The organism is Streptococcus oralis (genome assembly GCF_024399415.1).
Lineage (GTDB): Bacteria > Bacillota > Bacilli > Lactobacillales > Streptococcaceae > Streptococcus > Streptococcus oralis_CS.
Map to the genome: position 1 here is coordinate 1,070,245 of NZ_CP029257.1, position 57,671 is coordinate 1,127,915.

Here is a 57,671-nt window from a genome sequence, read left to right on the forward strand (position 1 = left end):
AAGCTTTAAATTCTTTGTCTTCATTCGCTCTTACAGTAGCAACTAATGCGTCAATTAAACGGCTATCCGTATTGGGCATAGGTGGACGATGGTAGGTGACATCTAATTCTTGACACAACTCATAACATTCTACATCGTTGTCAAACAGGACTTCGATGTGCTCACTGATAAAACTAATCGGGACAAAAATATAATGCTCGGGATGTTGCTTTTGTTCTCGTAAATATTCTAAAACATCTGGCTTGATCCAAGGGATTCCAATATCGCTTTCGCTCTGCCAAGTATTGGTATAGTGGTCTGTCATTAGGCCGAGTTGTTCAGCGATTAGCTTGCTATTATCGAAAATCTGATCGATATATGGATCTCCATAGTCCAAGGCAAAAATGGGAACACTGTGGGCTGAAAAGATTACCTTGAAAGATTCTTCTCCCACATGGTTTCGTAAAATTTTTCTAATCTCATCTGTCCAAAAGTCCAACAAAGGCTGCTGTTGATACCAGTCCTTAATGACTAAAAATCGGATCTGCTGGCTTTCCAGAAACTTTTCATACCCCATGACTGAGTAAAAAGAATAATGAGGTTCCAAAATCAAGCAGATACATTCTTCAACACCATCAGCTTCCATCTGCTTGATCACGTCTGGAATAAAGGGACGAGAAAATTTGTTGGCAAAGTAGATACCGTACTCCTCGCCTAAACGTTCCTTGACTAAATCAACCTCCTCACGTGTAATCCGCTGCAAGGGCGTCCCACCGATAAGGACATAGTTGTCATAGAGAGTCTGAATCTCGTGGTCTTGGGGTCTAACTCCACGACGAATGTTTGTAAAGAATTCTGCTACTCCTTCAAAACTAATCTCCTCTGGAGATCCAAAGGTCATCATTAATATTGCTTTTTTCATGTTATTATCCTTATGATATTATTTTCACTATCCATTCTATCACGAAAGACAAAAATAGTAAACGCTTCCGACGTCTACTATTTCTTTTGTTCTTTTGTCTTTCTATCTCGTCTCATGATTAGGATGATGATAATAAGAAGTAAGAGGACGATAATAAGGAGTAGAAAGGCAAGGATATAAATCCAATGCGTTGGTAGCCCTTGGTCAAAATAGCGTGTTCCTACAGCTTCTCCACTTTTATCCTGGACTGCTTTTACTGGCGCATCCGTTATTTTAGCTAAGAGGATATGTCGTCCGTTGGTAATAGTAAGGAAACAGGTGCTTAACAAAACAATCTTGTCCGTTGAGGTCAAGGAGACATCTCGCTTGTACTTGGCTTTACTTAGCAGATATTGATAGTAGGCCTGGTGTTCCTCATCGTTGGAACTCAAAGTTCGGTAAATCTCCGTGTCATAGGCATCCACTTCTAAAATCCCAAAAATCTCCAGACCACGTTCTCGACCATTGTAGTAGATAGAGCCATAGCGATGCTTTTCAAAAAAATCTTGATCCGCAAATTTTTGGATCTCCCCAAACATAGCTCCAGAAGCCATGGAGTGACCATAGATGATGGTGTTAAAGTCAGTAAAGTTGGGATTGAAACGATAGTCTAGGAATATAGAACCTGACACAGTATAATCACCAAAGGCATTTCGGTCAAGGTATTTGACATTGTCCTGACTCTGCAAGAGGGGATAGTCTACCTTGGTCCCATCGAGGCTAATCCAACCACAAACATCCTTGTTGAGATGCTGCAAGGTTTCAAAGCCCGTACTGCTGGCATCCTTTTCAATGGGATTATAATGATCGTAGTCGCTCGCAAGAGCTCTATCAGCTGTAAAAAGGCAGAAAAAAGCTAGAAAGAGGGAGAGAATGACCTTTATAATTTTGCGACTCGTATTTGTTTTCATATTTCCTTCTTTCTCCTTTCTAGCCTTGAAAATAAAAGAGCAAGAGAGGCTGTCCCTTTCTCTTTTATTGGTAGTTTAGTCAGTAATGGTATCTGCTTCTTCTTCCTTTGCTTCTCTTCTACGACGCAAGATCAAGTTGAGGATGATGAGCAAGAAGATCAATAGCAAGAGCAAGATAAACAAGATGATGTACCATATCCACAAAGGAATCGATGAGAGAAATCGTCCGAGCGACGAATCATCAAAGACACTGTATGGGAATGGTTTTGATTTTTTCGTATGGAAGGTGTTCTTTGGAACCGTATCCGTAATCTTGGCAACTACGATATGTCTCCCATTTGTTACGTCTAGGAAACAGGTACTGAGAAGGATGATATGGTCATTTGGCCCCAGTGTAATGTCTCGTTTGTGAATGGCAACCGAGAGTAAGTGATCGATATATTCTTGGCGCCGATCATCCCCATTAATACCTGGATCGTAGATGTTAAAGTCATAGGCGTCCACCTCGAGCATTTCAAAGATTTCAAGACCTTTTTCAACGCCATTATAGTAAATACTGCCGTAGCGATGCTGGTCAAAAAATTCCTTATCAGAAAACTTTGCTACATCTCCAAACATAACCCCATTTTCTACATGGTGACCGTAGATGATGGTATTAAAGTCTTCGAACTTGGATTCATTTCGAGCCTCAAGGAAAATAGCCCCTGTAGCTACAAATTCTCCCTTGGAATCCTTGTTCAGGTATTTTTCATTGTCTTTGGCTTGGACTAAGGGATAGTCGATATTGGTGCCATAGACATTGATCCAACCGAGAACCTCTGGATTGACTTGCTGTAGCTTGTGAAAGCCAGAAAAACTAGCAAGCTCATCCTTCTCACTGGTACTAACAGGTCTATAAGCCTCATACTCACTTGATGAAGCCTGAGAATAAACCTGATTGGCATCCCAAAGGGCGTAGAAACCAAAGAGAAAGACTAAGGCAGCCAAGAGGAGCAGGATATGATTCATCAATGCATCTACAGCAAGGACCAGACGCCTAGACAAACTCCTTTTTGGTTTCTCACGCTTGATTTTCATAATTCAAACCAGTTGCCTAAGCTTGTCTGCGTTTTTTAGACAAAACAACAAATCCAGCCAAACCAAGACCAATCATCAAGATGAAAGGAAGGTTGTCAATCAAAAGACCAGTAGGGGTAACGTCTGGTAAGCTATTTGTGATAGTGTTATCGTTTGGTTTTTCACCAATAAGGATACTATCTTGAGTGAAATTTGTAGAAACTGTACCAGCTTGATTTTTTGATGCTCCGTTCTCCTTATATGCAGCTGAAGCTGTGTAACCTTGAGATCCAGTTTCAACCAATTTATAACGAGTACCAGCAGGAATTGTGTCAAACGCCAAAGATTGATCGTGACGTAGTGTTATAGTCGTTTCTTGACCATAGACAAATGTTTTTGAGGTTTCACCGATTTTACCAGTGATTGATTGTGAAGTTTCTGTAGATGCTTTTGTGAAAGTAAGCTTGAAAGTAAAATCTTTTGATTTATCTGCAGTAGCACCTGATACAACTTTTTTAATTACTAAAGATTTAGCATTTGGGTCAACTTTTGAAACATTTGGTTTATTAGGGTTTGGTTCATTTGGATCTGTAATTTTACCAGCATTTTTACGATAGATGTTAGTGAAAAGATCATATTTGTAAGTAGTTCCACTTTCAGATGGTTTTACTTTACCATTCACACTTGGGGATACTTGTTTAAAATACACAGAAGAAATATATGTTCCTCCTGTAGTTTTGTTCTTAACAATAACGTGCATTTCATAGTTGCGATTATCATATGTCATAAAATCAATAGGTGAACCATTTTTTTGAATAACATTCCAACCAACATTTTGTTTTTCAGCAACAGTATAGACATATTCACCAGCATGTGTATAGTTCACTTCTCTAAAAATATCGCCGGTTTCTTTCTTAATGTTAGTTTGGCCAGTTGCTAAAACGTCTGTTCCAGAATAAGATACATTTTTATCTGTAATTTGACCATTAGAAGAATCAATCGTTTCATAAGGTGCACCATTTGATGATGTACCAGTTTTAGGGGTGAAAGTAAATGTAAAAGTTGCTTCAGGTGTTGTAATTCCTTCCGCAATATTCAACACCTTATTAATAGAAACTTTTGCACTTGTTTCACCAGTTGCTTTGGCAGTTGCCACATCATTATCATCTGCAAATGTTGGCACTCCTCTAAAGACCGACAAGGCGGTTACAGCTGCAATACTTGCAGTAACTAATTTTTTCAAAAATGTTTTTTTCATGATTATTCCTTTTATTTTTAAATTTCTTTTTTCATAAATTATCATCAAAAGCCCCGTCGCCTTAGGACTGTTACCACCTTGCCATGGGTATCCTGTATAGGAATGGTTCCAAAAGCACGGCTATCTACAGCCGTTGTTCGATTGTCTCCGAGGACAAAGAGTTGTCCTGCTGGGACTTTCATTGGGAAGGTAGCCCCTTCCTTATAGAGCAGCGTTTCTTTGTAGATATCCTGCTCTTGTTGAGGAGAACCGTTGATGATGAGACCATTTTCGTTTATATCGATCGTACTTCCTTCGGTTGCTATGACACGCGCCACTCTTTCCTTGCCCTTATAACTATAGACGAGCAGATCACCAATCGAATAACGTTTATCCAACCTATAGTAGACAACCAAATCGCCATCTTTCAAGGCTGGCTTCATGCCATCGTCATTGTATCTCAATAGTCCAAAGACAAAAAAGTAAAGGGTGGCCAGTACAAACCCAACCATCAGAAGCTTACTGACTAAGTAGAGGATATCTCCCCATACACTCGGCGGAGACTTATCCCGATTGACTTGTGTTACTGTTTTCTTATGTTTCTTTTTAAGTAGCATTATTTTCTCCTATGTACCACTAGATATCCGAGTAGGATTGTAAAGAAGATTCCTCCTAGAGGAAGGATTATTCCTAACACGAGTGTACTGCTGAGGAAGTCAACTCCGGTTTCAGGTACATTATTCTTATTATTCGTGACTGTCGCGGACTTATCCCCATCCAGTTTGCCTTCTTGATTTTCATAAGATACCTGATATCCACGAGAAGAGTTTGATTCCTCTTCAATAGTGTAGTGACTATCGAGTGGAAGTCCATCAATTTTTATGGTTTGATCTTTGTTGAGATCTATAGACGCTCGACCATTCGTAAATTGTAGAGGGGTTCTTTTATTATTCACCGTTGCATTATAGGTCCCATTCAGTGGACTATTCTGAGCATCCCTAATGTTAATGGTAATCTTGAAGGATTTTAATAGATTTGCAAATACGCCTGTAACTTTTTTTGTGACTGATAAACTTGGAAGCTTGTGATTCGTAACAGTGCTGGTCTCGTCTTTATTCAGATCGCCCTCTTGATTCTCATACGTAACGTGGTAACCATTTGTTGATGCTGCTTCTTCTTCAACCTTGTAATGGGTTCCCCGAGGAAGATAGCTTAGGATACCTTTCCAACGCTTTCGTTTTTCGACACGGATCTCCGCTTCTCCATTCACAACAGTTATCTCGCCAAAAGTTCCATTCAATGGCGTAGAATCAGGAGAGGTTAGTTTTACCTTAATCCTAAACTCTTTGTTCAAGTTACTTTCAGCTTCCAACACTTTCTTAATCGTCAGACTTGGCAATTGTTTATAGATTACCTTGAAGGATGGTTTAGTTTCTGTACCAACATTTTTTATTTCTTTGGTAAAGGCTGGGACGTCCGGTGCAATTAAATCGTATTGATATCCTTTGGCAACTTTTTCAAAGTTCCTCGTTTCATTAGATACGTTTTTACTAACATTCACATTTGTCTTTCGATAGTCTTGATTATCAGAACCTCCGTTCTTGTTCTTTTGAACCAGTTTCAGTTCAACATTACTCGGTTGATCAGCTGTAATGACAGTTCTCGCACCCGTCACACCTTGCCATTCAACTTCCACCGGAACCGTTAATGGATCCGAAGGCTTAAAGGTTGGGTTGTCAGAGTATTCTTTGGTCTTGGTTTGGGAGGTGCCTATTCCATAGGAATAGGTGACACTGGCACCTTTATTGGAATAGAGTTTATTGACATCAGAACCTTCAGCATCACCAGCCTCTAGTTTTTTATCACCTGCAATGGCATCCAGAGCATCTTGACTAGATGTAACAGTGAATTTGAGGACATATCTAGCTCCATCTTCTAAGGAATAATTCGGAGAAAAGTTAGCCGTAACTTCCACTAATCCTTCTGCCGTTGTCTTGGTATCAAAAGTTACTTGCTCTTCGGTTAATGTTTCACTGCTACCATCCTTTTCTTTCACTACACGAAACTCTGACGATCCGTTCGGTAATAGCTGGACATACTTAGAAAGAACATCCTTGATGGTCACGTGGTGGATTCCCAGTGGCAGAATCTTATCAGTGATATCTTTGAAACTGTCTTGTAACTGGTCTTCATCATTTGCAGAGAATATTTCATTTGGAATGGAGGCATTATGTTGCCTCATATAATATTGCAGACTGGTAATACTGTCGACATTGTTTGAATAACGAAATTTAATTGAATAGAAACCATCAAGTGTTGGAGCCAAGCTATATGATAGACTATTTAGATTATTATTTAATCTATCCCAAAACCACTGGGGAGCTGTTTCGATATTAGGATCCTCGTTATTGTAGTTATATATAGTGTAACCATTGGCATCGTAGACCATATTCGCAAAGCCATCTGAAAGCAAAATAACGACTTTCTTAGCATTAGATCTTGCACTTCCCATTAACTGGTTGGCCAAGGTTAATCCAGCCCCAATATTGGTCCCGGTACCAATACCTGACTCAGTACCAATGGAATTACCTCCTGCAATACTCATGTTGTATACCGCTGTTTTAGCAGCACGAGCATTGTTACTCCATCCTAAAATCGTGTTAGCATCATCCCATGGGGATATACCATCATAGTATTTTGTCATCCGTTCATAGGGCCAGTATGGTCTAAAAAGTCTCCATTTATTTCCATCCCAATACTGATCATTCTTTTTATTGTCAATTTTCCCACCAAATCCTACCATAGATAAACGGTTATTAGAATTGGATAGAATGGTATCAATTAAGCCCTTACGACCATTTGTTCCTTTTAGAGTATTTTTCAATGCGTCAATCCGACTGATCGTCCGTCCATCAAAAGATTGGACATCCTGATTCTGCATACTTCCTGAGAGGTCTGCTACTAAAACAACATCCAAGGGATCCGTTTGGGTCTCCGTTCCCAGTTTGGACGTGATATCCAATGACAACTCATACTTGTCATCCTGTCCTGATATCGGAGTAATTGTTTTATGAAGGGTTGTCTGAGGTTCTGTAGTAGAATCAGCATTTAACAGACTTATCGGAGCACACAAAAAGAGAATAGCTAACAGTGTAACTAAACGGCGCGCAATAATTTGAACTTTCTTAAAATCGAAGCGAATGTTCATTTTATTCTCCTTAACTAGAATGTAGTAATATTGTTACTATATCAATGTAGGACATTTACAAGATAATTGTACAATAAAGTTCACGCAGTGTCAATTAATATGATTAATTTTATATTATGTTAATTAATAAAAGAGTATGATTCTTCTTTGTCTTTCAAACTATTCTATGGTAAAATGAAAAAAGAATAAAAAAATCTCATAAAATATCAATGCATATATTTTATTCTAGAATATCCAAAATTTCATTTAAAAGTCTATTGAATTTGAATTATTATATTTTTTCAAAATTCATGAAATTTTCAGAATAAGGTTTTTTCCGAAGTTTGCATTCTATTTTATGATTGTTAAAGGAGTTTTTATGACTTATCCGAACCTTTTAGATCGTTTTTTGACCTACGTTAAGGTCAATACGCGATCTGACGAACACTCTACTACTACTCCAAGTACGCAAAGCCAGGTAGATTTTGCGACTAACGTTCTTATTCCTGAAATGAAACGTGTCGGTCTGCAAAACGTCTACTACCTTCCAAATGGTTTTGCTATTGGAACCTTACCAGCTAATGATCCTAGCTTGACACGCAAGATTGGCTTCATCTCCCACATGGATACTGCTGACTTTAATGCTGAGGGAGTTAATCCGCAAGTCATCGAAAATTACGATGGTGGAGTTATCGACTTGGGTGATTCTGGATTTAAGCTCGATCCTGTTGATTTTAAGAGTCTTGAAAAATATCTAGGCCAAACCCTCATCACAACTGATGGCACGACCTTGCTGGGTGCTGATGACAAGTCAGGGATTGCTGAGATTATGACTGCTATTGAATATCTGGCTGCTCATCCCGAAATCAAGCATTGTGAAATCCGTGTTGGTTTTGGCCCTGATGAAGAAATTGGCGTTGGTGCCAATAAATTTGATGCAGATGACTTTGACGTTGACTTTGCCTATACTATTGATGGTGGTCCGCTAGGTGAACTTCAATACGAGACTTTCTCAGCAGCTGCTGCTGAGCTTCATTTCCAAGGGCGCAATGTTCACCCTGGTACTGCAAAGGGTCAAATGGTCAATGCCCTTCAGCTAGCGATTGATTTTCATAATCAACTTCCTGAGAATGACCGACCTGAACTGACAGATGGTTACCAAGGTTTCTATCATCTTATGGATGTGTCAGGTAGTGTTGAGGAGGCGCGTGCAAGCTATATCATTCGAGATTTTGAAAAGGATGCCTTTGAAGCACGTAAAGTAGCTATGCAAGCCATCGCTGACAAGATGAATCAAGCTCTTGGGAATGATCGCGTGACCTTAACTCTGACAGACCAGTACTACAATATGAAGGAAGTCATCGAGAAAGACATGACACCCGTTACCATTGCTAAGGCTGTTATGGAAGATTTAGGTATCACGCCAATTATCGAACCAATCCGTGGTGGAACAGATGGGTCTAAGATTTCCTTTATGGGCATTCCAACTCCAAATATCTTTGCTGGTGGTGAAAACATGCATGGACGTTTTGAATATGTCAGCCTTCAGACAATGGAACGTGCGGTGGATACCATCATCGGCATTGTATCTTATAAAGACTAAAAAAGACGAGGTAGCTCAGCTACTTCGCCTTTCTTTTTATTCGTTTGGTTGAGCACTTGGCTCAGACTCACTTTGTGCTTGCTTTTCTGTTGGTTTAGAAGTAGCTGTTTCACTGTCTTTCTCAGACTTAGATTGGCTATCAGTTTCACTTGCTTTTGAACGGAGTTCCTGGTTCAAGCTAATGATTTCTTTAGCTAGAGTGAGGAGGCCTTCTTTATCACTACTTTTAGCTGCGAGTTGATCAAATAGGGCATCAACACGTTCAAAGTCAGCATCGGTTCCTTTGTTATCCTCTAAGTACTTGTGAAGAGAGAGCAAGATATTATAGAGTTTTTGGTAGATAATCACCGTTTGTGGATCTTGTTCTGCTTCTTTTTTCTCTCGTTGGATAGTCGCTGCAATACGATTCAAGAGATCCTCAAGTTGTGTTTTAGCTTCGTCAAGGTCTGCATTTTCCTTTTCAGTAGCCGCTTTGATATTAGCTGCTTCTTCAGCTAGGGATTGTTTGACACCATCTTCTTTGACACGTGCTAGGAGTTGAGCAGCTTTAGTTAGGAGAGCATCCACTTCTTCCTTCTTAACATGACTAACCCGCTCTTCTGGCATAAAATCACCGTAGAGTTCTTTTAGGAATTCATAGATGGCGGTCTTAGCAGTTTGACTATCTACTTTTTCCGTATCTAGAATAGTCTTACCAACTTTTGTAGAAACGGGTTCTTCTTTGAGAGCTTCTTCTACTTCTAACTTAGTTTGGTAAATAGTTGGGAATAACTTGTTCAAGTCGGTTGCTTTGAGGAAAGATTGTGACTGGTAAAGTTCCCATGTCAACTTGGCAACACGGTTCCGAAGTTCTTCTCTCAAACGACCATCAGACACATGTTCGTAGAAGTACTTGATGTACTCTACTGTTGTAACCCCTGTCCGATCTCGGAAATCTTGCAAGGCCTGCAGTTTCGCTTCAATCGCAGTCAACTCTGTCTCATCCTGTGCTAGTTTTGCTTCCTGCAAATGTACCAAAAGATCTTTCTTAGGCAAGCCATAAGTATCTGTATCCAGTGTATTGATCTTATCTACAAGGGCTTGGTACTTCTTATCTAAAGGTGAAGTTTCAACCGGTGCCATACTTTGATCCACATGGATATACTGTTTATCAAAGAGATCCAAGGCTGCTAGGTATCCAGCAGTTGAGTTTGTTGCCAGTTTTTTCATATTTTCGGTGAATTGCCCCAAAGCAAGTTCAACCCGTCTCTGCATGATTGGCTGGTCTTTGTAGAGACTTCTGCTATCTGCTAACAGTTGATCCACCTTAGATAGAACTGTTTGTTCATCAAATGCTCCAGGTTGATAGGTCGATTGTAGGGCCGGAATCTTATTTTTCAAAGCTACTTCATAGCCCTTAGTTTGAACTTTGATATAGTGATTGTGGTCTCCGTGAGGAATCACAAAACTACCATTTTCTACTTGCAAACTATAAGGAGACACCCCATCACGTAGGGCAGTCGTATACAGTTCATTTAGGAAATCCAGTTCTGGGTTCCCAGTTTGGAGAGGAATACGAACATGTTCTTTTCGAACAGCATAGGGATGGATATGGGTTGGATCATAGGCTTGATCCGGATTTCCAAAGACAAAGAATCCATTTGAAATGCGAATCGCTTCAAGCGGTACTCCGTAGGTCTGTGAGATATACTTGATTTTTTCTTCATCGCTAGCATCTCTTGAGAAACTTTCCACAGTCTTTGCAAGTGGTTGAACGTGCTGAGACTGATGATTTTCTTTCAAGTGATCTTGGGCAGCTTTGATTTGGGCTGCAGTCAAGTCCTTCTTAAAGAAATAATGAGCGTGATCTCCATGAGAAACTACAAACCCTTGCTCATCTTCACTAATAACACGGTCAGCTGCAAAACCATGATCATGTTCTTCACCGTGGTGATGGTCATGCTCCTCTCCATCATGGTCATGATCTTCGTGGTTGGTATCCTGACTTCCATGGTTACCGTCTTGGTCATGATGATGATCTGGTTGAGCTGGATGTTCTGTTGGTTTGCTTGGATTTTCCAAAGGTGTTGGCTTCCCACTGTCGCTAGATAAAGGAATCATACGTGCAATCTTTTCTTCCAAGGCAGAAAGCTTTGTATATGGGATGAAATGATAGTGATTTCCGTGAGGAATCGCCACACCACTCGGCGTTCTACTTGAAATCTTAGCAGGGTCAAAAATCAAGCCATCTGATTCAGCATAACGTTGACTACTTGGAAGAGCATAGAGCTGTTGCAATAGACTCTGAAGACTCTCAGCTTGATTACTTGGTGTTTCAGCCTGTTGACTTTGGTTGGTAGTTTGACCAGTTTCGTTTGGACTAGGACGATAGTTAGTCACACTCTGCTGAGTTCTAGTTCCAGAGAGGTAGGCTTGGGCAGCAGCTAATTCGCTAGCAGACAAGGAACTCTTTGGAATGTAGTGGTAATGTCCACCGTGAGGTACGATATAAGCATCTCCAGTATCCTCTATAATATCAGAAGGATTAAAGATGTAGCCATCATCAGTTGTATAGCGACCTTGAGATTGAGCAAGCGCCACTGCACTATTAGAAGTTGGTGCGTCGTGAGTATGGTCTTGTTTTTGGCGCTCAATTTCCTCCTTCGTACGAATATTATCAGCATGAGCCGCATCTTTAAGGTAGACATAATACTTACCATCAACCTTGATAATGTAGCCACCTTTGATTTCGTTGACAATATCAGCGTCTTTCAGTTGATAATTGGCATCTTTCATCAACAGTTCTTCGCTGAAAATCGCGTCAAAAGGAACTTTACCATTGTAATAATGGAAATGATCACCATGTGAAGTCACATAACCTTGATCGGTGATTTTCACGACAATTTGTTCAGCCTGAATATCTTCTTTTTTGCTAACTTGATCTGGTGTCTGGGTCTCTGTTTTTTGAGAATCTTGCTTCCCATCGACATAAGACACACGGTTATTATCTTTGTTTCCTTCTACCTGGTGTTGGTTCAATGCATAGATGCAAAGGCTTAGGGAAAGGACAAGAGCCGATCCTGCTGCAAGGTATTTCTTCTTCATTTTCATCATCTCCTCATTTTAATTCTTCTGCAAGAACATTCATGTTTTCTTCTAGATTTTCTAAGTAAGTTTTGTCATTTTCAGGATCTGCTTCTAAAGGATTGAGTGTCTTTAGGCTAACTCCTGTTGATTTGACCAAGGTCTCAGCGACTTTAGAAGAAGCATTGCTCTCAGTAAAGATGGTTTTAACCTTATAGGTCTTAACGAATTCCTGAATTTCTGTTAGTTGTCTCGGACTTGGTTCTTGTTCAGGGGAAATCCCTGCTATACCAAGTTGTTTCAAACCAAAGCGTTTAGCGAGATAAGAAAAGGCTGTGTGTTGTGTAACAAAGGTCTTTTGACTCGCTTTTTCAAAAATAGGCTGGTACTTCTTAGTCAATTCTTGGGCTTTAGCGATAAAGTTTTTAGCATTCTTTTGATACGTTTCCTTATTAGAACTATCAATCTCCGAAAGTTTGTCAGCGATAATCTGAGCTTCTTCACCTGCTTTTTCTGGATCTAACCAAGTGTGAGGGTCGTAGAGTGTTTTTTCATCAATACCGTCACCAGCTTCTACATCTTCTAAACCTGGAACACGCTCCAAGGTCATTCCTTCAGAAGCTTCTAAAACCTTAACTTTTGAGTTTTTCAAGTTAGGATCTAGACTTCCAGCCCAAGATTCGAGCGTATGAGAGTGGTAGACAAAGACATCTGCGTCATAGATAGCAGCAATGTCATTTGCTGAAGGTTCAAAGGAGTGAATTCCACTACTTGACTGAATCATCCGTACATCATTCAAGTCCCCAGATACCTCTTTGACCATGGCATAGATTGGGTAAAAACTTGTTACAATCTTCATCCCTTTTGCTTCTTGTTTTTCTTTTTGGCTACATGCTCCTAAGACAAGAACCAACAGACCTGCCACTAATAATAGAAATGTTCTTTTTTTCATTGTTACTCCTTAACTAGTACTTAACCATTTAATTAACTAGTAAATAGTTTATCTTTATTTACACTATATGTCAAGATATTTTTCACATTTTCATGAAAAAAATGAGAACTAGAACTCACATTCTGCTCTCATTTTCGATTTTATCTTTTCTAGATCTCCTATCCTGTTTTTAGGATCTAGAAAATGCTCCTACCTTTACTTGCTCTCCTTTAATAAAGCCAACAACTTTTCAGCATCAGCCATAATGGTATTGTTATCCTGAGCACCAAATAGCAGGTTATTTTTTAAGCCAGTGAGAGTTTCTTTGGCATTGGACTTGATAATGGGGTCTTGGATCTTTGCAAGTAGCTCTTCAGCCTCTCTCAACTTCGCTTCAACCTTTTCAGTCTCGACCTGAGGTTCTTCTGGTTCCTCTGGTGATTCTTCTTCCGGCTCCTCAGTTGGTTTTGGAGATTCTGGTTTCTCACTTTGAGGCTTCTCTTCGCGTGGCTTTTCTTCCTCAGGTTTGTCTGTCCGAGGTTTCTCCTCTGATGGTTTTTCCGTTTGATTGGTATCAGCTTGACCATTTTGGTTTCTTTGAACATGGTCACTTGCATTGCCCCAACCACTATCTGAATGCGGACGTTCGTTTGGATGTTCGACATAGTACTTGACAGTCGCAAAGAGATCTTCTAGACTATACCCCTTAGGTGCCTCATAAAGTCCTTCGTCAAACCAGTCAAATTTGATGTTATGGTAATGATCATAATGAGGAATGATTAAACTACCGTTTTTAACTTCCACGGTATGTTGGAGATTGTAAGGCATACGATCAAGTGGCACCTTCTTAGCTGCTTTCACGTGGTTGTAGATAGCTTCTGCTCCTTTAGCCTCCGTATTTCCTGAATTCTGATGGTCTGTTGAAGGAGGAGTCAAACCTTTCTCTTTAGCATAAGCCTGGGCTGCCGCTCTTTCAGCTTCAGACAAACTATCTTTCTTAATCCAATGGCTATGGGTCATATGTGGAGTTACATAGGCATCCCCCTCATCACTGGTGATATCACGAGGATCAAAGATATAGCCATCTTCTGTTGTGTACTTGCCTGCCAACTTGGCTACCTGAATCTCATCATCAGTGTAGGCAATTTGCGCATTTGGTTTTCCTAAACGTTCTGGATGACGAATCGGTGCTAGAAAGGCCAAGATATCATCCACCAACTTGACTTTATCACTTGAGGTATCATTGAGACGTTCCAACAGTTTATCCAAAGTGTGAAAATCAGCTTGGCGCCCTTTATTATCAAGTAAGTCTTGATGAACTCTTGCTAGTAAATCATAAGCCTTATTGTAAAATCCTCGATCACCAGATGGGAGGTTGGTTTTCTTAGCTCCGAGCTTATGAGCTAAACTTTCTTGCTTGGCTAGCTTACTATCAATGGCTGCAGTAGTTTCAGCTGATAATTCCTTGGCAGGAATATAACGAGATGTTCCATTTTCCTCAAATACATAACCATCATCTACTTTTCGAATTGCCTGTTTGACCAATTTTTCGTCAATTGGATTGCTTGGAGATGGTTGAGGATTTGGTGCAGGTTGCGGGCTTGGACTAGGTTCCGGAGTCGGTTGTGGACTTGGTTGTTCTGGTCTTGAATCCGGCACCCTATGGTTCGAACTGTACTGTAGAGGAATAATACGAGCGATTCGTTCTTCCAATTCAGACATTTGTGAATAAGGAATGAAATGGTAATGGTTCCCATGAGGCACAGCAACTCCTCTAGCTGTTCGACTTGTAATCTGTGCTGGGTCGAAGACAAGGCCATCAGATTCTACGTGTCGTTGGCTGAGCGGCAAGGCGTAAAGTTGTTTCAGAAGGCTATCAATATCCTCATCACTCTGACTTGCTTGGTTATCGTCGCTACTGTTGTTAGCTGTGTTCGTGTTCGTATAGCTGTTGCCTTGATTATTATAGGATGGAGTCCATCTATCTACATCGCTGCTGGTACTGTTGTTATTGGTACGGCGATAAGTAGGCGTATTTGATTGGCCACTTCTACCAGATAGGAAGGCTTCTGCGGCAGCCAATTCGCTGGCTGATAACTCACTCTTAGGAATGTAATGGTAATGGTTGCCATGAGGAACGATATAAGCATCACCAGTATCTTCAATGATATCGGATGCATTAAAGATATATCCATCATCCGTGGTATAGCGTCCCTGTGAACGTGCCAAGGCTACCGCACCATCGTTTGCTGAAGTTCCTCCTTCACGATGCTGACTATGCTCTTGTTTTTGCCGATTGATTTCTTCTTTTGTACGGACATTATCCGCATGGGCTGCATCCTTAAGGTAAACATAGTATTTTCCATCTACCTTGATAACATAACCACCCTTGATTTCACTGATAATATCCTCGTCCTTGAGCTGGTAGTTTGGATCCTTCATCAGCAACTCTTCACTGATGATAGCGTCATAAGGGACTTTGCCATTATAGTAATGATAGTGGTCGCCATGCGAAGTGACATAGCCCTGGTCTGTTATCTTGATGACGATTTGCTCCGCATTGATGCCTTCTTTCTTGCTAACCTCATCAGGAGTCAGATTCTCCGTTTTTTGTGCCGCCTGTTTTCCATCTATATAGGAAACACGATTATTTTCTTTGACTGTTCTAGCTTGATACAGTCCCAACTCGTAAGAACAGACACTTAAAATTAAAGCTGCCGCAGAACCAGCAAGGTATTTTTTATTAATTTTCATTGAAACTCACTTTCTTTTTTGATATTTCTATTTGCAATTCATTTCTAAATTGCAGAAACTCCTCTCTATTAATTAACTGGTTAATAGTTTACTCCTAAATTTGCAACTTGTCAAGAATTTTATGAACCAGTTAAGTATTTTTTTATTCTTCACCGCTACTTTCTCTAGAATGGACTTTATATAAAAAAGATTTTCTTGAAAATTCTTTAAAAAAGCCCCTGCAACTGAGTTGCAAGGACTTTTCGATTAATCAAAATTAACGTATTCTTTTTGAAGTTCAAGGACTTCTTCCATTGTTGAGCATTCTGTAAGGGCACGGTTTGCGTACTCTTCCATCTTAGCTGTATCCAATTTCTTCATCAAGCTACGCGTACGAAGTACAGATGTTGCTGACATAGAGAACTCATCCAAGCCCATTCCGACAAGAAGTGGAACAGCTTGTTGATCACCAGCCATCTCACCACACATTCCAGCCCATTTCCCTTCAGCGTGAGCTGCTTTGATCACATTGTTGATCAAGCGTAGGATTGATGGGTTGTATGGTTGGTAAAGGTATGAAACTTGTTCGTTCATACGGTCTGCTGCCATTGTGTATTGGATCAAGTCGTTTGTACCAATTGAGAAGAAGTCAACTTCTTTAGCAAATTGATCTGCAAGCATGGCTGCTGCTGGGATTTCGATCATGATACCAACTTGGATATTATCCGCAACTGCAACACCTTCAGTAAGAAGGTTTGCTTTTTCTTCGTCAAAGACTGCTTTCGCTGCACGGAATTCTTTCAAGAGCGCAACCATTGGGAACATGATACGCAATTGACCGTGAACAGACGCACGAAGAAGGGCACGGATTTGTGTGCGGAACATAGCATCTCCAGTCTCAGAGATAGAGATACGAAGGGCACGGAATCCAAGGAATGGGTTCATTTCGTGAGGCATATCGAAGTAAGGAAGTTCCTTATCTCCACCGATATCCATTGTACGAACGACAACAGGTTTACCGTTCATTCCTTCAAGTACAGCCTTGTAAGCTTCGTATTGCTCGTCTTCTGTTGGGAAGTCTTGAGAATCCATGTACAAGAACTCTGTACGGTAAAGACCAACAGCTTCAGCACCGTTGTCATTGACACCTTCAACGTCTTTTGGAGTACCGATGTTGGCAGCCAATTCAAAGTGTTTGCCATCAGCAGTTACTGTTTTAGCATCTTTCAAGAGAGCCCATTCAGCTTTTTGTTTCGCATAAGCTTCACCAGCAGCCTTGAATTCAGCCGCTTGCTCATCAGTTGGATTGATAATAACCTCACCTGTGATACCGTTAACGGCAAGAATATCACCGTCTTTAACGATTTCAGTGATGTTGTTTGTTCCCAATACTGCTGCAATTTCAAGTGTACGCGCCATGATAGCAGAGTGGCTTGTACGTCCACCAATGTTGGTTACAAAAGCTTTTACAAAGTTTTTGTCCAATTGAGCTGTATCTGAAGGAGTCAAGTCATGCGCAATCACAATCACTTCTTCATTGATAGAAGCTGGGTTTGGCAATTTTTTACCAAGGAGGTTGGCCAATACACGTTTTGTCACGTCGCGGATATCCGCAGCGCGTTCTTGCATGTATGGGTTGTCTTCCATGCCTTCAAAGATAGTGATAAACATGTCTGTTACTTCTTTCAGACCTGCTTCTGCATTCACTTTCTTCGCACGGATTGTTTCCTTGATTTGGCTGATCATTTCTGGGTCAGCAAGAACCATTAAGTGAGCGTCAAAAACTTGAGCTGCTTCTTCACCGAGCGTACCTACTGCTTTCTCGCGAATAACAGAAAGCTCGTCTTGTGATGCCTGTAGAGCGGCATCAAGGCGAGCTTCTTCTGCGTTTGTATCTTCGACTGTAATAGTCTCAAATGACAAATCCGGTTGAACGAGTAGATATGCTTTTGCAACTGCAACACCGTCAGATGCTGCGATTCCTTTAAGCATTTCTGTCATTTTCCTTATGCCAATCCTTCTTTTTCCATAGTTTCAGTGATAGCAGCGATTGCGTCGTCAGCATCTGCACCTTCAGCTGAAATTGTAACGTCAGCACCTTGGCCAACACCAAGACTCATAACACCCATGATAGATTTAAGATTTACTGATTTACCTTTGTATTCAAGAGTGATATCTGAAGCAAATTTGCTAGCTGTTTGAACCAACAATGTTGCTGGACGCGCGTGAATACCTGTTTCTGCCACTACGTGGAAATCTTTAGAAGCCATAGTTTGACTCTCCTTTAGTTATTTCTTTTTTGAGTTATATGTGATAACCCTTACAAGACTGTATTATATCACCTTCTAGATAATTTTTCAAGTATTTTATGGACTTTTACTGAAAATGAAATTACTTCTTTTTCTATTAAATGAGCACTCTAGTAACTAAATAGCATATCTAAACACTAATTGTTCAAAGAATGTCATCATCAAAATTCAATTTTCAAAGCTATTTTCCCTTAATACCAATCAGAGGACAATCCTAGTAAATAATGAAATAATACTATTTAACTATAATTAATATAACTCAGTAAATCCATTATTTGAAAAGACTTCATCAAATCCTGAAATTCTAAAACCTACTCTTACCATCAACAGTAGAGAATTTATCCAATTTGCTACTTAAAGTAAAATAAGTTTGTAGCCCCTAACAGTAAAAAGGTAGATATATCTAAGTGGTATAAGTAGAACTAAAACTTTGATTGATTCCATTCAAATAAAGTATCCAACCAATCAAAAACGACATTATGGGCGAGTCTTAGATTATTGACTTGGCAATGAGCGTCCGCACCACTTTCCGCCTCAAATACTTGAAGTTTAGTTTGTTGATTTTTAGATTTAAGTTCTTCATAAATCACCTTAGTTTGATGCTGCAGTTCAGCACCCTCACCCTTTCCCATGATAAAAAGGCATGGGCATTGAATTTTTTGGTAATCCACAATCTTTGCATGGTTAAATACATCATCAATAGCACTCTTAAAATCAGAAGTACCAAACTGCCATGCATACTTTTTAAGATTTAAATTTGCTGATTCATTCCAATTTCCAGCTAATTTTAAAATGGCATTTATTAACCAACTAGGTGCTTTCAAACTTGATCCAAATTCTTTTCTGAAAAGTTCTGCAACGTCGTAAATAGGGGTACTAGCAATCCAAGCATGAATTCTTGGATCCTTTTCGACAGCTTGTGCAGTAAAATATCCCCCTCCGCTGACACCATAAATAGCTAAATAATTTAGTTTAGGATTTCTATTTTCCAACCAGTCTATGCATAATGAAATTGGAATAGAAGCATCCACATCAAAGACCAGCCCTCTACTAGGATTGCTCCCTTGACCAGGAAGATCAACCATTAAAACATTATAATTTCGTATCCATCCAGGATATCCTGCAAAGTAAAATAAATCTTCGCGATAAGTATCACCTCCACCAATCATGATTATCGTTGGGCAATTATCGTCGCTATGAAGATAATAACCAGGCAAGTAAGAACCCTGATAGGGAATAGTTAATTTTTCAATCGGTGCACCTAGTGAATGAATTGCACTAGAAAACACCTTCTCCATTTGACGAACGGTCGGTAAATACTCTTCAGAAAATGGATCGGTAAATTGGATTGCCGAGCGAAGTGAGTAGGTCTGTGCAAGATAATACTGCGCCTTTGTTTGTTCACTCAATCCTGAATTACTTGCTTCTTGTTCAAGGTAGTTTACATGCGATAAAAATACATTTTTCCAGTCATCAGGCTTTGGTGAGTTCCCCAATCTTTGAGCAAGATAATAAAGCTCTCCATGAGAGAAACCAAAAATTTCACCGATTCCTAACAACCAATTGAAGAAAAAATCCGTATCACCATTCTTAAAAAATATTTGAGTCGATTGCCGTTTTAAAATAACATCATTTTCTTTCACCACGCGCCTCCTAATTCTGTGTTCTTTCATTCATTTAATCTAATTATAATCTGATAACATTCTCTATCAAACAAAAGCATTCAGATATCCATTTTTTAATCTTATAATCACAGATAGTGTATCACATAAAATGAACTTTTTCAAACATTGTATTTATATACTCCTTATGAAAGGATACGAAACTCATAAGTATCCTATATAAAATTAACCAATGATCCATTTTTATGAATACATCATAATCTGTCATTTCCACTTTGGTTATATTTTAGATATTCTAATACAAAATATTGGGACATCTTGTGTAGAAAATTTCTTTTTTTCGTAAATATTACAGTTTCTATTTTATTAAAGTATTGTCTCAGCTAGACTTATTCCTGTTCTTACGATTTTTGCTATTTTCTTCGTTTTCCTTTCTGATAACTTGCTGAAAATCTTCTATTTATCTTACCAATATACAGTATATAGTTTTTTTGTTTTGATAAACTTTGATAGTTCAATGAAAACCCAATTTTACACTCTGACAAAACACTATATCTTGTGCTTTGTTTTTGAAACTGTAACTTTTTAGCACAAGATTTAGTTTAAAAAGTTTGACAAAGTTTTTTTTTCTGATATACTAAGAAAGTAATCTATTTTGAAAGAGGAGTTACGAAAATGGTAACCGTTTATTCTAAAAACAACTGTGTCCAATGTAAGATGACCAAGCGTTTCTTGGACAGCAACAATGTCGCTTATCGTGAGATCAATCTCGACGAGCAACCAGAGTACATCGATCAAGTTAAAGAGCTCGGTTTCAGCGCAGCTCCTGTTATCCAAACACCAACTGAAGTCTTTTCAGGCTTCCAACCAGGAAAACTGAAACAATTAGCATAATCTTAGTACATCATCCAGAAGAGATTGCTTCTAGGGCTAACTTAGAGGCCTTTCTTTTGTAATTAGATAAAGGAAATTTTATGGGATTAAAACATCTTGAGGACGTAACTTACTTCCGTCTCAATAACGAAATCAACCGTCCTGTCAATGGACAAATCATGCTTCATAAAGATAAGGAAGCCTTGGATGCCTTCTTTAAAGAAAATGTAGTTCCAAATACCATGGTTTTTGATTCAATTACTGATAAAATCAACTACCTTATTGAACATAACTACATCGAAACTGCATTTCTCAAGAAATACCGTCCAGAGTTTTTGGAAGAATTGCATCAATTTATCAAGGACCAAAACTTCCAATTCAAATCATTCATGGCTGCCTATAAGTTTTACAACCAGTATGCCTTGAAGACTAATGACGGTGAATATTACCTTGAAAGTATGGAAGACCGTGTCTTCTTTAACGCGCTTTATTTTGCTGACGGGGATGAAGCGATTGCGACTGATATTGCCAATGAAATCATCCACCAACGCTATCAACCAGCTACTCCTTCCTTCTTGAATGCTGGTCGTGCTCGTCGTGGGGAGTTGGTATCTTGTTTCTTGATTCAAGTAACTGATGACATGAACTCTATCGGACGTTCTATCAACTCAGCTCTTCAACTTTCACGTATCGGTGGTGGTGTAGGTATTACTCTAAGCAACCTTCGTGAAGCTGGCGCACCTATCAAAGGTTATGAAGGAGCAGCTTCTGGTGTCGTTCCAGTTATGAAACTCTTCGAAGACAGTTTCTCCTACTCTAACCAATTGGGTCAGCGTCAAGGTGCTGGGGTTGTCTACCTCAATGTCTTTCACCCAGATATCATCGCCTTCCTTTCAACTAAGAAAGAAAATGCCGATGAAAAGGTTCGTGTTAAGACCCTCTCACTTGGAGTTGTGGTGCCCGATAAATTCTACGAATTAGCTCGTAAAAATGAAGAAATGTATCTCTTTAGCCCTTACTCTGTAGAGCTTGAGTACGGTGTGCCATTCAACTACATCGACATCACTGAAAAATATGATGAATTGGTCGCAAATCCAAACATCCGCAAGACAAAAATCAAAGCTCGTGATTTGGAAACTGAAATTTCTAAATTGCAACAAGAATCTGGTTACCCTTATGTCGTCAACATTGATACAGCCAACCGTGCGAATCCAGTAGATGGTAAGATTATCATGAGTAACTTGTGTTCTGAGATTCTTCAAGTTCAAGAACCAAGCTTGATCAACGATGCTCAAGAATTCCTTCAAATGGGAACAGACGTTTCATGTAACCTTGGTTCAACCAACGTGGTCAACATGATGACTTCACCTGACTTTGGTCGTTCTATCCGTGCGATGGTTCGTGCTTTGACTTTCGTTACAGATAGTTCACACATCGTAGCTGTCCCTACTATCGACCACGGAAACAGTTTAGCTCACACCTTTGGTCTTGGTGCCATGGGGCTTCATAGCTACCTTGCCCAACAACTGATTGAGTACGGATCACCTGAGTCAATTGAATTTACAAGCATCTACTTTATGCTTATGAACTACTGGACCTTGGTAGAATCTAATAACATAGCGCGTGAACGTGGTATCACCTTCCACAACTTTGAAAAATCAGACTATGCTAACGGAAGCTACTTCGACAAGTACGTGACAGGCGAATTTGTTCCAAAATCAGACCGTGTTAAAGAACTCTTCAAAGATGTCTTTATCCCAAGTGCTGCTGACTGGGCTGAACTTCGCGAAAAGGTTCAAGCAGATGGTCTTTATCACCAAAACCGCCTTGCTGTAGCTCCAAATGGTTCTATCAGTTACATCAACGATGTTTCTGCATCTATCCACCCGATTACGCAACGCATTGAAGAACGCCAAGAGAAGAAAATCGGTAAAATCTACTATCCAGCTGCAGGTTTGTCTACAGATACCATTCCTTACTACACTTCTGCTTATGACATGGATATGCGTAAGGTGATTGATGTTTACGCTGCCGCAACTGAACACGTGGATCAAGGACTTTCACTCACTCTCTTCATGCGTAGCGACATTCCAAAAGGTCTTTACGAATGGAAGAAAGAAAACAAACAAACGACACGTGACCTATCTATCCTTCGTAACTATGCCTTTAACAAGGGTATCAAGTCTATCTACTACGTCCGTACCTTTACAGACGATGGTGGAGAAGTCGGTGCTAACCAATGTGAAAGCTGTGTGATTTAATTTTTATCTGGGGCAACCACATTTTCTCAGACTACTGATTAAGTTCCCCATCATACAAAACTTGATAAGTATCTTAAATACTATGAAAAACTAAAAAGTCGGGCTTCCGACTTTTTGTGCGATACTCTTCTCAGACTATGATAAAATAGAGATGATTCGGCAATCGCATTATTACATACAGAAAGAGATTTCAAATGGAAACTTACTACAAAGCCATTAACTGGAATGCCATCGAAGATGTCATCGACAAATCAACTTGGGAAAAGCTGACAGAGCAATTCTGGCTCGATACGCGTATTCCCTTGTCAAATGACCTAGACGACTGGAGAAAACTATCAAACAAAGAAAAAGACTTGGTTGGAAAAGTCTTTGGTGGTTTGACCCTTTTGGATACCATGCAATCTGAAACAGGGGTTCAAGCACTTCGCGCAGACATCCGTACACCACATGAGGAAGCTGTTTTCAACAACATCCAGTTTATGGAATCTGTCCACGCAAAATCCTATTCTTCTATCTTTTCGACCTTGAATACCAAGGCCGAAATCGAAGAAATCTTTGAATGGACCAACACTAATCCCTACCTTCAGAGAAAAGCGGAGATTATCAATGAAATCTACCTCAATGGTAGCCCACTAGAAAAGAAAGTTGCCAGTGTCTTCCTTGAAACCTTCCTCTTCTACTCTGGTTTCTTTACACCACTTTACTATCTCGGTAACAACAAACTGGCCAACGTTGCGGAAATCATCAAACTGATCATTCGTGATGAGTCTGTTCATGGAACTTACATTGGTTACAAATTCCAACTTGGTTTCAATGAATTACCTGAAGAAGAGCAAGAAAAACTCAAAGAATGGATGTACGACCTGCTCTACACTCTCTACGAGAACGAAGAAGGTTATACAGAAAGTCTCTATGACGGTGTTGGTTGGACTGAAGAAGTTAAAACCTTTCTTCGTTACAATGCCAATAAGGCCCTTATGAATCTTGGACAAGATCCACTCTTCCCAGATTCAGCTGATGATGTCAACCCAATCGTTATGAACGGTATTTCAACAGGAACTTCTAACCACGACTTCTTCTCTCAAGTCGGAAATGGTTACCTCCTTGGTGAAGTTGAAGCCATGCAAGACGAGGACTACAACTACGGTTTAGACTAATTTGGCCGATCATTCAAAATATCATGGTTTGTTTAAAACAACCATGATATTTTTGTTTTTTGTTTTATTTTGTTTTTTTCTATTTGATTATTTGAGCGTTTTATGGTAAGATAATAATAGTAGAAATCGAGGTGATAAGGATGCTAAAGCAAGAAAAACTAGATAGTATTCTAGAAGCAGTAAACACAAAAGGCACTATTACTGTAAAAGAGATTATGGAGAGTCTTGATGTGTCAGATATGACAGCTCGCCGCTACTTACAAGAATTGGCAGATAAAGATTTGCTGGTTCGTGTGCATGGTGGCGCTGAAAAACTTCGTACAGGTTCTCTCTTAAACAACGAACGCTCAAACGTTGAAAAACAAGGCTTGCAGATTGCTGAAAAACAAGAAATTAGCCGTTTTGCAGGTCATTTGATTGACGAAGGTGAAACCATTTTTATCGGGCCAGGAACAACCTTAGAATGTTTTGCTCGTGAACTCCCAATTGATAATATTCGTGTTGTAACAAACAGTCTTCCAGTTTTTCTCATCCTAAACGAACGAAAACTAACAGATTTGATTTTGATTGGTGGAAATTATCGCTCTATCACTGGAGCTTTTGTGGGAACACTTACCCTGCAGGATTTAGCCAATCTTCAGTTTTCTAAAGCTTTTGTAAGTTGTAATGGTATCAAGGATAAAGCTATTGCTACTTTCAGTGAAGAAGAGGGCGAGGTTCAACGAATCGCCTTGAACAATGCCAATAAAAAATACTTACTGGCAGACCACAGCAAGTTTAATAAGTTTGATTTTTACACTTTCTACAATATCTCAGAGATTGATACCATCGTTTCAGATTCCAAACTGAGTCAGGAAACATTTGAAGATCTATCGAAACAAACAACCATTCTTTTATCAAAACCATAAAAATTCCCCTGCCTTTTGGCGGGGAATTTTTGTTGAATTTTAATCAATAAGTTGTGTCTCAGCTAGTTTCTTGTACCAGTGAGCCGATTTCTTTGGATAGCGCTCCTGAGTCTCAAAATCAACATAGAAGAGACCGTAACGCTTTTCATAGCCATTTGACCAAGAAAAGACATCCATTAGCGACCAGATAAAGTATCCTTTGACATTGGCTCCATCAGAGATTGCAGATGCAATCACTTCCATATGTTTCTTAACATAATCAATCCGCCCATCATCGTAGACTGTCCCATCCACAAACTCATCTTTGTATCCGAGACCATTCTCAGTGATGTAGATTTTTTTGTAATTAGGATAATCTTTCTTCACGCGCATGATTTGGTCATACAAACCTTGAGGGTAGATAATCCAATCCCAATCGGTACGTGGGACATAATCAGGAGCTACACGACGACCAACTCCCTTAATCTGATACTTAGAGCTTCCTTTTTCACCCTTACCGTTATGAATGATTTCTGTTTCGCCATCAAAGGCTTCCATCCAATCACTCATGTAGTAGTTAATTCCAAGGAAGTCATTCAGGTCTTTTGCTGCTTCTAATGCATCGAAGTCTTCTTCACGCAGATCTAAGCTACCACCATTGATGGATAAAATATGGTTGACGCCTTCCATCGTTTCATCTGAATAGCGTCCAAGATAAGTTGCATCCAAGATAAATTTATTGTGGATGATATCTTCCAACTCAGCAGCGCGAACATCTGCTTGATTTTCAGGATCTAGAGGATATTTAGTAGGCAGGGCGTGAACCACACCAATTTCCCCCTTGTAACCCTTATCCTTAAAAAGTTTTACTGCACGCGCATGCGACACCATCATATTGTGATGAGATTGGAAGACTTTGGCAAGGTCGTACTGAATACCTGGAGGGAATTTCCCAACCAAATACTGACCATCTCCTATCGGCCCAATTTCATTAAAGGTTGTCCAATAGTTTACTTCTGGGAATTCTTCAAAACAGAAAGCCGCGTAGTCTACAAAGTGTTCAATGTTTTCACGGTTTAAGAAGTCTCCATTTGAATGTAGAGCTTCTGGCGTATCAAAGTGATGAAGAGTTACAAAGGGCTCAACATGCCGCTTGTGACATTCTGCAAACAACTTGTGATAGAACTCAACTCCCTTGGCATTGACTTTCCCGTAACCAGTTGGAAAGATACGTGACCAAGCGATTGAAATACGGATACCATTGACACCATACTCTTCTGCTAGTTTGAGGTCAACTGGGTATTTGTGGTAGAAATCACTGGCTGGTTCAGCAGTATACCAGTAGTTATCTTTGAGGTATTTGTCCCAGGCAACTGGTCCTTTACCATCGGTATTGGTCGCACCTTCTGCTTGATAGGCAGCTGTTGCCCCGCCAAAAATAAAGTCTTTTGGAAGTGTTTTTGTCATTTGATTCACCTTTCAAGAAATAGAAATGAGATGGAGATAGAGTTGGGAGGAGTTCCTCCATCTCACTTCTTCGCTATTTACCTTTTATTCTTCAAACTGCGCTTGAACAAAGGCAAGAGCGCCTTTTCCATCGCGAGTCAATTTAATGTATTGGCCACCTTCTGTCTTGGCAAGTTTGATACCAAGTTTGTCGGTTTCGGCCTTCATGTCTTCAAAGTTTGAAGCAACTTGAGGAGCAAGGATAACCAGATCAAACTCAGGCAACATTTCACGGTGAGCACCATAGCCACCAGCTGCTGCTTTAACAGGAACTTGGTACTCTGCAGCTGCCTTATTTAGAGCATTTGCAAGAAGACCACTTGTACCTCCTCCTGCACAGAGAACGAGAACATTAGTTTCTTCTGTGATTGTGTTTTGCGCTGTTTCTACACCAGCTTTTTCAAGAATAGCATCTGCTTTGGCAGTATTGAAGTTTGCTGCTACTTTTTCTTTCAATTCATCATTGGCTTTACCTGAACGCTCTTCTTCAAGAATTTGTTCATCATAAACCTTGAGGAATGGATAGTAAATGGCTACGTCTACAAGAATTAACAAAGCAGCAAGTACAAATGACAAGAATTGGAAGTTTGTACCGAGAACAATACCGAGCGGACCTGGTGTTGTCCAAGGAAGGTTGGCAGTAAATGAGTTCATGCCAAGCGTTTCAATGAAGAATTTAAAGATCCATACGTTGGCAATTGGAGCAAAGATAAATGGAATAAAGAAAATCGGGTTCAAGACAAGCGGTGCACCAAACAAGATTGGTTCATTTACACCAAAGAAGGTTGGTACTACTGAAGCACGTCCGATTGCACGATTTCGTTTCGATTTGGTCAACCACATGAACATGAATGGAACAACCAGTGTCGCACCAGTACCACCCATGGTAACGATAAACATTTGTGTACCAGAAGTAAGGATCTTGTCTGCATGCATCCCTTGTTGGAGAAGGTTCAAGTTGACTTCAGCATTTGCATAGGTAATAGCTGCGATTGCTGGTTCAACGATAGATGGACCATGGATACCAACAAACCAGAAGAAGGCAAAGGCACCAAAGATAATGGTAATACCTAGATAACCATCAGCAGCAGAGAATAATGGTGCAAAGAATTTACCGATTGATTCAGCTACACTTGCACCAACAAAATGACGAGCTAGTAAATCAAGAGCATAAAGAGAAACCACTGATAGAGTGAATGGAATCACATCTTTAAAGACTTGTGAGATATTTGGTGGAACTTCGTCAGGCATGCGAATAGTGACGTTGTTCTTAACACAAACCTTATAGATAGCTACGGTTACAAAGGCAGCAAGAAAGGCCGAAAGCAAACCTTTTGTCCCAAGGAAACCTGTCGCAAAGCCACCTTCAATCGGATCAGCTGCCAACATCAACAAACCAACAATCGCTGCCAACAATGTTGACATATAGTTGATTTGATTGGTTTTTTCCATGCTACGGTTTACTGAGTCGGTCAATGACTTAGCTGTTGTGCCAGCTACCAAGAGAGCTAGAATCCCCATTGAATAGCTATAAGGTTTCATGAGGAGATTAACAACATCATCAGACCATTTAAAGCCCCATGAGTTTGGTACAAAAGCAATCAAGATAAAGATACTTGAGAAGAGAATAACAGGCATCCCTGCAATGAAACCATCACGAATAGCACGAAGATAGATATTACGAGACAGTTTTTCAAAGAAAGGTTTTCCTTTCTCGATAAATGAAATTAGTTTGTTCATTACTTAACTCCTCTCTTGTAGAGTTCGATTAAATGGTGCATCAAGTCTTTTAACAAGATAGTTGTCATCAAGTGGTCTTGGCCATGCATCATGGTTACACTATAAGCTAAGTCCTCACCAGCTGCTTCCTTAGTCAATAGACTTGTTTGCGCGTGGTGTGCCTCCGCGATGCAACCACCTGCTTCCTCCACGAGAGTATCCGCTTTCGCGAAATCACCAGCTTCAGCAGCCTTCAAGGCTTCCAATAGTTTTGATCGAGCATCGCCAGCATAGGCAACAATTTCAAAACCTAACAATGTTACTTCTTCTCTATTCATGATAGAATTCTCCTTATGTATTTTTAATTAAATTTTTATGACAATAAACGTTGGATATGTAGAACTAGATAAACTCGTTCACTTTTATACAAATCAAGACCCGTATATTGCGTAATCACATCATAGATCTTGGAACCAATCTCGAACGCTTTTGGATAGGATTGTTTAATATGATCTTCCATATCCAGAAGTGATTGGTTATCATCTCTAGATCTGTCTAAATAATCCAAGAAATAATTCAAATGAATCATAAAACGATCATAGAAATGATTATTCTCTTTGGTTCGTTGAATTGCATAACTCTTTAGTACTTCTTCGACATTCCTGAGAATTTCTTTCCTCTTATCAATCGACTCCACAAGTTCCACTTCATTTTCACCTTCGGCATTAATGAAATGATAAGCAATCCGAATAATTTCATCCTCCGGGAAATGATCTGTCAACTTCTGACGATAGATTTCAAAAGCTTCCTTTGCGATTTGAAAAGCGATAGGATACTTGGCAGAAATATCTGGCAGATTGCTATCCTTGTACCTTCCTTGTGCTAGAGCTTGATAAGAACAGTAAATATGATCTGTCAAGGTTACGTAGAGATACTCTTGAATCGGATAATGATATTTCTTTGATAGCTTATCAATGATTTCATAAGTCACTGTGATAAAATCCAGCGGAACATCTTTGAGGAGAGCCATAAAATTTTCTCTGGACTCTTCTGTCTTCATCCGAAAGATTTTCTCAACTTGTTCTTCAGCAATCAAATCCCCCTTCTTTTTCCCAAATGCAATCCCCTTACCAATCACAATCACCTCTTCTCCTTTGTCATTTCTGACAAGCGAGACATTGTGATTCATTGGGTTTAGAATTCGATACATGTCAACCTCCTTTTATATCTTAAAGGTATATGAGTATAAAAAATGACCACAAATGAACTAGAAAATCCTTTGATTTCTAATTCACCTGTGATCATGCCTAATATTACTTAGTAACACTCACCTTGTATTAACTTGTGATTTAAGTATAGCACAAGTCAGTTTTTTTGTAAACCTTTACATTCAACTTTTTTTAAAATTTTTATTTAGATCAATGTTCCTAAGATTAGGGGGGAAAACTTATACACGTTCAGTCCATGAAGTCGCTGTTGTTTGAAGAACTTTGTTGAGTTCGTCAATGTTCTCAAATCCAGTTGTGCGTAGCCATTCACGAGCTGCTGCCTCACCGTCTTTGATGTAGGCTTCAACTGATCCAGCCCATGTTGCACGTCCACAAAGAACGCCGTTGAAGTTTGCGCCTGATTCGTGGGCAAAGACAAGCGTTTCTTGGAAGAGTTTAGCTGATACACCTGCACTCAAGTAGATATACGGCAAGTTAGTTGCTTCATCTTGCGCTTTGAAGAAGGCTGCTGCTTCTTCACGTGTATGCACGATTTCACCATCGCCAAAGCCTTCAACGTATTTGACGTTTACTGGAACTTCCACTTTCAAGACATCGATGTTGAAGCGTGGGTCTGAGAAGACTTTCATAGCACCGATAACCTTGTGTGGTTTCACTTTTGCGTATTCGGCAGAATTTGCGTCAGCGATTTTTTCATCGTAAGCCAAGATTTCAAGGAAGAAAGGAATGTCTTCCGCCACACACTCAGAACCGATGCGTTCGATGTAGGCTTGTTTTTCTTGGTTGAGTTCGTCAGCGCTGTCTACATCGTAGTAAAGCAAGAACTTAACAGCATCTGCACCTTGTTCCTTGATGCGTTTTGCAGACCAAACATCCAAGCAGTCAGGCAAGCGTTTAGTGCTAGTTGTGTCATAACCCGTTTTCTCATAAGCAAGGAGAAGACCAGCATTGGCATCAAGCGCTTTTGTAGCTGGAAGACCATACTCTGGGTCAAGAAGCATAGAGGATGCGTATTTAGTCAATTCATCTGCTACCAATACTTTGAGTTCTTCCATTTGAGCCACTGTTGGCTCTTCTGCTTGGTATTGAGCCATGAGGCGTTTCAAAGCACCACGTTGGTCAAAGGCAAGAGCTGAGATAATACCATTTTCATCTGAAAGTTTTTCTAATCGTGCACGTTTTTGTTCTGTTAAAGCCATTTTATACCTCTTTTACTATTAATTGATCATATAGGGCTTGATAGTTGGCCATATTGACATGACCTGTCATTTTTTCTTGAGCATTGAGCATACCAAGGACATTTGCCTTGATGAGGAGTTCTTGATCAGATTCCTTATGAAGAAGTCCTGATGAAATACCTGCAACAGTAGAATCTCCAGATCCAACTGGATTGACTACCTGAATTCTTGGAATATCTACTTTATAGAAAGTGTCCCCATGTTTTGCAAAAGCACCATTTGCACCAAGTGACACGATAATCCACTCAATCCCTGCAAATAGAGGCTCTTGAAGAACTTCTTTTAATTCATCCAAATCCTCAGAAACTTCTTTCCCAAGAAGCTGAGACAATTCTTCGTTATTCGGTTTGATTACTGTTGGTTTATGTGGTGATTCAAGAACTACCTGAAGAGCTGCACCTGAGCAATCCAAAACAACTGGTTTTCCTGCGCGATTAGCAAGTTCTACTAAGCTCGCATAGTAATCAACTGGAAGACCTGCTGGCAGACTACCAGAGATAGCAACTACTTCCACAGTGTCAAGGATATTTCTGAAATGAGCCAAGAAATCTTGACCTTCTTGTTCCAATACTTCAGGCCCTTTTTCAAGGATTTCTGTTTGGTTGTCTCCGTGCAGAATAGCGATACAGTTACGAGTCTCTCCTTGAATGGAGAAGAAACGTTTCGTTACGTTATTGTCGATATGTTCTACTAAAAACTCACCAAGTTTACCACCGACCAAACCAGTAGCAACAACAGAATCACCAAATTCTGAAAGAACTCGTGTAACATTGAGCCCTTTACCACCAGCTGTCTTGGTCACGCCCACCACACGGTTGACAGTGTCAATTTTTAATTCATCCAAAGGATAAGAAATATCAATGGATGGATTCATTGTGACTGTTAAAATCATGCGTCACCTCTTAGTCGTGGTATTCACCGCGATCCCATTTTTCAAGGAATTCTGTAAAGAAGTTTGCATCTGCTTGATGAGCATTGTGAGTTTCAACGTGCTCGATTTTCGCAATCAATTTTTTGTTTTCTTCTGATGGTTTGTATTCAGCATTGATGAAAGCTTCAATGATGTCGCACATGAGCAATTCACCAGTGATTTTACCACCAAAACCAATAACGTTGGCATTCAATTGTTCTTTTGCATAAAGAGCTGTTGTCATATCACGAACCAAGGCAGAACGAACTCCTGGAACTTTATTTACAGCGTTGTTGATACCAACACCAGTACCACAGATACATACCCCAAGATCAGCTTGACCGCTTGTAACGGCTTCACCAACTTTTTTACCAAAGATTGGGTAGTGAGTACGTGTGTGGTCATAGGTACCAAAGTCGATGACTTCATATCCTTTTGATTTCAAAAATTCTGAAACCGCCATTTTTTCATCTGTTACGATGTGGTCACATCCAATTGCAATTCTCATTAGTTATTCCCTCCGATTAATTATATAAATCTAATATCATTTATCCTTACTCAAGAAAAATCAAGATTAGCTTAGGAAGCGAGCTGCAAGCATAACTGAAGTTAGCTAAAGTGAGCTGACGACAGATTATCTTGATTTTTGAAGAGTATTAGCACATTTTGTTCAACATGTCGACCCTGATTTGGTGACGTCCACCGTCGTATTTACCGTTAACAAAACCTTTAGCAATGTTTTTAGCCAATTCATCACCAACAAGCTGTGCACCCATAGTGATCATACGTGAGTTGTTGTGTCCACGAGTCATATAAGCTGAACGTTCGTCAGATACTTCTGCGGCAACCATTCCTTTGATTTTTGTTGCGACCATAAATGGACCAGCACCATAAGCATCAATCACGATACCAAGATTTTGTTCTTCTTTGTTTACTTCTGCAGCAACAGCAAGAGTCACATCAACAAAATCTTGACCTTCAGCTGTAACATCCACAACGTGGAAGTTTTCTTTTTCCAAGAAGTCTTTCACAACTTCTTTCAATCTCAAACCTGCAGCATCTGCACCGATAACAATAGACATATTGTATACTCCTTTTTATTTTTCTAGGCTAGTAAAGACTTTTATAGTTAGCAGTTTACCTACAAAAGACTTTCTAGCAGTTTAGTGACAAATTTGATTGAATGAGATGAATATCACCTTATCCAAGTCCAGGAAATCAAGTTCCTGGAAACAAACTTTCTCCTCAAAAGAGAATATAACAAGTGATTGTTTGTTTGTTACAAACATCATTTGTTGTTTACAAACATAATATACTCCTATTTATAGAAAAAGTCAACAGTAAATGTTTGTTTTTGTGGTTTTTTATCTAAAATATTTCAATATCAAAGCCAATCTGATCTACTTGACCAGGTTTTAGGAGACGAACGTTTTTCTTATCTTCTAAATGATCTCCTTCTTCAAGAGATGTTGACAAACCAGACCAAGGTTCAAAGGCAATGAAAGGTCCCTTATTCAAAGTTGACCAAATGATGAGATTTGAAAACTCTTGGAAGTGTACTTTTAATCCCTTCTCATGTTTACGAGAACGAAGGGCAATTGTTCTGGATTGCAACTCATCCAAAGTCACTGCATCTGTGCTAAACAAATCATAGATAAGGTCTAATTCTTTTTGCCCATCCAACCATGGACTTCTATCTTGGAAGTCTAACATTCCTGTTTCTGGGAAAGGACGTGGAACAGAGCAAGTCTCTTCTCTCTCAAACTCTAAATAGTAATCTTCATAAGTTTCGCCATCCAGCAGAGGGCAATTAAACCCTGGATGTCCACCAATAAAGTATGGCATGACCTTGCTAGTTTCTTTATTGAAGACTTTGTATTGAGTACGAACAGTCTTGCCAGTCACTAGATAAGTGATTTCAAGGCGGAAGTGATAAGGATAGTTTTGATAAGTATTCTTATCGTCTTCGATAGCAAAAGTTACGCTGTTTTCTGTTTGAGCAACTAAGTCAAATTCTTTTTTACGGACCAAACCGTGACGAGGAATGTTTCCTTTCGTCTCCGTTCCATCTTCGTGACTGTAGAAGGCTATATCTTCTCTTAAAGAGCCACAAATTGGGAAAAGTACTGGCGCTTGTCCACTCCAGTAAGTTGCATCTCCTTGCCACAGATACTCAATGCCTTCTCGATCCTTGATCGACGACAAGGCGCCACCTAAGGTTTTAAACTGGACCGTTAACTGGTCTGATTTGATTTCAATTACCATAATATTCTCCAACTATTTTTAGATCTTTATATAAAAAACTAGGTTGCCACTCCCAATGTAGGAAATTAACAACCTAGTTTTCACAATTTACATTTTATAGGAGCGAATTATTTAGCATTTGCTGCGTATTCTTCGTTACGTTTGATCATTTGTTTTCTATACCAAGCAAAGATACCTACATAGAATACAAGGAAGACTGCTGCACCAAGGATTGCTTTGATATCACCTGTTGTAGCATTACCGATTGCCCAACCAAATAGTTTTTCAATTGGTCCTTCAAGAGTTGAGTGAGTAATCAATTGAGATTGGTTCACACCTTCTGGGAAGGCACCTACACCTTTAGCAAGTTCTGTTGCGAATGGTGCGATAAGAGTACCTGAAAGAAGGAAGAGAGGCAACAAGAGTGTTCCGAAGATAATCATACGGAGCAATTTACCACGTGTAACAACCAAGAGAGCTGGAGTCACACCCATAGCGATGATACCTGCAAGTGGCAAGATACCATTTCCGACGTTTGAAAGAAGCACAGCTTCTACTAGCATGATTGGAGCAAGTACGTTTGCACAAGCCCAGATTTCAGCACGACCAGCGATGAATGGCCAGTCAAGACCGATGTTGAATTTACGTCCTTGAAGACGTTTAGTAGCAACGTTTGTAATACCTTGTGAAAGTGGTTCTACGGCTGCGATGAACCAAGATCCGATAAGTGAGAAGAGTTCCAAAGCTACACCGGCTGTCAAACCAAGAGACAACCAACCTTTAATAACAAGTTCCCATTTATCGGCTCCTTCTACACCAGCAACTGGGTGTGGAGTCCCCATCAAACCAATAACAATACCAAGGATGAAACCGATAAAGAATTTAGATCCCCAGAAACCGATTTTTTTGTTCAATTTTGCAGCGTCAAAGTCATATTTATCGAGACCAGGCAATACTTTATCAAAGATTTTATCCAAGACCATGATAACTGGGTTCATCATGTAGTTCATGTGAGTTGAAGTCATTGGTGATGAACTTGGTGCATTAAGAAGGTCGTCGAAAGTTGGTTTCATCAAATCAGAGTTGATGATTTTCAAAATACCTACAAGGACAACTGCTGCAGTTGCGATGAAGAGTGAAACCCCTTGGCTAACTCCATTGTTGTCTGCGTACCATTTGATCAAAAGACCAGTGATTGACAAGTGCCAGATATCGAAGATATCGACGTCAAGTGTATCTGTTTTCTTCATTGCAAGCATCACAATGTTGACAATCAACATTACAAGCAAGAAGTAAAGTGTCCATGCAGATCCCCAAGTGATGGTTGCAAGTGGTGCCCAACCAACGTCAGTGATGTTCAATTGAATACCAGTATTTTCAACGAATTTTGCAAGTGATGCTGAGAAAGCTCCGTTGAGCATACCGATGATAGCACCGATACCAGTAAGGGCGATGGCAAGTTTGATACCACCTTCAAGCGCTTTGGAGAATTTCACTCCAAATAGTAAAGCCAATACTGTCAAGATGATCAGCATGATGATAGGACCACCCATTTCCAAGACTGGCTTGAAAATCTTATTGGCTAGTTCGATAATGACATCCATAATAGTTCCTCCCGTTTTTTTAGTTATATGAATGTTAACAAGATAAAGAATAAATTAGCTTAGTCCGTGTTCTTTGATAGCTGCTTCAATATTGTCAAATACTGGAGCGCTCATCGCTGGAATACGGAACAAGATTGGTCCAGCTTCAATTACTGGAATACCAGGTTCAAAACCAAGGTCAGTTGCAGCGATTGGTGTAAAGATATCGTAGCCCTTGATAAGGTCTTCGTTTACATCTTTCACCATGACGGCATCACAGTGAACGTCATAACCACGGTTTGAAAGTTCTTCTTCTAGAGCACTTTTAATTTGGTGACTTGAGTTAACACCTGCACCGCAGGCAGCAAGAATTTTAATCATTTGGATTTCCTCCGATTTTTTTTAATAGACAAGATTAAGCGGTTGCTTCAGCAATGTAAGCATAAAGTTTTTCTGGTTCGGAAATTTTTGATAGATCTTCCAGATGTCCATTTCCTGTGAAAAAGTCCATCAACTGAGCCAGAATATTTGTTTGACTTGAACTTGAGTTGTTAATGATAAAGAAGAGTAGGGACACTGCTACTTCCTTATCAGGAGCAATCATATTGTGAAAAGTTACTGGTTTTTCTAATCGAACAACCACTACTTTCTCAGCTAGATTATGAACAATATCTGTATGAGGAATCGCTACATTTGGCAAGTCCTTTCCTAGAAATTCCATATCTAAACCAGTTGGAAATGACTTTTCACGCGTGATCAAGGCTTCACGATAAGTTGGAGTGACAATTTCTCGTTCTTCCAACAAGCTTGCTACCTGATCAAAGAGTTGTTCTTGATTATCCGCTTCTAAGCAAAACACCAGGTTTTTGTCAAAGAAATGATCTAATCCCATAACATTTTCCCTTCTTTCAATTATCTTTTATGTAATAAGTATAACACTATATGAAATCGTTGTCAATAATTTTTGTTTTATTTTGTTCATTTTTTTGTAATTTTTGTTTCATTTAAAGAATACAATCAATATCAAACATTCTTGTTATAAAATACACAAAAAAAGAAGGCCCAAGCCTTCTTCTCTTTCCTTACTCAATAGTAGATAAAATCTCTTCTAATTTATGGTAATCTTTTACACTATCAATTTCATAGATGCTATTTCCTTCTAATTCTTCGACATAGACATCTAATTCTTTGATATTATCCTTAACCATGTTGTCCCAGTAGAGATCAACAAATTCACCACTTTCGTAAGCTTTGTCAATAAAGCCAACAATCTTCTCAGCAGTTGGTGCATCCCAGAATGAAACTCCGCTCAGAATGCGACCAGCCTTGCTGTCAACAATAATGTCTTGAACCTTGTAGTCATCACCGTAAACCAAGAACCACTCGTTGGTACAGTCTTCACGATAAACGCTAAAATAGGTAGAACGTTTAAGATCGTTTCGAAACATATTTTTGAAAAGATAGTTATCTGCATCGATGACATAGCTGTTAGCCAAATCTTTTTTTACTAGATAAAGTGAGTAAAAGTTATTGTAATCAGCATACTTGTCGTTAAAGACTAAACGGACACCATATTTTTCTTTTAGGTAGTCAAATTGTTCTTTGAGGTAACCGACAACGATAATAATCTCATCAATTCCTCTCTCTTTCAAAAACTCGATTTGGTATTCTACCAAGGGTTTTTGATTAACCTTAACCAAAGCTTTTGGTGTATTTTCAGTCATAGGGCGCAGACGAGTTCCTAAGCCCGCTGCTAAAATAATCGCTTTCACACGAATCTCCTTTATTCTTTAATAATAATATAAACACCAGCCATAACAATAAGTGAAGTGATGATTGTCAGCATATCTAGCGGTGCACCCAAGAAAATAACTGCAAATAAGACAGTCCAGACTACATAGCTAACATTCAAACCTGTTGCTTTCGCAGGTTGCAAGCGATTAATGGCGATATAATAAGCTAAGTAGGAAATCATATTAAAGGCCGCAAAGACAAGCAAGAGGCCTAGTAACTGCCCATCTGCCACTTCTGCAAACGAATGGTGAGAAAAGAGCACAATCACAAGATAGGACAAGAATGAGGTTACTTGTCGAATTAACAAGGCTTCAATTTCACTTAAATCACTTTCCATAGCATAGGAGCTGAGAACACTTTCACTCCCCCAGGCAATGGCACAGATAAGGGCACAAAGAATCCCAATGTAAAACGAGTTAACTTGTTCAACCTTGTAGGTTTGAGCAATGATCGCTGCAATAATCAAGAAAACACCGAATACTGTATTCTTTGAAACCTTGTGTTTCAAAATGAAGAAGGCTAGTAAAACTGAAACTGCTGGGTAAATAGCCGATACAGATGAAGCTAGAGAACTACCAATATATTTAACCGCATAAAGATTGGCCTGCATACCAATAGGTCCTGCTAGTAAAGCACCGATAATTACACTCACATTTCGAATATTTAAGAAAATCGAAAGACGAACTTTTCTTTCTTTTACCAAAAGAAAAGCTAACAAGATAAAGATACTTAAGAAATCATGAGCAGCAGCCACCACAAAAGGTGAAAGATTTGTAAAAATTGAAAAGATATAAGCACTAATTGTTAGACCTAATCCCCAGAAGATACCAGAGAGCAGACCAAAGGAAACACCATTTTTATTCTTCATCCTAACCTCCATAATAAGTCAAACCTTCGACAGCTCTTTGGTAACGATTGACACCGTAATCTCCAAAATCAGCCCCTTGAGCTTCTTTGTACACTGTCCACAAACTCCAGATAGTATCTTGCAAGATTTTATAGATACGAATCTTCTCACGTGATACAGGCGTTTTGTCACTTTCATAGTAGGAAAGGAAATCATCTTCCTCTTGCTTTGTAAATTCAGACTCTAAGAAAAGAGCTGCCAAATCCCACATCGGGTCATTCATAGAAGAGTATTCCCAGTCAATCAAATACAAACGACCTTGTGGTGACTCGATAAAGTTTTCTGGTACCAAATCGATGTGACAGGACTTTCTATCAACACCCAAATCAGCCAATCTCTTTTCTAGTGAAAATACATCTTTTCTTACAGCTTCATAGTTTTCATAAGGGATAGGTCCCTCAATCAAGGATTCATATTTGCTGATTTCCTCAAAAGGAGCAAATTCTCCTCTTAATTCTTTCCCTGAAGCGTGGATGGTTTGTAAAATTGGTGCAATCTTTTCAAACTTGGACTTAATTGATGTTGAATCAAGAGTTACTGCTGATTCGATGTATTCATTTACTTTGATCCCTGACTCAATATCAAAGAGATAATTTTTAACATCTAAATCTAAATCCTCTAAAAGTTCAAGATTATACTTTTCATTTTGACGATTGATGAGTTTTTCAGTCCCTTTACCAAAAAATTTCACAATATACTGTTTGTTGGTTGTTTTAACCAAATAGTTTTGGTTGGTCATGCCTCCCAGCTGTTCGACACTGAGTACTTCCTCTTCATTAGATAGTAAAGAAGAAATTTTTTCTTTGATGAGTTTTTCCACAATTAACCTCCATCTCCTACACTTCCCACTTGAATACTGTTTTAAAAGCAGTATTCAGGTCTGTAGCAAAGACACGGTGAATGTCCTTGATTTCTCTCACAGGCTCTTCAACATAAAGGATATTCTTCAGACGATTCGCAAACTTTTTAACTTCCATCATTTGAATGGCCTTTTCAAAATCGACGCGTCCTGAACGAGACGATCCCACTAATAACAATCCTTTTTCCAAAGCGTCTCGTGTATTGATATTAACCTTGTATTCGCTCACTCCCATCATGAGAACCGTTCCCTGTGGGCGAATATAACGAATCAAGTCATTGATAGCTGGGCCTGTACCATCCCCACCACAGCACTCAAATCCATGATCATAGGTTAAATCTTCTGGTATATTATCAGTAATGTAGCACTCTTTAGCAAAAGAGAAGAGCTCTAGTTTTTCCCAATGGCGACCAATGACGATAATCTCTGCTTCTGGCAAGGTATAATTGATAATATTTGCAACCACAAAGGCCAAACTACCATCTCCGATAACAGCAATGCGCTCTCGTTTGCTATGAGCAAGATGTAGGAATCGATCCATAGCATGCATACCAACACTTACAAACTCGGTAATGGCGGCAACTGTGTCCTCGATGTCATTATAAGACACAACACGATCTTTGGGAAGAGAAACAAATTCTCGCATAAAGCCATCGTGACCACTAGATAGGAAGTAGGTCCCTGTCATGTAGTTCTCGTAGAATTCCTTGTCACTCTGCATAGGCGGTTGATTGGGAATCATAACTACCTTTTGACCGACTTCATAAGTCCCAGTTGGATCGGAAATAACAGTTCCACAAGACTCGTGAATCATCGCCATAGGAAACTTTTTAGCCAATATCTTTGGATCGCGTTTCCCTTGATAGTAACGTTGATCTGCATGGCAAACCGCCATATAATTTGGACGAATCAGGATATGATTCTCCTGATCAATGTCCTCTTCTTGGTATTTTACATTGATAAACTTTGGTTTGGTCAGTTGATAAATTTGATTAATCATAGCCTTAGTCTTTCTCAATCATACTTTTCGCGATTTTCAAGTCCGTCACAGTCGTGATTTTAAGGTTTGAATATTCCCCTTTAGCTAGAGCAACATCCTTCCCTTTGATAACAAAAATCTTACATGCATCCGTCAGGATTTCTTTTTCTTGATCAGATAGGGAACCATACAAATCCATGAAATCCTTGCATCGGAAAGTCTGAGGTGTTTGACCTTGATAGAGGTGAGCACGATTTGGAATATCCGTGATAAACTGACCATTGGTACTTTCAACAATGGTATCAACTGCTTCTACTACTGTGTCAACCGCATCATGATTTTGCGCCAGTTTGATATTGTCCTGAATCATGCGAAGTGTGATAAAAGGACGAACAGAGTCGTGGGTAATCACAATATCTTCTGGAGTGATTGGACGATAGGCATCAATAGCTTCTATAATCTTCTCGATACTGGTATTGCGATCAGCACCACCCTTGGTAATGATGATACGATCCTTGTGGAGAGAAAGATACTTGTCAACTAGGTCCTCAGCGTGTGACACCCAGTCTCCATGAACTCCAACTACAATTTTTTCAATACTTGGTTCTAAGACGAATTTTTCAATTGTGTGGATCAAAATAGGACGATCACCCAACTCCAAGAATTGTTTTGGTAAATTACTGATTCCCATGCGTGTGCCAGTTCCTCCGGCTAGGATTCCTGCATAGATCATTTATATTCTCCTTTAGTTTATTCTAAAAACTCATTACTATCTATTATATCATAATCTGCCTCCATCATGAAGAAAAGACAGAGCGTCATTTAGTCTAATCAACACACCATTTAAGGTAAAAAATGAACAATATATTACTAAATCTGTAAAGACCATAACAAATTAAGAAATAAATTTAGGTTATCCTCTATATTATTCATTCAACGTTCGGTTAATATAGAGTTCTTTAGAATATAATAGAAACCTTAAAGAAAGCTTAAATGAAATTATTTGTTTAGCAAAGGATACTGGATGTCCATAGTAAATCTCTTAAAAGTTGTTTGAGGGAATCATTATAAAAGCTCATATATCTCATGAATTAAACAAATAATAGACTTTTGCCCCTAAAATTGATAAAATAAAAAAGAAAAAAATAGAAAAAAGGAAACTGTAAACTGCTATGATGAATATGCAAAACATGATGCGCCAAGCACAAAAACTTCAAAAACAAATGGAACAAAGCCAAGCAGAACTCGCTGCCATGGAATTTGTTGGAAAATCAGCCCAGGACCTTGTCCAAGCAACTTTGACTGGAGACAAAAAAGTTGTCAGCATTGACTTCAACCCAGCAGTTGTAGATCCAGAAGATCTCGAAACACTTTCTGACATGACTGCGCAAGCAATTAATGCTGCTCTTGAACAAATTGATGAAACGACTAAGAAGAAACTAGGAGCTTTCGCTGGAAAATTGCCTTTCTAATCCACAAAAAAAGAGAAACATCTGTTTCTCTTTTTTTCTTAGAAATCAAAGAATTCCATTGCTTTCTTTAAGAGTAATTCCGTATATTCCGGATCGTCTTGAGCCATTGTAACTTGTGACTGGACCATTTCAAGATCATCCGTTATCATGCCATCTGCGCCGAGACGAACTGCTTTATCAAATGCCTCCGAACCATTTACGGTCCAAACATAGAGTCTCTGATCAGTTGTCCAGAGTTTATTGACAAAGTATTCATCCAAAGTTGAGTACTCCATAGTGTAACCCGTTGCCTTGGTTCTTGGGAAGATACTGTTATAGGGAAGAATAAAGTAAACTGGAATTTCAGAATCATAAGTCAACACTTTATCAATCACATGATAGTCTAGTGATTGCATCTGATGCCCATATTTCTTGATAGTCGCCCCATACTTTTCGAGGAAATGGTCCATCATTTGCGGACTATCTTTTTTACTGGTTTTAATCTCAATCAGCAATTTTTGGTTTAAAGCATTTGCACGCTCTAAATAGGCATCAAAGCTTGAAATCTTTGTTTGATAACCATTCTCGTAAATATCTGTATTTGTTAATTCATCCAGAGTCAAATCTTGTGGTGTAGCATTAATACCTGTTAAATTTTTGAGGTTGGCATCGTGCATCATCACGAACTGACCGTCTTTCGTTTCCTGCACATCCATTTCGATGAGATCAGGTTTTAGTTGAGCTGTTTTTTCTAAAGACTGCACAGTATTTTGAACACCGTTTTTATTACTTACTCCTCTGTGCGAAATCACTAAAGGTGTATTGGTATCCGGAGATTCCAGATAAACGTAGCCTTCTATGGCAAAGAAGATGCTTGCACACCCCATGACACCCCATCTCATCAGATGATCTTTCTTTCGCCTTGGCATGATCTCCAACTCTTCTCCTGTCAGGAAGGAAACAAACTTCACTAAGAAGTAAGTCAGGGTCATGTAATGGAAATTTTTAATCAAGACAAAATTAATCACACCGAGAATCAAGGATTCTTTTTGAGTGAGATTATCCATCACTGCTTGCGCAAAAAGCAAAGGAATTAATAAACCAAAGAAGAAAAGATAGGTTTTAATGATAATGAGTAAGAGATGCCAAGAGTAGAAAAGGACATTTTTCTTTGTCTTTTTGAGACTATATTTCACACTTTCTCTTACCGTCTTTCTTTCAAAGAGAATCTTAGGAAGGGCAAACATAAATCGGACAGAGATGTAGAGAAAGATCCAAGCGGATGCTATGATCATCAGACCTACCAGCCAATGCTTACCTTCCCAATAATTCACAATAAAATCAGGGATAATAATCTTGTTGAGGTAGTAGATTTTTAAAATCTTACGGATGAACGGGAAAAGCAAAGCAATGTAAAAAAAGACAAAGGCCATCTTACAAAAGCTCAATCGCTTAACGAATAGAAAGCTCTGTTGAAATACTTTTCTACTATACTCAATTAAAGTTCTCTTTTCATGATAGAGAAGGTGACGAGCCCCGATAAACAAAAGACAAATCTGGAAATAGGCAACCAAGAGATTGATTGCAATTAAGATGAGAAAGGCTAAACTGATAAAAGGCGAGCCTTGTATAATCGCCCAAAAGTTATTGTAGGAGATAAACAAATAACCAGTTTGTCTCAGAAGGATGCCAGCAATCCATGAATTTAATGGTAGCCAGACAAACTCAACCATCATAAATATCAAGAAAAATAGAAATAAAATCTTATCTAGGTTATAGTATATCTTCCTAAAACCTAGCTTTTTAGGTTTTTCAGGTTTCATAGGCACTCCTAGTCTAAAAATTGGGATAAATCTAAGCCACCAAAAGGATTATTCATCGAAAAACTACTCTGGTCTTCTATTAATATCTTTCCTTCATCCGATTCCAAAAAAGCTTCGTAAACACGCGCCGTCATGCGGGCATCCTCTAAACTGTTATGAGACTTCCCGTGAAAGCCTAAAAAATTTGCAACAGTTTGCAATTTAAGATTGGCTATGCCGTGTAAATCAGAACTACGGCGTTCAAAAGCCTCCTCATATAGATCAACCTTATACTGGTCACGATAATCAATACCATGCTCCAAGAGAATAGGCAAATCACTCTTAGCTGCATTGTAACCAACGATAGGTAAATCGCCAACAAATGCTTGAAAGTCCTTTAAAACTTGTTCTACTTTTGGCGCATCTTTCAAGGTTTCAGCTGTGATCCCAGTCAAACCATTGATAAAACTCTTCAATGGGGCTGTAGTATGAACATAAGAATCAAAAGCAGCACTTTCTTGTCCATCTTGATAGCGGACTGCTGATACTTGAATTAAATGGGTAACCCCCTCGTGTTGATTGAATTCCAAATCAAAGGCGATATAATCTCTTAATTTTTCCATTATTTACCTCAATTACTACCCAAAATAAACTATAAATAACAAAAGAAGCCATTAGGTTAATGAGTAACCCAAACAGCTTCTTTATTTTCCTCCAAAAAGGCGAGCAAAAAAGCCTTTTTTGGTTGCTTGGACTTCTTCTTTTGCTTGGTCCAACTCGAGTTTCAAGGTTTCTTGATCCTTCATGGCTTGAAGAGTTAACTGTTGCTGTTGGTCCAACTGTTTGTCCTTTTCAGCAATCTGTCGGTCTTTGATACGCATCTGTTCATCTTTTTCTGATAACTGGCGATCTTTGGCCTTGAGCTGCTCGTACAAACGAAGAATTTCAGCGTTTTTCTCATCAACCAAGATTTCCATCAGTTCACGTTGTTTGACATCATCACTGACTGGTTCATCTTCAAAAATCGTTTTTTTGTAGATTTCTTCTAGCTTGATCAATCCACTTCGAGTAACTACAGTTACACCTTTGTCATTTTTTTTCGTGTCCTCTTCTGGAAGTTCTTTGACACGATTGTTGATTGCTTGACGAGATAGTCCTAAGACCTCTGCAATCTCACTGACGGTCATTTCAATACTCATAATATCCTCTGAAACGTTTTCTAGCTTTTCTTTATTTAAATCTTATCATAAGCTAGATAAACTGTCAAATTTCCGCTTAATCTAAGGCTTTTAAAAAGGCTAGTAAGACTTGGGCAGAACGACGTCCAGCTTCGATAATAAATTCATCAAAAGAGATAGAGGCTTCGTGATTGGCATTGTCACTTATGGCACGAATGACTAGGAAAGGTAGACCAAGAGCCTGAGCCGCTTGTGCAATAGCAGCCCCTTCCATTTCAACTGCTAAAACATCCGGAAAGTGGGATTTGATACTAGCAATTTTATCATCTCCAGCTATAAAACTGTCTCCTGTAGCAGTCAAGCCTAGGTGCCAGTTTTGGTCCAACTGAGATAGACTCTCTTGGATTTTGGCTACAAAGGTTTTGTCTGATTCAAAGTAAAGAGGTTGACCAGCCATTTGGCCATAAGCATAGCCAAAAGCAGTCACATCCACATCATGGTAAGCCAACTTATCCGCAATCACGACATCACCAACAGTAATCCCTTCAGCAAGAGCACCTGCTGATCCTGTATTGATGATAGCTTCTACTTGGAAGTGGTTAGCTAACACCGCTACACTCATAGCCGACATGACCTTTCCAATCCCACTCTGAACTAGAACGACTTCTGTATTGCCAACAGAGCCAGTGTAGTAAGTATTTCCGAGGACTTGGACTTCTTGAGGTTTATCCAAATTCTGAGTCAAATATACGAGTTCTTCTGGCATGGCAGCAATGATTCCAATTTTCATTTCAAGTCCTTTCAATTACAAGAGTTTCATCGCTAAAATTAACAAAATCAAAAGTAGGATGACTGCAAACAAGATACGATTGAGTTTCGAATTAAAAACATTTCTCTTAGTGTTCTCAATGCGGCGACTCTTATGAATTGTTGGTTCTACTTCGATTGTTAAGGTATCTTGACTAAAACCGTGGTCTCTAGAACGTGAATAACCAAAATGTTGTGAAGACGTTGGTAGGATTTTTGTTTCCTCATCATCTTGAAGAGGTGGTCCTGAGATTTTCTCACCACGATTGGCACGTTCAATCATTTCGTCTGTTAATAAAGGTTTTCCCATGGGTTTCTCCTCTATTTCTTTTGTAGTTCCCAGTACTGAATCGCCATAATGGTCTTGGCATCACAGATATGACCTGACTGGATCAGGTTCTTGGCTTCCTCTAGACTTACCTCTAGGACTTCCAAGGTTTCATCATCATCTTGTGGGCGAGGATTTTCCACCTTGACCAAATCACTAGCGAGGTAGAGTTTTAGTTTTTCATTACAAAATCCGATCGCAGAATAGAAATCGTACAACAGTTCTAACTTACCAGTGTATGCAACTTCTTCTTCCAATTCACGAAGGGCCGCCGCCATTGGATCAGCATTTTCACCAAGTTCAAGTTTACCAGCAGGAATCTCATAAGAAACCGCCTCAATAGCCTTTCGGTATTGCTTAACGAGAACGATTTTGTCCTCGGCTGTCACAGCTAATACACAAACAGCTCCATTGTGAAAAATCAAGTCACGTTGGGCAGTCCCCTTTCCTTCTGGTAGTTCCACCTGGTCTTGTACTAGTTTGAAAATAGGACCTTGATAGATTTCCTTCCGACTAATCGTTTTTTCTTCAAATTCCATGACAAACTCCTACTGGTTCTTGGGATGATGAGGTAAGCGTGTTGCGTACTCATCTTTGTTGACTTGTCGTCCACGGCCGATAGCAATGGCATCAGCAGGAACATTCTTGGTAATGGTTGAACCCGCTCCAACCAGAGAATTATCCCCAAGTTCTACAGGAGCAATAATAGTTGAGTTTGATCCAACAAAGACATTATTGCCAATGACAGTTTTGTATTTATTTTTGCCATCGTAGTTGACTGTAATAGTTCCTGCACCAAAATTAACGTTGCTACCCACTTCACAGTTTCCAATATAAGTCAAATGACCCGCCTTGGTATTTTCACCGATTGAAGATCCTTTTACTTCAACAAAATTTCCAATGTGAACTTGAGCAGCCAGACTTGAACCTGGACGGATATGGGCATAAGGACCAACTGTCACACCGTCCGCAACACTACTTTCCTCAATCATAGAGTTGGTAATCACAGCTCCAGATCCAATGGTGCTATCTACAATACAAGTTCCATTTGTTAAAATAGTCTCCGCACCAATCTTCGTTTGACCTTTTAAGGTAACGTTGGCTTCGATTTGGACTTCGGGAGCAATCTCAACATCAATATCATGTAAGTTGCTTCCGGATTAACAAAGCTAACACCATTAACCATGTGCTTTTGATTGATACGGCGACGCATCACTGCTTCCGCAGTCGCAAGAGCTACACGGTCATTTACGCCAAGACTTTCATCAAAATCCTTGAGAGTATAGGCCCCAACCTTTTCACCCGCATTACGGAAAATACCAATCACGTCAGTAATATAGTACTCACCTTGGGCATTGTTGGTGTTGATGTTTTTAAGGGCTTCAAAAAGACGTTCATTGTCAAATACATAAGTTCCTGTATTGATTTCCTTAATTTGCTTTTCAAAGTCTGTAGCATCTTTCTGCTCCACAATGCGAAGAACTTCAGCATTATCGTTACGGACGATACGACCGTATCCGAAAGGATTTGCCGCTTCAGCTGTCAAGATCGTCGCAACATTTTTGTGATTGATATGGAAATCCAAGAGGTTTTTCAAGCTTTCACCTGTAATCAGAGGAGTATCTCCAGCGATAACCAATGTGTGGCCTGTACGATTTTGGAGAATAGGCTCTGCCATCATGACAGCATGCCCAGTTCCTAGTTGTTCTGATTGGGTAACAAAGTCTGTCTGACCGGCTAATACTTGCTCAACTAGCTCTGCCTTGTGACCAACTACAGTAACTGTTTTTTCAGGTTGAATAGCACCAACACTACGAAAAACATGTTCCAACATCGAAATTCCAGCTACTTTATGAAGTACCTTTGGAAGATCTGATTTCATGCGAGTACCTTTACCCGCTGCTAAAATAATGGCATAATTTGACATAATCTTCTCTTTTCTCTAGAAATTCCCTTTTATTATACCATAATTTAGTTTCTTAGGAGTAAACAAACAGAGAAATAGGGAAAATACGCCCATATATTCACTTTTTCCGATGTTTTCTTTGATTTTTTTATTTATTTACGTTAAACTAAATAGATATGAGAAAAAAGATTAATCCAGCTATTATTTTTACTTTATTTACTATATTTATAGCTATTTTGATCCTCAATAGACCATCTTATGAAGACCATCCCGTCAAGTCAAAACCAAATGCTGTCCAGGTTGAAAATCAGGCCTTGCATAATCTTGACAAACCTATTATTGATGTCTCTGGTTGGCAAAGACCTGAGGAAATCAACTACGATACCTTGTCTCAAAATATTTCAGGTGTTATTGTTCGCGTCCACAATGGAGCTCAACATACTGAAAAAAATGATGCCGCTTATGCCAATGGTATTGATAAAGCCTATAAAAGTCATATTACAGAATTTCAAAAGCGTAATGTCCCAGTTGGAGTCTATGCCTATCTAGCTAGCCCCAGCAAGGAAGAAATGGAAAAAGCCGCTGAAGTTTTCTATAATGCTGCTTCTCCTTACAACCCTAGTTACTATTGGTTGGACGTGGAAGAAAAAACAATGTCTGATATGAATGAAGGGGTTGAAGCCTTTCGTGCTAAACTGGAATCTTTAGGTGCTAAAAACATCGGCATCTATATTGGAGTTTACTTCATGCAAGAACACAGTATCAATACAGATAAGTTTACTGCTATTTGGATTCCTTCCTACGGGACAGACTCTGGTTACTTTGAAACAACACCCAATACCAGTTTAGACTACGACCTCCATCAGTATACTTCAAAAGGAAGAATTGCTGGATTTGAACATCATTTAGATATTAATCTCATTTCTACCTTGAAGGAAAAAGAAGAAACCTTCAGAAAACTATTTTTAAGACCATAAGACAAGTGAAAATTGCTCTCTTTTTCACTTGTTTTTTCATTTTCTTCTCGTCTGTGTTATAATTGATAGAATAGAGAAAGAATTTTATGAAATTGAGGATTTTATGATGTTTTCATGGATTGCAAGAGTTATTAAAGGAATCGTCATCGCCTTAGGATTTATCTTACCAGGAATTTCAGGCGGTGTTTTGGCAGCTATTTTGGGGATCTACGAGCGAATGATTAGCTTTCTGGCTCATCCTTTTAAGGATTTTAAAGCGAATGTCCTATACTTTATCCCAGTAGCAATCGGGATGTTGCTAGGCATTGGTTTGTTTTCTTATCCAATCGAGTATCTGCTTGAAAATTACCAGGTCTATGTTTTATGGAGTTTTGCTGGAGCTATCATCGGTACGGTTCCTAGCCTCCTTAAAGAATCTACTCGAGAATCTGATCGTGACAAGATCGACCTAGTCTGGTTCTGGACCACCTTTATCCTTTCAGGTGTCGGGCTCTACGCGCTAAACTTTGTTGTTGGTTCACTCAGTGCCAGTTTCGCTAGCTTCATCTTAGCGGGTGCTCTTTTAGCGCTTGGTGTCTTGGTGCCTGGTTTAAGCCCGTCAAATCTACTCTTGATTTTAGGACTGTACGCTCCGATGCTAACTGGCTTTAAGACCTTTGATTTATTTGGTACCTTCCTTCCTATCGGGATTGGTGCAGGTGCAACTCTCATCGTTTTTTCAAAATTAATGGACCATGCCTTGAACAACTACCACTCCCGTGTTTATCACTTTATTATTGGAATTGTGCTATCAAGCACCCTCTTGATTTTGATTCCAAATGCTGGAAGTGCTGAAAGTATCCAATACACTGGACTTTCTATTGTGAGCTATGTTCTCATCGCCTTCTTCTTTGCACTTGGCATTTGGCTTGGTATCTGGATGAGTCAATTGGAGGATAAGTATAAATAATGGCAAAGAAAGTTAAGAATAAAAAAACCTTGGTCGAACAAATCTTGACCAAGGCGGGTATTGATCATACTGGTATTCAAATCAATGCGCTTGAGGGAGAACTTCCTTCGGAATATGATCGAACACATATCTTTAAAACCTTGGCTCTGCTGGGTGATAAGACGGGGCCAATCATCGGAATCGTTCCCATAACAGAACACCTCGCTGAGAAAAAACTAGCAAAGGTTTCTGGTAATAAAAAAGTCAGCATGATTCCACAAAAAGACCTAGAAAAAACGACAGGCTATATTCATGGGGCTAATAACCCCGTCGGCATTCGCCAAAAACACAATTATCCCATTTTTATTGATCAGACTGCTTTGGATTTGGACCAAATGATTGTTTCTGCTGGAGAAGTTGGGCATAGTATCATCATCCGACCTCAAGACTTAGCCAGCTTTGTAAAAGCAGATTTTGCTGATCTCTTGGAGGAAGACAACTGATGAAACTCTATTTTGTCCGCCATGGTCGCACCCTCTGGAATCTTGAAGGACGTTTTCAAGGTGCTAGCGGTGACTCTCCCCTTCTTCCAGAGTCCATTGACATCCTAAAACAACTTGGCCAGTATCTCAAGGAAATTCCTTTTGATACGATTTATTCTAGTGATTTACCCAGAGCCGTTAAATCTGCTGAAATTATCCAAAGTCAACTCCAGGCCCCTTGTCCTTTAAAGAGCATTCCTGACCTACGTGAATGGCAACTTGGCAAACTAGAGGGATTAAAAATCGCTACGCTCAATGCCATCTACCCGCAACAAATCAAGGCCTTTCGCTCTAATCTAGCTCAGTTTGATACGAGGATGTTTGAAGCCGAATCTCTCTACTCTACGACTCAGCGAACCATTCAGTTTATCAAATCTCTGAAAGAAAGTTCGGCTGAAAGAATTTTGATTGTCGGGCATGGGGCAAATCTCACTGCTAGCCTACGCACTCTCTTAGGCTATAAAGAGGCTCACCTTCGCAAAGATGGAGGCTTGGCCAATGCTAGTCTGACAATTTTGGACACTGAGGATTTTGAAACCTTCACTCTGGAAAGATGGAATGACACTTCCTATCAAGAAAAATAATGGAACTTGATCTTAATAGTCAAGTTCTTTTTAGTTTTCAAAGAATATCCGTGAATTTCTCTGCTATTTATGATAAAATGGTAGTATCGCAAAAAATGACTCATCGTATCAAATTTTGAGTAAAATTAGGAGGAACCCATGTCTACAGAACATATGGAAGAACTAAATGACCAGCAGATCGTTCGCCGTGAAAAAATGGCTGCGCTCCGTGAACAAGGAATCGATCCCTTCGGAAAACGTTTTGAACGTACTGCTAACTCACAAGAGCTAAAAGACAAATTTGCAGAACTTGATAAAGAACAATTACATGAATTAAATGAAACTGCTACTATCGCTGGACGCTTAGTAACCAAACGTGGAAAAGGGAAAGTTGGCTTTGCCCATCTTCAAGACCGAGAAGGTCAAATCCAGATCTACGTTCGTAAAGACGAAGTCGGTGAAGAAAACTACGAAATCTTCAAAAAAGCAGACCTGGGTGACTTCCTTGGTGTCGAAGGTGAAGTGATGCGTACAGATATGGGAGAACTTTCTATCAAGGCAACTCACATCACTCACTTGTCTAAAGCACTTCGCCCGCTTCCAGAGAAATTCCACGGTTTGACAGACGTTGAAACAATTTACCGTAAACGTTACCTTGACTTGATTTCGAACCGTGAAAGCTTTGAGCGCTTTGTCACTCGTTCAAAAATCATCTCTGAAATCCGTCGTTTTCTTGATCAAAAAGGTTTCCTTGAAGTAGAAACACCTGTTCTTCATAATGAAGCTGGTGGTGCTGCTGCTCGTCCATTTATCACTCACCACAATGCCCAAAACATTGACATGGTGCTTCGTATCGCGACTGAGCTTCACTTAAAACGTCTTATCGTTGGTGGTATGGAACGTGTCTATGAAATTGGTCGTATCTTCCGTAACGAAGGTATGGATGCTACTCATAACCCTGAATTCACTTCAATCGAGGTTTACCAAGCTTATGCAGATTTCCAAGATATCATGGACTTGACGGAAGGTATTATCCAACACGCTGCTAAGGCAGTTAAGGGTGATGGTCCAGTTAACTACCAGGGTACTGAAATTAAGATCAACGAACCATTTAAACGTGTTCACATGGTGGATGCTATCAAAGAAATTACTGGTGTAGATTTCTGGCAAGACATGACTTTCGAGGAAGCTAAAGCTATCGCTGCTGAGAAGAAAGTTCCAGTTGAGAAACACTACACTGAAGTTGGTCACATCATCAATGCCTTCTTTGAAGAATTTGTTGAAGAAACCTTAATCCAACCAACTTTTGTCTACGGACATCCAGTAGCTGTGTCTCCACTCGCTAAGAAAAATCCTGAAGACGAACGCTTTACTGACCGTTTCGAGCTCTTTATCATGACTAAGGAATACGGTAATGCCTTTACTGAGTTAAACGACCCAATCGACCAACTTAGTCGCTTTGAAGCCCAAGCCAAAGCTAAAGAACTTGGTGACGATGAAGCAACAGGTATCGATTACGACTACATTGAAGCTCTTGAATACGGTATGCCACCAACAGGTGGGTTGGGTATCGGTATCGACCGTCTCTGCATGCTCCTCACTGATACAACTACTATCCGTGATGTATTGCTCTTCCCAACAATGAAATAAACTCTTATCCTCTGGTACTTGCCAGAGGATTTTTCGATACAAAAAGAGACTGAGGAAAAACTCAATCTCTTTTCTTATTCTTGATTTTTAACTTGACTGGTGGCTACATCTTCCCCAAACCATCTCTGGCTGATTTCCTGGAATTTTCCTTCTTGGTATAGTGAGATAAAGGCTTGGTTCAATGCAGCTAGCAAAGTTTTATCAGCAGGTCTCACACCCACTGCAAAAGCTTCACTTTCAAAGCCAGCTGAAAAGACATTGTAGTCATTTAAAATCCCTTCAGACTGGAGGTAGTAATTGGCATATACTCGGTCAATCAACAGGGCATCAATCCGATCATTTTTTAAATCAATCAAGGCTTCATTGAAACTTTGGTATTGATTGGCTTTCTGGTCTTTCACTCGATTCTTGAGTAGTTCTGGTTGTCGTTCAAAATTCAAATAGCCAGAAGATCCTGCCTGGGCCCCTAGAACTTTATCAGTCATATCCTGAATTGAGTGGATGTTCTGAGATTTCTTAGAAACTAAAACTTGCTGATTTTCCATATAAGGTATGGTAAAAGCAACCTTCTCTTTCCGTTCATCTGTAGCTGTATAGCCATTCCAGATAGCATCAATAGTACCGTTTTGTAGTTCGGTTTCTTTCATATCCCAGTCGATGGGTTGAAATTTAATCTGAATTCCTAGCTTTTCAGAAACAGCTTGAGCTAAGTCAATATCAAAACCTGCATACTGGCCATTCTTTTCCTCAAATCCCATGGGAACAAAGGTATTGTCAAAGCCAATGGTAATGCTTCCCTGCTTTTGATATTTGGCCCAATTATCCTGATTTGGATCACTTGCCTTCTGAGTACAAGCCGTCAGGAAGAAGCTAAAGAACAGAGCAAGTACAAGGGCAATTTTCTTTCTCTTCATAGGCACCTCCTACTCCCACTTTGGATCAACCTTAAGGATCTGATCAGCAATGTTTTCCGCAAACTGAAGATCGTGGGTCACAACAATCTGAGTTATCCCACGCTCTTTATTTTGAAGGATAAGTTTTTCTACTTCTAATCGCAATTCTGGATCTAAGGCTGATGTAGGCTCATCATATCCAATAATTTCTGGGTTTATCATCATAGCGCGTGCTAAGGCCACCCGTTGTTTTTGCCCACCTGAAAGTGAGAATGGAAAGGCATCTGCATGCCCAGCTAACCCAAGTTGTTCTAACAAACCACGCGCCTTCTTCTCAGCAACTTCCTTCTCCATGCTTATTGTTTTTATGGGCGACAGAGTTAAGTTATCTAGAACTGACAAATGCGGAAAGAGTTGAAAATCTTGGAAAACAAATCCCAGAAGATTGCGCTTTTCTAGTTCGTCTATAGCTAGCGATTCACCGTTATAGTAAATTTCCCCTGAATCGATGGTTTCCAGTCCAGCTAGCATACGTAATAGGGTTGTCTTTCCGCCTCCTGATGGACCTACGATTGCAAGGATTTGCTTTTCAGGAATTGATAGGCTGAAATTGGTTAAGATTTGTTTGCCACCAAAGGCCTTGTTAATGTTTCGTAATTCTAACATAGCAATCCTCCTATCTGTAATAACTGTACTTCTTCTCAAGTTTTTTCGCTACAATGGTTACAAGACCAATCATAATCAAATAAATCGCTCCAGCTAAAAACATAGGAACAAGACTAGCATCTCGATTGGCTGCTGTCCGACTTGCCAAAATCAAATCTGAAATCCCAAGGGCATAAACCAATGAAGTATCCTTGACCAAACTCATGATTTCATTAAAGACGCTCGGTAAGACAATCTTTGTAACCTGAGGAAGAATGATATATCGCACTGTGTCAAAAGGACTAAACTTCAAGACCTTAGCAGCCTCATATTGACCTTTAGGAATGGTTTCAATCCCACCACGAAATATTTCAGCAAAGTAGGCTGCATAGTTCAATACAAAAGCGATCACAGCAGCAGGCAAACGATCTAAACGTATCCCAATGCTAGGAAGAACATAGTAAATAAAGATTAATTGCAAGAGCAAGGGAGTCCCTCGCATCACCCAAATATAAAGGTCAATCAGATAATGGAGGGGTTTCCAGCGGACTTGTAAAGCAAAAGCAACGACAATACCTAAAGGAATTGAAAAGATCAAGACCAGAGCAAAGACTTGAAGTGTCATACTTGCACCGTTCAATAAACTTGGTAATATCTCAAACATATAAGACATACTGCACCTCCTAAAAATTATTGTTCCTATTATAGCATAAATAAACAATTTAGCAAGGGTTTTTGTAAAAAAATTCTATAATTCTTGAACTATACACCTTTATCTAAGAAATAAGAGCGAAATATCATCTTACAGAATTCGAAGAATTATAAGGATTCTAGACTCGAATATAAGTTTAACTTCTAAATCTGAGAGAACAATGATCCAATTTTTTTATCAAATATCTATAAAAATTTCATTGATACAGAACGCTGTTTTCTCTCATTCACTTCATACCTCTAGAGATATAAAAAAAGAACCACTTTATAAGAATAGTATCATTTCTACTATCCATACAAGTGGCTCTTTGATGATGCCATAGCAAGGGCATCAAAATTTTTCAACTAGATTATTTAACTTTTTTGAAACGGAATAAGAGAATGGAACCAAATGCAAGTACTACTCCTACAACAGTAAGCAAGATAGTCATTTCAGATGTACCAGTATTTGGTAGTTCTTTATTTTCTTCTGGTTGTTTAGGTTTGTTATCAGAAGAACCTGGAGTCTCAGTAGCATAAGTATTTGTGATGGTTGGATTATTACCTGTAACTGTTGCTACAAGTTGACCCTGACCATTGTCTGCAACTTTTACTGTTACTGTATAAGCATTTTTATCATAAGTTACACCAGCTTCACCACCATCTTTTTCAGTGATCGTGTATGTGTGAGTTCCTGTAGCAGTGTATTCAATCGCTGGGAAAGCAACTGTTCCGTCTGCAGCATTCTTAGCTGTTGCTACAAGTTTGTCGCCTTCTTTCAATTCAAATTCATATTTATCTGCCTCAAGAGGTTTACCATTTAGGACTTTTTTAGCAGTAATTGAAGTTGTTGCAGATTTAACAGAATACGAATTTACAAAAACTTTATTGTCATATTTAACACTTGCAAACTTCTCACCATAAACATCTGTTACAGTAACTTCTGCGTTAATAGTCTTATCATCGTAAGCAAAACCTGGTTTTTGATCATTAACTTCTTTGATCTGATACTGATAAGTACCCACTGTAGAGAATTTAACGGCTTTAAATTTCACTTTACCATCTTTATCATTCTTAACAGTTTCAACAACTGATCCGTTTGGATCAAGTAGTTGGAAGCTAAATTCTTCAGCAGCTAAGTCTTTTCCTTTTAACTGCTTAGAAACCTCAAATGAAACTTCTGTAGAACGTGAACCAGAACTAATACCTTCAGTTGTGGTTAATGGTGCAAAACCTTCTACATCAAAGTTTTCAGTCGAAGTCGTAATTTTAACGTTATTGAAAGCTTTCTTTGTTGTATTATCAACTGGTGCGGTGATACGAGTCTTATAAACTACATACAAACCTTGGTTGGTTAGATCACCATTACCATTTGGAGTAATAGTGAAGCGATTTGAATCTTGAACAACAATGTGACTTGGATTCAAAAGAGGATGATGCTCATCCTTACCCCATTCAGTAAAGTAGTAACCTGTAATCTCACTAGCTAATACTTGCCCTTCAGGGATTGTATCTTGAATCGAAACACCTTCATAAGGATTAGCATATTTGTTTACGCGAATATACCAATTAATATAATTTGGATCGTTTGTATCTTGAACTCCCCATTTAGTAAATCCTGTTGAATCCTCATCTGGAACAATACGAGTCAAATTGTATACTCCTGCTCCAGGAATGTTGATTGGATACGATTTATTGAGTTCAACATTATCAGCCCATACAACAGTAAATAAGGCCGAAATTTGTTTCTCTTCAGGTAAGTTAGCAAAATAATCTTCGTTACTTACCGTCACAGTCGCTGTATTTGCAGACTTATTTGTCGTTAACTCAGCAACTTTAGTGACTCCATCGTTACCAAAGATTTCAGTAGTTGAATCTGATTCAATTTTGAATTCATTTGGCACTTTATAAACCATAAAGTCACCATTCTTCAACGTTGTTGAGTTGTCGAATTTGTAAGTGGTTTGAAGGTAAAATTTCCCTTCACCATACTCTGCACCGTCAACTAACTTATTATTGTTAATTGTCGGTACTGTCGTTAGCGTATAGCTACTAGATGGTAGTTCAGCAGCTTTAACCACATTGCTAGTTCTTAGTACTGGGATAAATACTGAAGCTACTAACAATAGCGCCATGAATGCATGAGAAAGTTTTTTATTAATCTTTTTCACAACATTTGCCTCCTTTATTTTTGGGGATAGATTCCCCTATTTATTATTATATATTCTTATATAAATTTGTCAAGTATTTCATAGTAGTTCGATGTTCAAATCATACCTTTAAACTCTTATTTTATAGGGTGTAGCAGGCTTTCATCGTTCAAAACTACATCTAAATTGGCTATAAGAAATTTTAACATTTATATTATATTAGTAAAAAAGAAAAGACCTCTGAGGTCTTTCAAATCATTCATTTAAAGTCATTCGTTTCTGTTAACGAGATTTTACAAAAATTAGAAATCCTTAAAGTGTTTCTAAGAGTTCTTGCATCTGAACATCATCTGGAATGAGTTTTAAATAAGCTTCAGCTTGCACTTTGGCTTCTTCAAAATACCCCAATTCACGCAAAAGATAAGTATACTGCTCCAGAAACTCAGGATTATCCTTAAGGTCAGACGATAGTTCCTGATAGAGCTCATAGGCCTTATCTAAATCCTCGATTTCCTGGTAAGAACGGGCAATCATCCACTTGGTCAGGAGATTTTCAGGTTCTTGACTTTGGAGAGCGATAATATCTTCGTACCGTTCTTGTTCCATATAAATAGTTGCAAGGCGAAGGAAAATTTCTTCTGTATCCTCTGCATCTTCTTTAGCAGTAAGGAGAAACTGCTCTGCACTATTAGGATCATGCAATTCATACGAAAACTGTGAAGCAGCTAATAAGAGACGAGTTTCAAATGGATTTTTCTCCAAACCTTGTTTAGCGATACGAAGGGCCTCTTCCACCTGATGTTCCTTATGCAAAGCTTGACTATAACCATATTCATATCCTTCAAAGTCAGGTGAAATGGTATCAATCTGCTTGAAGTAAAGAACAGATTTTTGATACTCTTCTTGGTCAAAGTAAAGGCTAGCCAGTTCAAAGGCAGTTTGGTCATCGTATTCTAGTTCTAAAGCTTTTTCTAAGAATTCAGTTGCAGCTTCAAACTTGCCTAACTGGGCATAAGCGTAACCAATTCGTTGATAAGTTGAGACACCCGTTTGCTCATAGATAGAGCGATTATCTAATTGAGCATAGCTCTGAATGGCTTCCTGATAATTCCCTAACTCGCTATCCAACTCAGCCAAACCAAAAACTAATAAGGTATCATCTGAGTAGTTTAAGGCTTCCAGTAACTTTTCACGCGCTACATCTGTCAATCCTTCCAACTGATAGAGGTCAGCCTTCAAGGCCAAAGCCGATACGTACCAGTCACTTTCGGGTGTGATTTCCTCAAGGTAAGCAAAGGCTTCCTCAACATTGCCATCCTCACTAGTAATGCTTGCTAAATTCAGATTCACTTCTGGGAAATCTGTAACGATATCTTGGTAAATTTCTTTTGCTTGAGGATAAAAGCCAATTCCCTCTAGATAG

51 protein-coding genes and 1 pseudogene (2 of these 52 only partly in view) are annotated in these 57,671 nt (G+C 39.2%); 11 read left to right on the top strand and 41 right to left on the bottom strand.

The window, feature by feature from the left end:
* The 6 genes from hemH to pitA all read right to left on the bottom strand — a co-directional run.
* On the bottom strand, positions 1-901 hold the 5' portion of the coding sequence (gene hemH, locus DG474_RS05305) for a ferrochelatase (RefSeq protein WP_002882395.1). The gene continues 194 nt to the left of window position 1, outside the view; the window shows 901 of its 1,095 coding nt (coding positions 1-901); the start codon lies at positions 899-901; its stop codon lies off the left edge, out of view.
* A 77-nt stretch (positions 902-978) separates the two neighbouring features.
* Complete coding sequence (gene srtG2 / locus DG474_RS05310; protein ID WP_255777596.1) at positions 979-1,851, bottom strand: PI-2 pilus system class B sortase SrtG2; 873 nt, start codon at positions 1,849-1,851, stop codon at positions 979-981.
* A 75-nt stretch (positions 1,852-1,926) separates the two neighbouring features.
* A complete protein-coding gene (gene srtG1, locus DG474_RS05315; RefSeq protein ID WP_255777597.1) occupies positions 1,927-2,928 on the bottom strand; it encodes a PI-2 pilus system class B sortase SrtG1 in 1,002 nt (333 codons plus the stop codon).
* 16 nt (positions 2,929-2,944) lie between these two features.
* On the bottom strand, positions 2,945-4,210 hold the full coding sequence (locus tag DG474_RS05320; RefSeq protein WP_304665016.1) for a DUF7601 domain-containing protein: 1,266 nt from the start codon (positions 4,208-4,210) through the stop codon (positions 2,945-2,947).
* Positions 4,210-4,761: a PI-2 pilus system signal peptidase SipA gene (gene sipA / locus DG474_RS05325; RefSeq protein ID WP_000924790.1), complete on the bottom strand. Its 552-nt coding sequence runs from the start codon at positions 4,759-4,761 to the stop codon at positions 4,210-4,212. The genes DG474_RS05320 and sipA overlap by 1 nt, the downstream gene beginning before the upstream one ends.
* The gene (gene pitA / locus DG474_RS05330) at positions 4,761-7,352 is read right to left on the bottom strand and encodes a PI-2 pilus tip adhesin PitA (protein ID WP_255777599.1); all 2,592 of its coding nucleotides are present in this window, start codon (positions 7,350-7,352) and stop codon (positions 4,761-4,763) included. The genes sipA and pitA overlap by 1 nt, the downstream gene beginning before the upstream one ends.
* 358 nt (positions 7,353-7,710) lie before the next feature.
* Between pitA and pepT the strand changes: the two genes are divergently transcribed.
* Positions 7,711-8,934 carry a peptidase T gene (gene pepT, locus DG474_RS05335; RefSeq protein WP_125389285.1) on the top strand — a complete coding sequence of 408 codons (1,224 nt, stop codon included), beginning with the start codon at positions 7,711-7,713 and terminating at the stop codon, positions 8,932-8,934.
* A gap of 36 nt (positions 8,935-8,970) precedes the next feature.
* Here the strand turns inward: pepT and DG474_RS05340 are convergent, their stop codons facing one another.
* From DG474_RS05340 to DG474_RS05365, 6 genes are all read right to left on the bottom strand, one after another.
* Positions 8,971-12,018 (bottom strand): pneumococcal-type histidine triad protein, encoded by a 3,048-nt coding sequence (locus tag DG474_RS05340; RefSeq protein WP_125389287.1) that lies wholly within the window; start codon positions 12,016-12,018, stop codon positions 8,971-8,973.
* Positions 12,019-12,031: 13 nt separating this feature from the next.
* A complete protein-coding gene (locus DG474_RS05345; protein WP_125389289.1) occupies positions 12,032-12,949 on the bottom strand; it encodes a metal ABC transporter solute-binding protein, Zn/Mn family in 918 nt (305 codons plus the stop codon).
* A 195-nt stretch (positions 12,950-13,144) separates the two neighbouring features.
* Positions 13,145-15,682: a pneumococcal-type histidine triad protein gene (locus tag DG474_RS05350; protein ID WP_255777601.1), complete on the bottom strand. Its 2,538-nt coding sequence runs from the start codon at positions 15,680-15,682 to the stop codon at positions 13,145-13,147.
* 246 nt (positions 15,683-15,928) lie between these two features.
* Positions 15,929-17,662: a phosphoenolpyruvate--protein phosphotransferase gene (gene ptsP / locus DG474_RS05355; protein WP_255777602.1), complete on the bottom strand. Its 1,734-nt coding sequence runs from the start codon at positions 17,660-17,662 to the stop codon at positions 15,929-15,931.
* A 5-nt stretch (positions 17,663-17,667) separates the two neighbouring features.
* Positions 17,668-17,931: a phosphocarrier protein HPr gene (locus DG474_RS05360; protein WP_000146948.1), complete on the bottom strand. Its 264-nt coding sequence runs from the start codon at positions 17,929-17,931 to the stop codon at positions 17,668-17,670.
* Positions 17,932-18,392: 461 nt separating this feature from the next.
* Positions 18,393-19,613 (bottom strand): alpha/beta hydrolase family protein, encoded by a 1,221-nt coding sequence (locus DG474_RS05365; protein ID WP_000661899.1) that lies wholly within the window; start codon positions 19,611-19,613, stop codon positions 18,393-18,395.
* 654 nt (positions 19,614-20,267) lie between these two features.
* Here DG474_RS05365 and nrdH point away from each other — a divergent pair.
* The 4 genes from nrdH to DG474_RS05385 all read left to right on the top strand — a co-directional run bounded on the left by nrdH (position 20,268) and on the right by DG474_RS05385 (position 24,791).
* On the top strand, positions 20,268-20,486 hold the full coding sequence (gene nrdH, locus DG474_RS05370; RefSeq protein ID WP_000259240.1) for a glutaredoxin-like protein NrdH: 219 nt from the start codon (positions 20,268-20,270) through the stop codon (positions 20,484-20,486).
* Positions 20,487-20,566: 80 nt separating this feature from the next.
* On the top strand, positions 20,567-22,726 hold the full coding sequence (gene nrdE / locus DG474_RS05375) for a class 1b ribonucleoside-diphosphate reductase subunit alpha (protein WP_033629822.1): 2,160 nt from the start codon (positions 20,567-20,569) through the stop codon (positions 22,724-22,726).
* A 194-nt stretch (positions 22,727-22,920) separates the two neighbouring features.
* Positions 22,921-23,883 (top strand): class 1b ribonucleoside-diphosphate reductase subunit beta, encoded by a 963-nt coding sequence (gene nrdF, locus DG474_RS05380; protein ID WP_000451372.1) that lies wholly within the window; start codon positions 22,921-22,923, stop codon positions 23,881-23,883.
* Positions 23,884-24,023: 140 nt separating this feature from the next.
* A complete protein-coding gene (locus DG474_RS05385) occupies positions 24,024-24,791 on the top strand; it encodes a DeoR/GlpR family DNA-binding transcription regulator (RefSeq protein ID WP_042902319.1) in 768 nt (255 codons plus the stop codon).
* Between the two features lie 39 nt (positions 24,792-24,830).
* Here the strand turns inward: DG474_RS05385 and lacG are convergent, their stop codons facing one another.
* The 17 genes from lacG to DG474_RS05470 all read right to left on the bottom strand — a co-directional run bounded on the left by lacG (position 24,831) and on the right by DG474_RS05470 (position 40,471).
* The gene (gene lacG, locus DG474_RS05390; RefSeq protein WP_255777604.1) at positions 24,831-26,237 is read right to left on the bottom strand and encodes a 6-phospho-beta-galactosidase; all 1,407 of its coding nucleotides are present in this window, start codon (positions 26,235-26,237) and stop codon (positions 24,831-24,833) included.
* 84 nt (positions 26,238-26,321) lie between these two features.
* A complete protein-coding gene (locus DG474_RS05395; protein WP_084944498.1) occupies positions 26,322-28,016 on the bottom strand; it encodes a lactose-specific PTS transporter subunit EIIC in 1,695 nt (564 codons plus the stop codon).
* A complete protein-coding gene (locus tag DG474_RS05400) occupies positions 28,016-28,333 on the bottom strand; it encodes a PTS lactose/cellobiose transporter subunit IIA (protein ID WP_001078327.1) in 318 nt (105 codons plus the stop codon). Before DG474_RS05400 ends, DG474_RS05395 begins: the two co-directional genes overlap by 1 nt.
* A gap of 35 nt (positions 28,334-28,368) precedes the next feature.
* Entirely contained in the window at positions 28,369-29,205 is an 837-nt protein-coding gene (locus tag DG474_RS05405) for a PRD domain-containing protein (RefSeq protein ID WP_049537608.1), read from the bottom strand.
* A gap of 237 nt (positions 29,206-29,442) precedes the next feature.
* Positions 29,443-30,423: a tagatose-bisphosphate aldolase gene (gene lacD, locus DG474_RS05410; RefSeq protein ID WP_255777605.1), complete on the bottom strand. Its 981-nt coding sequence runs from the start codon at positions 30,421-30,423 to the stop codon at positions 29,443-29,445.
* A gap of 1 nt (position 30,424) precedes the next feature.
* Entirely contained in the window at positions 30,425-31,354 is a 930-nt protein-coding gene (locus DG474_RS05415) for a tagatose-6-phosphate kinase (protein WP_255777606.1), read from the bottom strand.
* A 10-nt stretch (positions 31,355-31,364) separates the two neighbouring features.
* Positions 31,365-31,880, bottom strand: coding sequence for a galactose-6-phosphate isomerase subunit LacB (gene lacB / locus DG474_RS05420; RefSeq protein WP_001216921.1), 516 nt, complete (start codon positions 31,878-31,880; stop codon positions 31,365-31,367).
* Between the two features lie 148 nt (positions 31,881-32,028).
* On the bottom strand, positions 32,029-32,454 hold the full coding sequence (gene lacA / locus DG474_RS05425) for a galactose-6-phosphate isomerase subunit LacA (RefSeq protein WP_000029277.1): 426 nt from the start codon (positions 32,452-32,454) through the stop codon (positions 32,029-32,031).
* A gap of 286 nt (positions 32,455-32,740) precedes the next feature.
* Positions 32,741-33,637: an aldose 1-epimerase family protein gene (locus tag DG474_RS05430; protein WP_255777609.1), complete on the bottom strand. Its 897-nt coding sequence runs from the start codon at positions 33,635-33,637 to the stop codon at positions 32,741-32,743.
* A gap of 107 nt (positions 33,638-33,744) precedes the next feature.
* On the bottom strand, positions 33,745-35,220 hold the full coding sequence (locus DG474_RS05435; protein WP_000382507.1) for a PTS galactitol transporter subunit IIC: 1,476 nt from the start codon (positions 35,218-35,220) through the stop codon (positions 33,745-33,747).
* 54 nt (positions 35,221-35,274) lie between these two features.
* On the bottom strand, positions 35,275-35,580 hold the full coding sequence (locus DG474_RS05440; protein WP_000590551.1) for a PTS sugar transporter subunit IIB: 306 nt from the start codon (positions 35,578-35,580) through the stop codon (positions 35,275-35,277).
* A gap of 34 nt (positions 35,581-35,614) precedes the next feature.
* A complete protein-coding gene (locus DG474_RS05445; protein WP_000521978.1) occupies positions 35,615-36,091 on the bottom strand; it encodes a PTS sugar transporter subunit IIA in 477 nt (158 codons plus the stop codon).
* A 190-nt stretch (positions 36,092-36,281) separates the two neighbouring features.
* Positions 36,282-36,971, bottom strand: coding sequence for a sugar phosphate nucleotidyltransferase (locus DG474_RS05450; RefSeq protein ID WP_000643954.1), 690 nt, complete (start codon positions 36,969-36,971; stop codon positions 36,282-36,284).
* A gap of 11 nt (positions 36,972-36,982) precedes the next feature.
* Positions 36,983-37,861, bottom strand: coding sequence for a DMT family transporter (locus DG474_RS05455; protein ID WP_000791843.1), 879 nt, complete (start codon positions 37,859-37,861; stop codon positions 36,983-36,985).
* Position 37,862: 1 nt separating this feature from the next.
* On the bottom strand, positions 37,863-38,720 hold the full coding sequence (locus DG474_RS05460) for a phosphotransferase family protein (protein ID WP_125389428.1): 858 nt from the start codon (positions 38,718-38,720) through the stop codon (positions 37,863-37,865).
* A 16-nt stretch (positions 38,721-38,736) separates the two neighbouring features.
* Positions 38,737-39,759, bottom strand: coding sequence for a ribitol-5-phosphate dehydrogenase (locus DG474_RS05465; protein ID WP_255777610.1), 1,023 nt, complete (start codon positions 39,757-39,759; stop codon positions 38,737-38,739).
* A 4-nt stretch (positions 39,760-39,763) separates the two neighbouring features.
* Positions 39,764-40,471 (bottom strand): IspD/TarI family cytidylyltransferase, encoded by a 708-nt coding sequence (locus DG474_RS05470; RefSeq protein WP_000638514.1) that lies wholly within the window; start codon positions 40,469-40,471, stop codon positions 39,764-39,766.
* Between the two features lie 439 nt (positions 40,472-40,910).
* Here DG474_RS05470 and DG474_RS05475 point away from each other — a divergent pair, with 439 nt between their 5' ends.
* Positions 40,911-41,210, top strand: a complete 300-nt coding sequence (locus DG474_RS05475) for a YbaB/EbfC family nucleoid-associated protein (protein WP_000981515.1) — start codon at positions 40,911-40,913, stop codon at positions 41,208-41,210.
* A gap of 38 nt (positions 41,211-41,248) precedes the next feature.
* On the opposite strand, the gene DG474_RS05480 is transcribed toward DG474_RS05475, so the two are convergent.
* The 7 genes and pseudogenes from DG474_RS05480 to glmU all read right to left on the bottom strand — a co-directional run bounded on the left by DG474_RS05480 (position 41,249) and on the right by glmU (position 47,231).
* Positions 41,249-43,012, bottom strand: a complete 1,764-nt coding sequence (locus tag DG474_RS05480) for a glycerophosphoryl diester phosphodiesterase membrane domain-containing protein (protein ID WP_217970701.1) — start codon at positions 43,010-43,012, stop codon at positions 41,249-41,251.
* Between the two features lie 8 nt (positions 43,013-43,020).
* Entirely contained in the window at positions 43,021-43,614 is a 594-nt protein-coding gene (locus DG474_RS05485; protein WP_247940832.1) for a 3'-5' exonuclease, read from the bottom strand.
* 81 nt (positions 43,615-43,695) lie between these two features.
* The gene (gene rocS, locus DG474_RS05490) at positions 43,696-44,190 is read right to left on the bottom strand and encodes a chromosome segregation protein RocS (RefSeq protein WP_000021252.1); all 495 of its coding nucleotides are present in this window, start codon (positions 44,188-44,190) and stop codon (positions 43,696-43,698) included.
* Positions 44,191-44,266: 76 nt separating this feature from the next.
* A complete protein-coding gene (locus DG474_RS05495) occupies positions 44,267-44,959 on the bottom strand; it encodes a 5'-methylthioadenosine/adenosylhomocysteine nucleosidase (RefSeq protein ID WP_255777612.1) in 693 nt (230 codons plus the stop codon).
* A gap of 15 nt (positions 44,960-44,974) precedes the next feature.
* Positions 44,975-45,286 carry a cell wall synthase accessory phosphoprotein MacP gene (macP, locus tag DG474_RS05500; protein WP_000517872.1) on the bottom strand — a complete coding sequence of 104 codons (312 nt, stop codon included), beginning with the start codon at positions 45,284-45,286 and terminating at the stop codon, positions 44,975-44,977.
* A gap of 11 nt (positions 45,287-45,297) precedes the next feature.
* On the bottom strand, positions 45,298-45,843 hold the full coding sequence (locus tag DG474_RS05505; RefSeq protein ID WP_000393797.1) for an NUDIX hydrolase: 546 nt from the start codon (positions 45,841-45,843) through the stop codon (positions 45,298-45,300).
* A 9-nt stretch (positions 45,844-45,852) separates the two neighbouring features.
* Positions 45,853-47,231: pseudogene (glmU, locus tag DG474_RS05510) on the bottom strand (bifunctional UDP-N-acetylglucosamine diphosphorylase/glucosamine-1-phosphate N-acetyltransferase GlmU).
* Between the two features lie 155 nt (positions 47,232-47,386).
* Here glmU and DG474_RS05515 point away from each other — a divergent pair.
* The 5 genes from DG474_RS05515 to lysS all read left to right on the top strand — a co-directional run bounded on the left by DG474_RS05515 (position 47,387) and on the right by lysS (position 51,870).
* On the top strand, positions 47,387-48,187 hold the full coding sequence (locus tag DG474_RS05515) for a glycoside hydrolase family 25 protein (RefSeq protein WP_084945228.1): 801 nt from the start codon (positions 47,387-47,389) through the stop codon (positions 48,185-48,187).
* Between the two features lie 106 nt (positions 48,188-48,293).
* Positions 48,294-49,136, top strand: a complete 843-nt coding sequence (locus tag DG474_RS05520; RefSeq protein ID WP_084849859.1) for a DUF368 domain-containing protein — start codon at positions 48,294-48,296, stop codon at positions 49,134-49,136.
* The gene (locus DG474_RS05525) at positions 49,136-49,618 is read left to right on the top strand and encodes an aminoacyl-tRNA deacylase (RefSeq protein WP_255777613.1); all 483 of its coding nucleotides are present in this window, start codon (positions 49,136-49,138) and stop codon (positions 49,616-49,618) included. The genes DG474_RS05520 and DG474_RS05525 overlap by 1 nt, the downstream gene beginning before the upstream one ends.
* Positions 49,618-50,241, top strand: coding sequence for a histidine phosphatase family protein (locus tag DG474_RS05530; RefSeq protein ID WP_255777614.1), 624 nt, complete (start codon positions 49,618-49,620; stop codon positions 50,239-50,241). Before DG474_RS05525 ends, DG474_RS05530 begins: the two co-directional genes overlap by 1 nt.
* A 138-nt stretch (positions 50,242-50,379) precedes the next feature.
* On the top strand, positions 50,380-51,870 hold the full coding sequence (gene lysS / locus DG474_RS05535; protein WP_255777616.1) for a lysine--tRNA ligase: 1,491 nt from the start codon (positions 50,380-50,382) through the stop codon (positions 51,868-51,870).
* 74 nt (positions 51,871-51,944) lie between these two features.
* Here lysS and DG474_RS05540 read toward each other — a convergent pair whose 3' ends face one another.
* The 5 genes from DG474_RS05540 to DG474_RS05565 form a co-directional block, all read right to left on the bottom strand.
* The gene (locus DG474_RS05540; RefSeq protein WP_125384593.1) at positions 51,945-52,784 is read right to left on the bottom strand and encodes an amino acid ABC transporter substrate-binding protein; all 840 of its coding nucleotides are present in this window, start codon (positions 52,782-52,784) and stop codon (positions 51,945-51,947) included.
* Between the two features lie 9 nt (positions 52,785-52,793).
* The gene (locus DG474_RS05545) at positions 52,794-53,429 is read right to left on the bottom strand and encodes an amino acid ABC transporter ATP-binding protein (RefSeq protein ID WP_255777617.1); all 636 of its coding nucleotides are present in this window, start codon (positions 53,427-53,429) and stop codon (positions 52,794-52,796) included.
* A 10-nt stretch (positions 53,430-53,439) separates the two neighbouring features.
* Positions 53,440-54,081: an amino acid ABC transporter permease gene (locus DG474_RS05550; protein ID WP_000121156.1), complete on the bottom strand. Its 642-nt coding sequence runs from the start codon at positions 54,079-54,081 to the stop codon at positions 53,440-53,442.
* Positions 54,082-54,469: 388 nt separating this feature from the next.
* A complete protein-coding gene (locus DG474_RS05560) occupies positions 54,470-56,269 on the bottom strand; it encodes a Spy0128 family protein (protein WP_304665019.1) in 1,800 nt (599 codons plus the stop codon).
* Positions 56,270-56,560: 291 nt separating this feature from the next.
* On the bottom strand, positions 56,561-57,671 hold the 3' portion of the coding sequence (locus tag DG474_RS05565) for a tetratricopeptide repeat protein (protein WP_255777618.1). The gene runs 119 nt beyond the window's last position; only the last 1,111 of its 1,230 coding nucleotides appear in the window; its start codon lies beyond the right edge, outside the window; the stop codon is at positions 56,561-56,563.

What these genes read in the sequence shown, in the direction of transcription:
- srtG2 (WP_255777596.1), bottom strand. Translation starts at nt 1,851, where the DNA reads ATGAAAACAAATACGAGTCGCAAAATTATAAAGGTCATTCTCTCCCTC.
- srtG1 (WP_255777597.1), bottom strand. Translation starts at nt 2,928, where the DNA reads ATGAAAATCAAGCGTGAGAAACCAAAAAGGAGTTTGTCTAGGCGTCTG.
- DG474_RS05320 (WP_304665016.1), bottom strand. Translation starts at nt 4,210, where the DNA reads ATGATAATTTATGAAAAAAGAAATTTAAAAATAAAAGGAATAATCATG.
- sipA (WP_000924790.1), bottom strand. Translation starts at nt 4,761, where the DNA reads ATGCTACTTAAAAAGAAACATAAGAAAACAGTAACACAAGTCAATCGG.
- pitA (WP_255777599.1), bottom strand. Translation starts at nt 7,352, where the DNA reads ATGAACATTCGCTTCGATTTTAAGAAAGTTCAAATTATTGCGCGCCGT.
- pepT (WP_125389285.1), top strand. Translation starts at nt 7,711, where the DNA reads ATGACTTATCCGAACCTTTTAGATCGTTTTTTGACCTACGTTAAGGTC.
- DG474_RS05340 (WP_125389287.1), bottom strand. Translation starts at nt 12,018, where the DNA reads ATGAAGAAGAAATACCTTGCAGCAGGATCGGCTCTTGTCCTTTCCCTA.
- DG474_RS05345 (WP_125389289.1), bottom strand. Translation starts at nt 12,949, where the DNA reads ATGAAAAAAAGAACATTTCTATTATTAGTGGCAGGTCTGTTGGTTCTT.
- DG474_RS05350 (WP_255777601.1), bottom strand. Translation starts at nt 15,682, where the DNA reads ATGAAAATTAATAAAAAATACCTTGCTGGTTCTGCGGCAGCTTTAATT.
- ptsP (WP_255777602.1), bottom strand. Translation starts at nt 17,662, where the DNA reads ATGACAGAAATGCTTAAAGGAATCGCAGCATCTGACGGTGTTGCAGTT.
- DG474_RS05360 (WP_000146948.1), bottom strand. Translation starts at nt 17,931, where the DNA reads ATGGCTTCTAAAGATTTCCACGTAGTGGCAGAAACAGGTATTCACGCG.
- nrdH (WP_000259240.1), top strand. Translation starts at nt 20,268, where the DNA reads ATGGTAACCGTTTATTCTAAAAACAACTGTGTCCAATGTAAGATGACC.
- nrdE (WP_033629822.1), top strand. Translation starts at nt 20,567, where the DNA reads ATGGGATTAAAACATCTTGAGGACGTAACTTACTTCCGTCTCAATAAC.
- nrdF (WP_000451372.1), top strand. Translation starts at nt 22,921, where the DNA reads ATGGAAACTTACTACAAAGCCATTAACTGGAATGCCATCGAAGATGTC.
- DG474_RS05385 (WP_042902319.1), top strand. Translation starts at nt 24,024, where the DNA reads ATGCTAAAGCAAGAAAAACTAGATAGTATTCTAGAAGCAGTAAACACA.
- lacG (WP_255777604.1), bottom strand. Translation starts at nt 26,237, where the DNA reads ATGACAAAAACACTTCCAAAAGACTTTATTTTTGGCGGGGCAACAGCT.
- DG474_RS05395 (WP_084944498.1), bottom strand. Translation starts at nt 28,016, where the DNA reads ATGAACAAACTAATTTCATTTATCGAGAAAGGAAAACCTTTCTTTGAA.
- DG474_RS05400 (WP_001078327.1), bottom strand. Translation starts at nt 28,333, where the DNA reads ATGAATAGAGAAGAAGTAACATTGTTAGGTTTTGAAATTGTTGCCTAT.
- DG474_RS05405 (WP_049537608.1), bottom strand. Translation starts at nt 29,205, where the DNA reads ATGTATCGAATTCTAAACCCAATGAATCACAATGTCTCGCTTGTCAGA.
- lacD (WP_255777605.1), bottom strand. Translation starts at nt 30,423, where the DNA reads ATGGCTTTAACAGAACAAAAACGTGCACGATTAGAAAAACTTTCAGAT.
- DG474_RS05415 (WP_255777606.1), bottom strand. Translation starts at nt 31,354, where the DNA reads ATGATTTTAACAGTCACAATGAATCCATCCATTGATATTTCTTATCCT.
- lacB (WP_001216921.1), bottom strand. Translation starts at nt 31,880, where the DNA reads ATGAGAATTGCAATTGGATGTGACCACATCGTAACAGATGAAAAAATG.
- lacA (WP_000029277.1), bottom strand. Translation starts at nt 32,454, where the DNA reads ATGTCTATTGTTATCGGTGCAGATGCTGCAGGTTTGAGATTGAAAGAA.
- DG474_RS05430 (WP_255777609.1), bottom strand. Translation starts at nt 33,637, where the DNA reads ATGGTAATTGAAATCAAATCAGACCAGTTAACGGTCCAGTTTAAAACC.
- DG474_RS05435 (WP_000382507.1), bottom strand. Translation starts at nt 35,220, where the DNA reads ATGGATGTCATTATCGAACTAGCCAATAAGATTTTCAAGCCAGTCTTG.
- DG474_RS05440 (WP_000590551.1), bottom strand. Translation starts at nt 35,580, where the DNA reads ATGATTAAAATTCTTGCTGCCTGCGGTGCAGGTGTTAACTCAAGTCAC.
- DG474_RS05445 (WP_000521978.1), bottom strand. Translation starts at nt 36,091, where the DNA reads ATGGGATTAGATCATTTCTTTGACAAAAACCTGGTGTTTTGCTTAGAA.
- DG474_RS05455 (WP_000791843.1), bottom strand. Translation starts at nt 37,861, where the DNA reads ATGAAGAATAAAAATGGTGTTTCCTTTGGTCTGCTCTCTGGTATCTTC.
- DG474_RS05465 (WP_255777610.1), bottom strand. Translation starts at nt 39,759, where the DNA reads ATGATTAATCAAATTTATCAACTGACCAAACCAAAGTTTATCAATGTA.
- DG474_RS05470 (WP_000638514.1), bottom strand. Translation starts at nt 40,471, where the DNA reads ATGATCTATGCAGGAATCCTAGCCGGAGGAACTGGCACACGCATGGGA.
- DG474_RS05475 (WP_000981515.1), top strand. Translation starts at nt 40,911, where the DNA reads ATGATGAATATGCAAAACATGATGCGCCAAGCACAAAAACTTCAAAAA.
- DG474_RS05480 (WP_217970701.1), bottom strand. Translation starts at nt 43,012, where the DNA reads ATGAAACCTGAAAAACCTAAAAAGCTAGGTTTTAGGAAGATATACTAT.
- DG474_RS05485 (WP_247940832.1), bottom strand. Translation starts at nt 43,614, where the DNA reads ATGGAAAAATTAAGAGATTATATCGCCTTTGATTTGGAATTCAATCAA.
- rocS (WP_000021252.1), bottom strand. Translation starts at nt 44,190, where the DNA reads ATGAGTATTGAAATGACCGTCAGTGAGATTGCAGAGGTCTTAGGACTA.
- DG474_RS05495 (WP_255777612.1), bottom strand. Translation starts at nt 44,959, where the DNA reads ATGAAAATTGGAATCATTGCTGCCATGCCAGAAGAACTCGTATATTTG.
- macP (WP_000517872.1), bottom strand. Translation starts at nt 45,286, where the DNA reads ATGGGAAAACCTTTATTAACAGACGAAATGATTGAACGTGCCAATCGT.
- DG474_RS05505 (WP_000393797.1), bottom strand. Translation starts at nt 45,843, where the DNA reads ATGGAATTTGAAGAAAAAACGATTAGTCGGAAGGAAATCTATCAAGGT.
- DG474_RS05515 (WP_084945228.1), top strand. Translation starts at nt 47,387, where the DNA reads ATGAGAAAAAAGATTAATCCAGCTATTATTTTTACTTTATTTACTATA.
- DG474_RS05520 (WP_084849859.1), top strand. Translation starts at nt 48,294, where the DNA reads ATGTTTTCATGGATTGCAAGAGTTATTAAAGGAATCGTCATCGCCTTA.
- DG474_RS05525 (WP_255777613.1), top strand. Translation starts at nt 49,136, where the DNA reads ATGGCAAAGAAAGTTAAGAATAAAAAAACCTTGGTCGAACAAATCTTG.
- DG474_RS05530 (WP_255777614.1), top strand. Translation starts at nt 49,618, where the DNA reads ATGAAACTCTATTTTGTCCGCCATGGTCGCACCCTCTGGAATCTTGAA.
- lysS (WP_255777616.1), top strand. Translation starts at nt 50,380, where the DNA reads ATGTCTACAGAACATATGGAAGAACTAAATGACCAGCAGATCGTTCGC.
- DG474_RS05540 (WP_125384593.1), bottom strand. Translation starts at nt 52,784, where the DNA reads ATGAAGAGAAAGAAAATTGCCCTTGTACTTGCTCTGTTCTTTAGCTTC.
- DG474_RS05545 (WP_255777617.1), bottom strand. Translation starts at nt 53,429, where the DNA reads ATGTTAGAATTACGAAACATTAACAAGGCCTTTGGTGGCAAACAAATC.
- DG474_RS05550 (WP_000121156.1), bottom strand. Translation starts at nt 54,081, where the DNA reads ATGTCTTATATGTTTGAGATATTACCAAGTTTATTGAACGGTGCAAGT.